General features: G+C 70.6%; 54 protein-coding genes. 29 read left to right on the forward strand and 25 right to left on the reverse strand.

Features of this window, described 5'->3' with window-relative positions:
• Positions 1-165: 165 nt before the first annotated feature.
• Positions 166-852, forward strand: a complete 687-nt coding sequence (locus tag JJQ90_RS17415; RefSeq protein WP_216877508.1) for an aspartate/glutamate racemase family protein — start codon at positions 166-168, stop codon at positions 850-852.
• 21 nt (positions 853-873) lie between these two features.
• Here the strand turns inward: JJQ90_RS17415 and JJQ90_RS17420 are convergent, their stop codons facing one another.
• Positions 874-1,632, reverse strand: a complete 759-nt coding sequence (locus tag JJQ90_RS17420) for a M15 family metallopeptidase (RefSeq protein ID WP_216877509.1) — start codon at positions 1,630-1,632, stop codon at positions 874-876.
• Between the two features lie 73 nt (positions 1,633-1,705).
• Positions 1,706-2,671, reverse strand: a complete 966-nt coding sequence (locus tag JJQ90_RS17425) for an N-carbamoyl-D-amino-acid hydrolase (RefSeq protein ID WP_216877510.1) — start codon at positions 2,669-2,671, stop codon at positions 1,706-1,708.
• Between the two features lie 169 nt (positions 2,672-2,840).
• Here JJQ90_RS17425 and JJQ90_RS27500 point away from each other — a divergent pair, with 169 nt between their 5' ends.
• Positions 2,841-4,415, forward strand: coding sequence for a GGDEF domain-containing protein (locus JJQ90_RS27500; protein WP_216877512.1), 1,575 nt, complete (start codon positions 2,841-2,843; stop codon positions 4,413-4,415).
• Positions 4,416-4,422: 7 nt separating this feature from the next.
• Here JJQ90_RS27500 and JJQ90_RS17435 read toward each other — a convergent pair whose 3' ends face one another.
• From JJQ90_RS17435 to JJQ90_RS17465, 7 genes are all read right to left on the reverse strand, one after another.
• A complete protein-coding gene (locus JJQ90_RS17435) occupies positions 4,423-4,887 on the reverse strand; it encodes a hypothetical protein (protein WP_216877513.1) in 465 nt (154 codons plus the stop codon).
• Positions 4,874-5,137 carry a hypothetical protein gene (locus JJQ90_RS17440; RefSeq protein ID WP_216877514.1) on the reverse strand — a complete coding sequence of 88 codons (264 nt, stop codon included), beginning with the start codon at positions 5,135-5,137 and terminating at the stop codon, positions 4,874-4,876. Before JJQ90_RS17440 ends, JJQ90_RS17435 begins: the two co-directional genes overlap by 14 nt.
• Complete coding sequence (locus JJQ90_RS17445; protein WP_216877515.1) at positions 5,134-6,081, reverse strand: N-carbamoyl-D-amino-acid hydrolase; 948 nt, start codon at positions 6,079-6,081, stop codon at positions 5,134-5,136. The genes JJQ90_RS17440 and JJQ90_RS17445 overlap by 4 nt, the downstream gene beginning before the upstream one ends.
• Complete coding sequence (locus JJQ90_RS17450; RefSeq protein WP_216877517.1) at positions 6,078-6,380, reverse strand: hypothetical protein; 303 nt, start codon at positions 6,378-6,380, stop codon at positions 6,078-6,080. Before JJQ90_RS17450 ends, JJQ90_RS17445 begins: the two co-directional genes overlap by 4 nt.
• A gap of 82 nt (positions 6,381-6,462) precedes the next feature.
• Positions 6,463-7,449 carry a Bug family tripartite tricarboxylate transporter substrate binding protein gene (locus JJQ90_RS17455; protein ID WP_216877518.1) on the reverse strand — a complete coding sequence of 329 codons (987 nt, stop codon included), beginning with the start codon at positions 7,447-7,449 and terminating at the stop codon, positions 6,463-6,465.
• Positions 7,436-7,933, reverse strand: coding sequence for a GlcG/HbpS family heme-binding protein (locus JJQ90_RS17460; RefSeq protein WP_216877519.1), 498 nt, complete (start codon positions 7,931-7,933; stop codon positions 7,436-7,438). Before JJQ90_RS17460 ends, JJQ90_RS17455 begins: the two co-directional genes overlap by 14 nt.
• On the reverse strand, positions 7,930-9,321 hold the full coding sequence (locus JJQ90_RS17465) for a dihydroorotase (RefSeq protein WP_216877521.1): 1,392 nt from the start codon (positions 9,319-9,321) through the stop codon (positions 7,930-7,932). Before JJQ90_RS17465 ends, JJQ90_RS17460 begins: the two co-directional genes overlap by 4 nt.
• A gap of 195 nt (positions 9,322-9,516) precedes the next feature.
• Here JJQ90_RS17465 and JJQ90_RS17470 point away from each other — a divergent pair, with 195 nt between their 5' ends.
• Genes JJQ90_RS17470 through JJQ90_RS17480 form a run of 3 tightly spaced genes read left to right on the forward strand, consistent with a single transcriptional unit; the run spans position 9,517 to position 12,426 of the window.
• Entirely contained in the window at positions 9,517-10,599 is a 1,083-nt protein-coding gene (locus tag JJQ90_RS17470) for a TRAP transporter substrate-binding protein (protein ID WP_216877522.1), read from the forward strand.
• Positions 10,596-11,093: a TRAP transporter small permease subunit gene (locus JJQ90_RS17475; protein WP_216877523.1), complete on the forward strand. Its 498-nt coding sequence runs from the start codon at positions 10,596-10,598 to the stop codon at positions 11,091-11,093. The genes JJQ90_RS17470 and JJQ90_RS17475 overlap by 4 nt, the downstream gene beginning before the upstream one ends.
• Positions 11,094-11,100: 7 nt before the next feature.
• Positions 11,101-12,426, forward strand: coding sequence for a TRAP transporter large permease (locus tag JJQ90_RS17480; protein WP_216877524.1), 1,326 nt, complete (start codon positions 11,101-11,103; stop codon positions 12,424-12,426).
• Positions 12,427-12,430: 4 nt separating this feature from the next.
• Here JJQ90_RS17480 and JJQ90_RS17485 read toward each other — a convergent pair whose 3' ends face one another.
• Both JJQ90_RS17485 and JJQ90_RS17490 read right to left on the reverse strand, forming a co-directional pair.
• Positions 12,431-13,492 (reverse strand): alkene reductase, encoded by a 1,062-nt coding sequence (locus tag JJQ90_RS17485; protein WP_216877526.1) that lies wholly within the window; start codon positions 13,490-13,492, stop codon positions 12,431-12,433.
• 136 nt (positions 13,493-13,628) lie between these two features.
• The gene (locus JJQ90_RS17490; protein WP_230410769.1) at positions 13,629-14,072 is read right to left on the reverse strand and encodes an Lrp/AsnC family transcriptional regulator; all 444 of its coding nucleotides are present in this window, start codon (positions 14,070-14,072) and stop codon (positions 13,629-13,631) included.
• A gap of 130 nt (positions 14,073-14,202) precedes the next feature.
• On the opposite strand from JJQ90_RS17490, the gene JJQ90_RS17495 reads away from it, so the two are divergent.
• The gene (locus JJQ90_RS17495) at positions 14,203-15,462 is read left to right on the forward strand and encodes a D-amino acid dehydrogenase (RefSeq protein ID WP_216877529.1); all 1,260 of its coding nucleotides are present in this window, start codon (positions 14,203-14,205) and stop codon (positions 15,460-15,462) included.
• On the opposite strand, the gene JJQ90_RS17500 is transcribed toward JJQ90_RS17495, so the two are convergent.
• The 8 genes from JJQ90_RS17500 to iolG form a co-directional block, all read right to left on the reverse strand.
• Positions 15,398-15,790 carry a hypothetical protein gene (locus tag JJQ90_RS17500; protein WP_216877530.1) on the reverse strand — a complete coding sequence of 131 codons (393 nt, stop codon included), beginning with the start codon at positions 15,788-15,790 and terminating at the stop codon, positions 15,398-15,400. The two genes, JJQ90_RS17495 and JJQ90_RS17500, sit on opposite strands and share 65 nt — an antisense overlap.
• Positions 15,791-15,845: 55 nt before the next feature.
• Positions 15,846-16,445, reverse strand: a complete 600-nt coding sequence (locus tag JJQ90_RS17505) for a 2-hydroxychromene-2-carboxylate isomerase (RefSeq protein WP_216877531.1) — start codon at positions 16,443-16,445, stop codon at positions 15,846-15,848.
• Positions 16,446-16,463: 18 nt separating this feature from the next.
• Complete coding sequence (locus JJQ90_RS17510) at positions 16,464-17,495, reverse strand: ABC transporter ATP-binding protein (RefSeq protein ID WP_216877532.1); 1,032 nt, start codon at positions 17,493-17,495, stop codon at positions 16,464-16,466.
• 4 nt (positions 17,496-17,499) lie between these two features.
• Complete coding sequence (locus JJQ90_RS17515) at positions 17,500-19,683, reverse strand: ABC transporter permease (protein WP_216877534.1); 2,184 nt, start codon at positions 19,681-19,683, stop codon at positions 17,500-17,502.
• Positions 19,684-19,754: 71 nt separating this feature from the next.
• Entirely contained in the window at positions 19,755-20,789 is a 1,035-nt protein-coding gene (locus JJQ90_RS17520) for an ABC transporter substrate-binding protein (protein WP_216877535.1), read from the reverse strand.
• Between the two features lie 94 nt (positions 20,790-20,883).
• Positions 20,884-21,666, reverse strand: coding sequence for an inositol monophosphatase family protein (locus JJQ90_RS17525; protein WP_216877537.1), 783 nt, complete (start codon positions 21,664-21,666; stop codon positions 20,884-20,886).
• Positions 21,663-22,442: an SDR family oxidoreductase gene (locus JJQ90_RS17530; RefSeq protein ID WP_216877538.1), complete on the reverse strand. Its 780-nt coding sequence runs from the start codon at positions 22,440-22,442 to the stop codon at positions 21,663-21,665. The genes JJQ90_RS17525 and JJQ90_RS17530 overlap by 4 nt, the downstream gene beginning before the upstream one ends.
• Complete coding sequence (gene iolG, locus JJQ90_RS17535; protein WP_216877539.1) at positions 22,439-23,425, reverse strand: inositol 2-dehydrogenase; 987 nt, start codon at positions 23,423-23,425, stop codon at positions 22,439-22,441. The genes JJQ90_RS17530 and iolG overlap by 4 nt, the downstream gene beginning before the upstream one ends.
• 89 nt (positions 23,426-23,514) lie before the next feature.
• Between iolG and iolD the strand changes: the two genes are divergently transcribed.
• The gene (iolD, locus tag JJQ90_RS17540) at positions 23,515-25,353 is read left to right on the forward strand and encodes a 3D-(3,5/4)-trihydroxycyclohexane-1,2-dione acylhydrolase (decyclizing) (RefSeq protein WP_216877540.1); all 1,839 of its coding nucleotides are present in this window, start codon (positions 23,515-23,517) and stop codon (positions 25,351-25,353) included.
• Between the two features lie 5 nt (positions 25,354-25,358).
• Positions 25,359-26,222: a myo-inosose-2 dehydratase gene (gene iolE, locus JJQ90_RS17545; protein ID WP_216877542.1), complete on the forward strand. Its 864-nt coding sequence runs from the start codon at positions 25,359-25,361 to the stop codon at positions 26,220-26,222.
• Here iolE and JJQ90_RS17550 read toward each other — a convergent pair.
• The 6 genes from JJQ90_RS17550 to JJQ90_RS17575 all read right to left on the reverse strand — a co-directional run bounded on the left by JJQ90_RS17550 (position 26,215) and on the right by JJQ90_RS17575 (position 32,643).
• The gene (locus tag JJQ90_RS17550) at positions 26,215-27,069 is read right to left on the reverse strand and encodes a carbohydrate ABC transporter permease (protein WP_216877543.1); all 855 of its coding nucleotides are present in this window, start codon (positions 27,067-27,069) and stop codon (positions 26,215-26,217) included. The genes iolE and JJQ90_RS17550 overlap by 8 nt on opposite strands.
• Positions 27,066-27,941, reverse strand: a complete 876-nt coding sequence (locus JJQ90_RS17555) for a carbohydrate ABC transporter permease (protein ID WP_216877544.1) — start codon at positions 27,939-27,941, stop codon at positions 27,066-27,068. Before JJQ90_RS17555 ends, JJQ90_RS17550 begins: the two co-directional genes overlap by 4 nt.
• Before the next feature lie 81 nt (positions 27,942-28,022).
• Complete coding sequence (locus JJQ90_RS17560; protein ID WP_216877545.1) at positions 28,023-29,303, reverse strand: ABC transporter substrate-binding protein; 1,281 nt, start codon at positions 29,301-29,303, stop codon at positions 28,023-28,025.
• A gap of 17 nt (positions 29,304-29,320) precedes the next feature.
• A complete protein-coding gene (locus JJQ90_RS17565) occupies positions 29,321-30,604 on the reverse strand; it encodes an ABC transporter substrate-binding protein (protein ID WP_216877546.1) in 1,284 nt (427 codons plus the stop codon).
• 16 nt (positions 30,605-30,620) lie between these two features.
• A complete protein-coding gene (locus JJQ90_RS17570; RefSeq protein ID WP_216877547.1) occupies positions 30,621-31,718 on the reverse strand; it encodes an ABC transporter ATP-binding protein in 1,098 nt (365 codons plus the stop codon).
• Between the two features lie 70 nt (positions 31,719-31,788).
• Positions 31,789-32,643, reverse strand: coding sequence for a LysR family transcriptional regulator (locus JJQ90_RS17575; protein ID WP_230410770.1), 855 nt, complete (start codon positions 32,641-32,643; stop codon positions 31,789-31,791).
• 139 nt (positions 32,644-32,782) lie between these two features.
• On the opposite strand from JJQ90_RS17575, the gene JJQ90_RS17580 reads away from it, so the two are divergent.
• From JJQ90_RS17580 to JJQ90_RS17680, 21 genes are all read left to right on the forward strand, one after another.
• Complete coding sequence (locus JJQ90_RS17580) at positions 32,783-33,769, forward strand: Bug family tripartite tricarboxylate transporter substrate binding protein (RefSeq protein WP_216877549.1); 987 nt, start codon at positions 32,783-32,785, stop codon at positions 33,767-33,769.
• A 14-nt stretch (positions 33,770-33,783) separates the two neighbouring features.
• On the forward strand, positions 33,784-34,566 hold the full coding sequence (locus tag JJQ90_RS17585) for an enoyl-CoA hydratase/isomerase family protein (RefSeq protein ID WP_216877550.1): 783 nt from the start codon (positions 33,784-33,786) through the stop codon (positions 34,564-34,566).
• Positions 34,563-36,599: an acetate--CoA ligase family protein gene (locus tag JJQ90_RS17590; RefSeq protein WP_216877551.1), complete on the forward strand. Its 2,037-nt coding sequence runs from the start codon at positions 34,563-34,565 to the stop codon at positions 36,597-36,599. Before JJQ90_RS17585 ends, JJQ90_RS17590 begins: the two co-directional genes overlap by 4 nt.
• A gap of 25 nt (positions 36,600-36,624) precedes the next feature.
• Positions 36,625-37,149: a crossover junction endodeoxyribonuclease RuvC gene (gene ruvC / locus JJQ90_RS17595; RefSeq protein WP_216877552.1), complete on the forward strand. Its 525-nt coding sequence runs from the start codon at positions 36,625-36,627 to the stop codon at positions 37,147-37,149.
• The gene (gene ruvA, locus JJQ90_RS17600; RefSeq protein ID WP_216877553.1) at positions 37,146-37,772 is read left to right on the forward strand and encodes a Holliday junction branch migration protein RuvA; all 627 of its coding nucleotides are present in this window, start codon (positions 37,146-37,148) and stop codon (positions 37,770-37,772) included. The genes ruvC and ruvA overlap by 4 nt, the downstream gene beginning before the upstream one ends.
• Positions 37,769-38,824: a Holliday junction branch migration DNA helicase RuvB gene (gene ruvB, locus JJQ90_RS17605; RefSeq protein ID WP_216877554.1), complete on the forward strand. Its 1,056-nt coding sequence runs from the start codon at positions 37,769-37,771 to the stop codon at positions 38,822-38,824. Before ruvA ends, ruvB begins: the two co-directional genes overlap by 4 nt.
• Positions 38,825-38,831: 7 nt before the next feature.
• Positions 38,832-39,266: a YbgC/FadM family acyl-CoA thioesterase gene (locus tag JJQ90_RS17610; RefSeq protein WP_216877555.1), complete on the forward strand. Its 435-nt coding sequence runs from the start codon at positions 38,832-38,834 to the stop codon at positions 39,264-39,266.
• 76 nt (positions 39,267-39,342) lie between these two features.
• A complete protein-coding gene (gene tolQ, locus JJQ90_RS17615) occupies positions 39,343-40,101 on the forward strand; it encodes a protein TolQ (RefSeq protein ID WP_216877556.1) in 759 nt (252 codons plus the stop codon).
• A gap of 3 nt (positions 40,102-40,104) precedes the next feature.
• On the forward strand, positions 40,105-40,587 hold the full coding sequence (tolR, locus tag JJQ90_RS17620) for a protein TolR (RefSeq protein ID WP_216877557.1): 483 nt from the start codon (positions 40,105-40,107) through the stop codon (positions 40,585-40,587).
• Between the two features lie 9 nt (positions 40,588-40,596).
• Positions 40,597-41,868 carry a hypothetical protein gene (locus JJQ90_RS17625; protein ID WP_216877558.1) on the forward strand — a complete coding sequence of 424 codons (1,272 nt, stop codon included), beginning with the start codon at positions 40,597-40,599 and terminating at the stop codon, positions 41,866-41,868.
• Positions 41,865-43,238, forward strand: a complete 1,374-nt coding sequence (gene tolB / locus JJQ90_RS17630; protein ID WP_230410771.1) for a Tol-Pal system beta propeller repeat protein TolB — start codon at positions 41,865-41,867, stop codon at positions 43,236-43,238. The genes JJQ90_RS17625 and tolB overlap by 4 nt, the downstream gene beginning before the upstream one ends.
• Positions 43,239-43,386: 148 nt before the next feature.
• Positions 43,387-43,866, forward strand: coding sequence for a peptidoglycan-associated lipoprotein Pal (gene pal, locus JJQ90_RS17635; protein ID WP_216877559.1), 480 nt, complete (start codon positions 43,387-43,389; stop codon positions 43,864-43,866).
• Between the two features lie 145 nt (positions 43,867-44,011).
• Positions 44,012-44,902, forward strand: a complete 891-nt coding sequence (locus tag JJQ90_RS17640; protein WP_230410772.1) for a hypothetical protein — start codon at positions 44,012-44,014, stop codon at positions 44,900-44,902.
• A gap of 43 nt (positions 44,903-44,945) precedes the next feature.
• Positions 44,946-46,187: a tRNA lysidine(34) synthetase TilS gene (gene tilS / locus JJQ90_RS17645; RefSeq protein ID WP_216877561.1), complete on the forward strand. Its 1,242-nt coding sequence runs from the start codon at positions 44,946-44,948 to the stop codon at positions 46,185-46,187.
• Between the two features lie 142 nt (positions 46,188-46,329).
• Positions 46,330-48,255, forward strand: coding sequence for an ATP-dependent zinc metalloprotease FtsH (gene ftsH, locus JJQ90_RS17650; protein WP_216877562.1), 1,926 nt, complete (start codon positions 46,330-46,332; stop codon positions 48,253-48,255).
• Positions 48,256-48,384: 129 nt separating this feature from the next.
• A complete protein-coding gene (gene folP, locus JJQ90_RS17655; RefSeq protein ID WP_216877563.1) occupies positions 48,385-49,440 on the forward strand; it encodes a dihydropteroate synthase in 1,056 nt (351 codons plus the stop codon).
• Positions 49,441-49,633: 193 nt separating this feature from the next.
• Positions 49,634-51,292, forward strand: a complete 1,659-nt coding sequence (locus JJQ90_RS17660) for a hypothetical protein (protein ID WP_216877564.1) — start codon at positions 49,634-49,636, stop codon at positions 51,290-51,292.
• 75 nt (positions 51,293-51,367) lie between these two features.
• Positions 51,368-52,759 carry a phosphoglucosamine mutase gene (glmM, locus tag JJQ90_RS17665; RefSeq protein WP_216877565.1) on the forward strand — a complete coding sequence of 464 codons (1,392 nt, stop codon included), beginning with the start codon at positions 51,368-51,370 and terminating at the stop codon, positions 52,757-52,759.
• Positions 52,756-53,583 carry a bifunctional hydroxymethylpyrimidine kinase/phosphomethylpyrimidine kinase gene (gene thiD, locus JJQ90_RS17670; RefSeq protein WP_216877566.1) on the forward strand — a complete coding sequence of 276 codons (828 nt, stop codon included), beginning with the start codon at positions 52,756-52,758 and terminating at the stop codon, positions 53,581-53,583. Before glmM ends, thiD begins: the two co-directional genes overlap by 4 nt.
• A complete protein-coding gene (locus JJQ90_RS17675; RefSeq protein WP_216877567.1) occupies positions 53,580-54,443 on the forward strand; it encodes a PhzF family phenazine biosynthesis protein in 864 nt (287 codons plus the stop codon). The genes thiD and JJQ90_RS17675 overlap by 4 nt, the downstream gene beginning before the upstream one ends.
• Positions 54,440-55,567, forward strand: coding sequence for an SLAC1 anion channel family protein (locus JJQ90_RS17680; RefSeq protein WP_216877568.1), 1,128 nt, complete (start codon positions 54,440-54,442; stop codon positions 55,565-55,567). Before JJQ90_RS17675 ends, JJQ90_RS17680 begins: the two co-directional genes overlap by 4 nt.
• Positions 55,568-55,648 lie beyond the last annotated feature (81 nt).

Here is a 55,648-nt window from a genome sequence, read left to right on the forward strand (position 1 = left end):
AAACCCCGCCGGCCGCAGCCATTGTGCGCTGCAATATGGGCCGATGGCGCCGGCCGATCAAGCATCGCTGCGCCTGGGCGCGGCCGTCGTCGCCGATGCTGACACGGGATGGGATTTCAGGCGAGGCGTGGCATAGTTGCGCCAGGACAGGGCAGGGGTGCGGGAATGGCAAGGCGGATCCTGGTGATCAACCCCAACAGCAGTGCGAGCTGCACGGCGGGCATCGATGCCGCGCTGGCCGGCTTCCGCGCGCCCGGACTGCCCGCGATCGAGGTGATGCAGCTGGAAGGCGGGCCGCCCGCCGTGGTCACCTGGCGCGACTGGTTCGGGGTGGCGGAGCCGCTGTGCCGGCTGGTGGAGCGGGAGGCGGCCGATGCCTATGTCATCGCCTGCGTCTCCGACCCCGGCGTGGATGCGGTGCGGACCGTGACCCGCGCGCCGGTCTTCGGCCCGCTGCGCAGCGCGGTCGCCGCCGCGCTGGCCCGGGCCGACCGCTTCGGCATCATCGCCTTCGGCGATCCTTCCTTGCCACGCCAGCGGCGTTCGCTCCAGGCGATGGGGGTGGAAAGCCGGCTGCTCGGCCATATCCCGCTGAACCTGCCGATGGAGGTGCTGACCGACCCCGCCGCGCCGCGCGCCGCGCTGATCGATGCCGGTCGCCGGATCGCCGGGATGGGGGCGGAAGCGGTGATCCTCGGCTGCGCCGGCATGGCCTTCCACCGCGATGCGGTGGAGCAGGCCTGCGGCGTCCCGGTGATCGAGCCCTGCCAGGCCGCGGTGGCGCTGGCCTTGCAGGCGGTCATCGCCGCCCGCTCCGCACAGCCCGGGTTCCAGGCCCAGGCGGCGGAGTAGGGTGGCGCGGCAGGCGGGCGCCTAGCTCAGCTTCGGCCCCGCCGGCTTCCCATCCCAACTCGCCACCATCCAGGTGAAGGCCGTGGTCCAGGCCGGGTCGGTGTTGGGCGGCAGGCGACCGGCGCGCAGCTCGGCGATGTCCACATCGGCGAGCTGCAGATGCGGCGTCTCGCCGGGCTTGGAGACCAGCCCCTCATCCGCGCCGATCGCATGCAGCCGTTCCCACATCCGCGCCTGGCCCTCATCCGCGTCCCAGGACCAGCGGCCCTCGAGTGCCAGCACGAAGTCGGCCGCCAGGCCGTACTGGTGCAGGCTCTCGAAGGCCTGCACCGGCGTCAGGATGCGGCCGGTGCGGCTGCGGCCGGAGGCGTAGAGGTTGTTCTGCCGCCAGGGGCCACGCATGCCCTCATAGATGCCGAAGGGAATGCCTTCCGCGTTCAGCCGCGCCACGGTGCGCAGGGCACGGTTGCGGAAGGCGGGATGCAGCATCTTCGGGTCGCGGTTCACCCGCTCCACATTCCGCCAGGGAAAGGTCTCGGTCACATAGGTCGGTGCCTTGGCGCCCGCCACCTGCCGGCGCAGCAGCCCGGCCGGCGCGAAGCCCTTCTGGCCGGAAGGCGCCTCCACCGGCAGCCAACCCTCCACCATCTCCCCCGCCAAGGCCAGAACCTGGTCGATCGGCAAGGTGCGGATCGGCTTCTGGTCCGGGCCCGGCCGCTCCCGCAGTTCCGTCGTCGCGACCACGCGGTAGAGGATGGGGTAGGGGGAGGCTTCGGTCATGAGAAGGCATACCTCTTGGGAGGGGAGTAAGGTTACCGTGGCCGGGGCAAAGTCGCCAGACGGGCCACTGGGGTCAGCCCTTTGGCGTCCAGGCCGTGGGGGCCTCGCTGCCGGTCTGGCTGGTGATGCGGCCATAATGCTCGGGCCGGCGGTGCCGGGCGAAGTTGAAGATGGTGTTGCGGCCCAGCTCGCACATGCCCAGGTCGCAATCGGCGACGATCACCTCATCCCCCCAGCTTGTCGCCATGGCCATGATCTCCCCCTGCGGATTGACGATGATGGAATGGCCGAACAGCTCATGCCCATCCTCGTCGCCGGCCTTGGCCACGCCGACGCCGAAGCAGGCATTCTGGTAGCAGCCGGCCTGGATCGACAGGTGGCTGTGGGCGACGCGCAGGTGATGCGCCTCGAAGCCGCGGTTCTCCATGTTCAGGCTGGGGGTGTTGTAGCCCAGCATGACCAGTTCCACCTGCTGTAGCCCCAGCACGCGCCAGGACTCCGGCCAGCGGCGATCATTGCAGATCATCATGCCGATATTCACCGGCCCGGCGCTGCCGACCGGGGCGCGGACCACGGGGAAGCCCAGGTCGCCCGGCTCGAAATACCGCTTCTCCAGGTGCTGCACCTTGCGGATGGGGTCGAACTCCGCATGGCCCGGCAGATGCACCTTGCGGTATTTCAGCACGATCTCGCCGGAGGGATGCACGAAGACCGCGGTGTTGTAGCGGTGGCCATCGGCGGTCTTTTCCGCATAGCCGAGATGGAAGGCCATGCCGAGCCGTCGCGCGGCGTCGAACAGCGGGGCGGTCTCGTTGGACGGCAGGGCATGCTCGTACCAATGGTCCGCCTCGGCCAGGTTCTCATGGTACCAGCGCGGGAAGAAGGTGGTCAGCGCCAGCTCGGGATAGACCACCACCTCCGCGCCGCGGCGATGCGCGGTTTCCATCAGCCGGATCATGCGATCCACGGCGACATCCCGCCCCTCGGCCTTCTGGATGGGTCCCATCTGGGCGGCGGCGACGACGAGGCGGCGGGACATGCGGCGGGTTCTCCGATGCGATCGACGCGCAGATGCCAGAGCAGGCGCGGGCTGGCCAGCCCCCTGCGGTTACGCGCTTCCCGTGATTGTAAGGTTTGAAAAAGTATCTTTCCTACAAATCCGTACGAGAGGACACGCGATGGTTGTTCTACATGGCTGGGATACAGCCGTGGTCGGGTCCATCTTGTCGCTTTTCCGTCGCCTACTCCACGTCCCGTCCCAGCTGCGCAACGCGCTGGCGGTCTTCCTGGCCTCGGTGCTGCTGGGCGGTGGCCTGGCGGCCATCGTGGTGCAGGGGGAGCGTGGCCGATTGCTGGCGGATCACGGCCAGCGCATGGAATCGGCGGCGGCCGCGATGGCTGGGCGGTTGGATGCGGGGTTGCAGGAATGGGGGCGGGATGTGGCCCTGCTGACCCGCTTCGCCGCCTTCCATGCGGAACCACCGGAACCGGCCGCGGCACGCCGGCTGCTGGATGACCTGAAGACCCGTTCGCCGGACTTCTCCTGGATCGGCTTCACCGGCCCGGATGGCCGTGTGATCGCCGCGACGGGCGGCCTGCTGGAAGGGATGAATGTCGCCGCCCGCCCCTGGTTCGCCGGAGGGTTGGAGGGGCTGTATCTCGGCGATGTGCATCCGGCCGTGCTCCTGGCGCGGCTGCTGCCAGCCTCGGAGGGTGGAGAGGCCGCCTATTTCGTGGACGCGGCCGCGCCGGTGGTCAGCGCGGATGGACGCATCCTCGGCGTCATCGCCGGCCATATGAACTGGCTCTGGGCGGAACGGGTGCGGGAGGAGATGGCCCGGCTGAGCCCGGACCGGCCGGCCCCCGAATTCCTGGTGCTCGGCGCCGATGACGGCGTGCTGCTGGGGCCCGAGGAGATGCGCGGCCGGCCGCTGGTGGATGCGGCCCTGGCCGCGGGGCGCGGGCAGCGGTCCGGCTGGGTGGATTCCGGAGATGGGCGCATTACGGGCTTCGCCCGAACCCAGGGCAGCAGCGACCATCCCGGGCTTGGCTGGGTGGTGCTGGCGCGGCGCGATGCCGCGGGTGTGCTCGCGCCGCTCTGGTCCCAGGCGGCCTGGATGACGTTGGGGGTATTGGCGCTGGCGGCGATGGCGGGCCTCGCGACCTGGGCGGTCGCGGCGGGCTTCGGCCGGGCGTTGCGCAAGTTGGGTGGGGAAGGGATCACGGGTGCCGATTTCAATGCTGATCTGGAACGCATGGCCGCGACGTTGCGCCGCTTGCGTGACACCGCCTGGCGGGACCCGCTGACCGGCCTGCTCAACCGCGCGGGCTTCGCCGAATGGCGCGCGGCGCATCCGGATGCGGAGCGGGACTGCGCCCTGCTGATGCTGGATCTGGACGGCTTCAAGCCGATCAACGACCGGCTGGGCCATGCCGCCGGCGATGCCGTGCTGGCCGCCATCGGCCGCTGGCTGGAGGTCAATCTGCGCCTCGGGGATTGTGCCGTGCGGATGGGCGGCGACGAGTTCCTGCTCTGCCTGTGCGGCCCCACGACCATGTCGGAGATCGCGGCGGATGAGGTTTCGGCCCGTTTGCAGGCGGCGCTGGCCGAAGGGCTGGAAACCCCGATGGGGCGGCTGAGCCTGGGTTGCAGCATCGGCGTGGCCATCCTGCCGCGCGACGCCCAGACCATCGATGCCGGCATCGAGCATGCCGACCGGGCGCTGTATGAAGTGAAGCGCCGGCGCCAGGCCGCGCGCGGTGCCGCGGCGCAGGCGCGGTAGCGGCGGCTCAGCCGGGCGGCGTTGCCGGCTGTGGGGCCGCAGGGCTGGCCGGCGGGGTGGGCCAGGGCGGCAGTTGCAGGATCATCGGGGCGACGGCCGCGGCGGGTGCGGGCTCGGGCCGCGTGGCGATGCGCTGGTCCTGGAGATAGGTCAGGATGGCGATAAAGACGCCCACGACCGCGAAGGCGATGGCTGCCCCGGTGCCAAGCGCTGCCCAGACCGTGTTCCGGGTCGCAACGGAGCCGAGCACTTCCGTTATGCGGACCAAGCGGTCATCCATGCGGTCGAGAGTGCCCTCCATGCGTGCCATGCGCTGGTCTGCCTGGTCGGCGCGCTGTTTCAGAAGGGCGAGCTCAGTGTCCATGCCGGGAGGGTGGCCGTCGCCGGAACCGACTGCAAGTCTCTGCCGCGTCTGGTCGTTCGCGGCCTGCGAGGTCAGCCAATGCGACTTTGCGCTGTCATCGACTGTCAAGGCTGACCTCTTCGATCGCGGCCCTCAGGATCGACAATCCGCGATCCACATGTTGTTCCGCTTGCCGCAAGCTTGGCTCAGGAAGTTGCCCTGTCCCGAGGAGGGATTCTGCGCGAATGCCCTGCAAAAGCGCTTGCAGACCTGACAGCGCGGATATCGCGGCCTTGAGGCTGACAGTCGCGAGTTCCCGCGTTTGCGCGAGTTCAGCGCGCAGCATCGTCAACTCGCGCCCATCCGCGTCGTCACTCATTCCGGCGCCACCGCCCCCACCTGCTCCACGATCCGACCATACCATTGCGGCCGGCGATGCGCCGCGAAATTGAACATCTTCTCCTTGCCCTGGCGGCAGGCGTCGAAATCGACCTCCGCCACGATCACCTCATCGCCCTTGGTCCTGGCCTGCGCCACCACGCGGCCATTCGGATCGACGATGCAGGAACCGCCGATCAGCCCGGCGCCGTCCTCCACCCCGGCCTTGGCCACCGCGATCGCCCAGGTCGCGTTCATATAGGCGTTGGACTGGGCGGCCAGGATGGAGTGGAAGGTGCGCAGTTCCTCGCTCTCGCCCTCGCCACCATTGGGGTCATAGGCGGCGGAGTTGTAGCCGACCATCACCAGCTCCACCCCCTGAAGCCCAAGGCAGCGCCAGCCTTCCGGCCAGCGGCGGTCGTTGCAGACCAGCATGCCGAGCACCGGGCGACCCCAGGCCTCCGGCCCCCGCGCCACGGGAAAGCCCATGTCGCCATACTCGAAATACATCTTTTCGAGTTGCTGGTACTTCTGGCCATCCTTGACGTGATCGCTGCCGGGCAGGTGGATCTTGCGGTATTTGAACAGGATCTGGCCATCCGGCCCGACGGTGATGGCGCTGTTGAAGCGCTGGCCTTCCGGCGTCAGCTCCGCATAGCCGACATAGAAACCCACACCCAGTTCGCGTGCCCGGTCGAACAACGGCTGCACCTGCGGGTTCGGCATGGCGGTCTCGAAGCTGCCCAGCAGTTCCGGCGCGTCACGCTCCATCGGCCAGCGTGGGAAAAAGGTGGTGAAGGCGAGTTCGGGGAAGACCACCAGCTTCGCACCCTGGGCCGCCGCGGCCTCCAGCAGCGCCACCATCCGGGCGAGGGTCGCGGCGCGGTCGTCGGCGCGCTGGATGGGGCCCATCTGGGCGCCGGCGATGGTGAGGAGACGGCTCATTTGAACAGGTTCCTGATGTCTTGCCTTGTGCCGCCGAAGCCGCGCCACAGCACGATGAAGCCAAGGATGAAGCCAAGCCCGGCCGCGAAGCCCGGCACGCCCTGTCGCGCCCCCGCGACCTGCGCCAGCACCACGCCGACGATGCCGGTCGCAACGCCCGTGGCAATGGCCATCAGCAGATGCACCCTGCCCGGCCCGACCCGCGGCGGCGGCCCGGGCAGGGTGGTGCGGGAGGGTCTCGGTGGGCGCTTGATCCAGCGCTGGCCATTGGGGCGACGGGGATGGGAGGGGTTGGTCATGCCGGGATCACTCTGGCCAAGTTCCGCCGCCTGTAGCCCGATCCCGCCGCCTGGGCCATGCCGGGCGGCGGGCGCTCGCGTGTCACCCCTCCAGCTCCGGCCGGATCGCCTCGACGATCGGGCGGTAGCGGTCCTGCTCGGCGGCGATATAGGCCGCCGCGCTTTCCGGCGTGCCGGGGGCGGCGGGCTCGATGCCGGCGGCGGCCAGGCTGGTGCGGAAGGCCGCATCCGCCAGCGCCGCATTGGTCGCCTGGGACAGCCGCGCCAGCACCGGGGCCGGCAGGCCGGGTGGGGCGAAGACAGCGTGCCACAGCACGGCGGTGAAGCCCGGCCGGCCCAGCGCCTCCGCCGCCGTGGGCACGTCGGGGGCCTGCGGCGCGCGGGCATTCGACGCCACGGCCAGCATCCGCGCCCGGCCCGACTGGTGCAGCGGCAGGCCGGCGCCCAGCGTGTTCACCGCCAGCGCCAATGTGCCCGCCAGCAGGTCGTTCATCGCCGGCGCCGCGCCGCGATAGGGGATGTGGCTGAGGCTGGTGGCGCCCGATTCCCGCTTCAGGATCTCGGTCGCCAGGTGCATCAGCGTGCCGGTGCCGGGGGAGCCATAGGCCAGCGGCGGATTGGCGCCGCGCGCGGCCGTCAGGAAGGCCGCCAGCGTCGCCGGCTGGCCGGGATGCGCCAGCCAGCAGAGCGGCCCGCCGCCCAGCGTGGCGACGGCGACGAAATCCTTCGCCGCGTCATATTGCGGCTGCCGCGTCACCAGGTTGTACAGCGCATGGGTGGAGGCGGTGCCGAACAGCAACGTGTGCCCATCCGGCCGCGCCCGGGCCACTTCCATCGCGCCGATGGCGCCCCCGGCGCCGCCCCGGTTCTCCGTGACCACCGGCTGGCCGAGTTCCCGCGTCATCCGCTCCGAATAGAAGCGGGCATAGACATCGGTGGGGCCGCCGGCGGGGAAGGGGATGACGAGGCGGATCGGCCGATCCGGAAATGTCTGTGCGAGCGCCGGCGCCGCGAGCAGCGCCGCGCCGCCGGCCAGCAGGCCACGTCGTGTGAAGCTAAAGTCCTGCATCGCGCCAACCCTCCACGGGCGTTTCGGGGTGGGGGACCAGGCCGGCTGCCCGAATGCCGGCGATGGCCGCGTATTCATCCTTGTCGGAGGCGTCGCCACTGACGCCCACGGCGCCGATCACGGCACCGTCCTCCCGGCAGATCAGCACGCCGCCGGGGACGGGGATGAAGCGCCCGTCGCTGGCCGCCGCGATCGCCGCCTGGAAGGCGGGCCTTTCCTTCAGCCGGTCGCGGATCACACGGCTGCCGATGCCCATGCCGAGCGCGCCATGTGCCTTGCCGCGCGCGATCTCCGCGCGGAGGATGCCGGAGCCATCCTCCCGCTTCTGCACCACCACATGGCCACCCGCATCCAGCACCACCACGGTCAGCGGCAGCAGCGCCGCCTGGCGGCCGGCGGCGAGCGTCGCATCGGCGATGTGCTCGGCCACCGCGAGGCGCAGATCCACCGCGAGGTGTTTGATGTAGTAGCCATGCGTGCTCATGCGTCGAGCGCGCTGTTCTTGTGCTGGCGCGGCACGAAGCGGCCGGCACCGGGCCGGGCCTTCACTTCCGTGCCGTTCCAGATCTCGGCGCCGCGCAGCAGCGTCGCCGCCACGCGGGCCTTCATCGCGCGGCCGTGATAGGGCGACCAGCGGAAATCGTCGCGGTCCTGGATGATGCGCTCGTCGAAGACGAAGTCGCCGGTTTCCAGGATGCAGAAATCGGCATCGGCGCCGATGCGGATGCCGCCCTTCTTCGGATCGAGGCCGTGGTAGCGCGCCGGCTCCTCCGAACACATGCGCGCCATCACGGTGGGCGCCAGGCCGCGCTCGGCCAGCAGCGTATACATCAGCGGCGCGAAGCTCTGCAGGCCCGTCAGCCCGGCGCCGACGGGGAAGATGTCGCCGTTGTATTCCTTCTTCGCCTTCGGCCAGGGCGCGTGGTCGGTCGAGACATAGGCCATGATGCCGGCATCCATCGCGCCCCACATGCGCTCCACCTCCTCCGCCGTGCGGAAGGGAGGGTTGCATTTGCCGAAGCCCTGGAGGCGGACGATGTCCTCCTCCGTCATGCAGAGATACTGGATGCAGGCCTCGCCGGAGGTCTTGGCCCCCATGCCGCGATAGATCTTCGCCAGATCGAAGCCGCGGGCGATGGAGGAATGCGCGATATGCACATGCGCGCCGGTTTCCAGCGCCATCTCGAAGATCTCGAGATCGGCCATGCTTTCCGTCAGCGGCGGGCGGGTGCGGCAATGCCAGATGGGGGAGGTGTTGCCGGCGGCCTTGGCGGCCTCCGTCAGCTTCACCACCAGCTCCTGGTCCTCATTGTGCACGGCCACCATCAGCCCGGTCTTCGCCATCTTGGTCAGCGCGGCGAGCATGGTGGGATGGTCGATGCGCGGGAAGCGGTGGGCATCGTATTCATAGGTGGAAAGCTTGAAGGCGCTGGCGCCCGCTTCCGCCAGGGCCTCGATATCCTCGCCACCGCCATCCTTCCGGATGGTGCCGTAGAGCGCCATGTCCACATGCGCCAGCCGGTTCACCCAGCCGACCTTGTCCTGGAACACCGCCGCGCTCATCACCGGGTTCGGCACGTCATAGGGCATGTCGCAGACGGTGGTGACGCCGCCGGCGGCCGCCGTCCTCGTCGCATTCTCGATCCCCGGCCAGCCGGTGGAGGAGGATGTGTGCATATGGCCATCGACCAGGCCGGGCATCACCAGCCGGCCGCGATGGTCGGCCACGGCCTTGGCCGGCGGCGTCACACCCTCGCCGATCGCGGCGATGGTCTCGCCCCGGATCGCGACATAGCCATCGGCCAGCACGCGGTCGGACAGCACCACGGCGCCGCGCAGGACGAGATCGAAGGGTTCGGCGGCGTCGGACATGCGAGGGACTCTCCGTGTTGGCGGCGCCGAAGCTAGGACGTGTCGGCGCCGCCGCCAATCCGGGTACGGCTGCCTTATATCCATGCAGGGCGGTCGGGAAATGGGCGCGGTCAGGTCGGGCGTGGCACGGCAAGGCTCATTCCGGGACTGGCACGCGGTTTGCTGATCTCCTGGCGATTATCCGGGAGAGGCCTGATGCAGCGTCGCAACCTGATCGCCAGCGCCGCGGGGGCCGGTGTGCTCGCCGCGCCCGCCGTCGCCACCGCCCAGACCACCTTCAACTGGCGCATGACCAGTTTCTACGGCCCGCAGGCGGCCTTCTATTCGACCGGTCCGGGCTCCGCCAAGGACCTGATCGACCGCATCCAGAAGATGTCGAACAACCGCATCCGCATCCAGTTCTTCGGGGCGGGGGAGTTGATTCCGGCGGGCGAGGGTTTTGATGCCGTCTCCTCCGGCATCGTCGAGATGAACTACGCGAACGCCTATTTCTGGACCGGCAAGACCTTCGCGGCCCAGTACTTCACCGCGGTGCCCTTCGGTCTGAACTACCAGGGGCTGAACGGTTGGATGTATGACGGTGGCGGCCTCGACCTGTGGCGCGAGGTCTATGACCGCTTCAACCTGGTGCCCTTCCTCTGCGGCAATACCGGGGTGCAGATGACCGGCTGGTTCCGCAAGCCGATCGACACCGTCGAGGATTTCCGCGGGCTGAAGATGCGCATCCCGGGCCTCGCCGGGCGCGTCTATCAGCGGCTGGGCGTCGATGTGCGGCTGCTGCCGGGCGGCGAGATCTTCCCGGCGCTGGAGCGCGGCGTGATCGATGCGGCGGAATTCGTGGGGCCGTATCTGGATCGACAGCTCGGCCTGCAGCGCGTCGCCAAGCACTACTACACCACCGGCTGGCATGAGACGGCGACGGCCTCGGAGCTCATCATCAACAAGGCCGCCTGGGCGCGGCTGCCGGCCGACCTCAAGGCGATCGTCGAGAATGCGGTGGCCGCCTGCAACGTGATCTCCGAGGCCTGGTGCCAGAAGAACAACGCCGAGGCGATGGAGGACCTCGTGCGCAACCAGGGCGTCGATGCCCGCCAATTGCCGGATGCGGTGGTGGCGCGCCTTCGTACCGAGACGAATGCCGTGCTGGAGGAAGCGGTCGCGCGCGATGCCGTGACCAAGCGCGTGCATGACAGCTACATGGCCTATAAACAAAAATTCGACGCCTGGTCGAATTACAGTGAGGTCCCCTACCACACGAAGATCCGCCCGGCCGGATGACGCGCCTCACCCGGACGGCCGATGTGATCGACAACTTCGTCGATCGCGTCGGCCAGGTCTCCGCGCTCGCCGTCGCCGCGCTGGTGCTGGTGATGGCGAGCAACGTGCTGCTGCGCTACGGATTCTCGCTCGGCAGTGTCTGGGCGCAGGAGCTGGAGTGGCACCTGATGTCGCCCATCGCGCTGATCGGTGCGGCCTATGCGCTGCGCCATGGCGAGCATGTGCGCGTCGATGTGCTCTATGCCGGCTATTCGGAGCGCAACAAGGCGCGCGTCGATGTGCTGGCGGGTGTCGCCGGCATGGTGGTGTGCGTGCTGGTGATCCAGCTGTCCTGGCGCTACGTGCTGCAGAGCTGGGGCCAGGATGAGGGATCGGCCAATCCGGGCGGCATCCCCGCGCGCTATATCCTGAAGGCCTTCATCCCCGCGGGCTTCGCGCTGCTGCTGCTGCAATTCGTGGCGGAGACGCTGCGTTCCCTCTCGCGCCTCCGCTGAGAATTCCATGCCCCTGACAGAGATCTACGCCATCCTCATGCTGGTGGCGTTCTTCGGCCTGCTGATGCTCGGCATGCCGGTGGCGCTGACGCTGGCCGTCTCCGGCTTCGCCTTCGGCTGGCTCGGCTTCGGGCCGATGCTGTTCAACCTGCTGCCCGCGCGCATCTATGGCGTGGTCACCAGCTACTCGCTGCTGGCGATTCCGCTGTTCGTCTTCATGGGCGTGGCGCTGGAGAAATCCCGCCTCGCCGAAGACCTGATGGAGGTGGTGGGCCGCCTCTCGGGGGCTCTGCGCGGCGGCCTCGGCCTCGGCATCGTCTTCGTCGGCGTGCTGATGGGCGCCACCACGGGCATCGTCGGCGCCACCGTGGTGACCCTTGGCCTTCTGACGCTGCCCGCGCTGCTGAAGCGCGGCTATGACCCCGGGCTGGCCTGCGGCGTCATCTGCGCCTCCGGCACACTCGGACAGATCATTCCGCCGAGCCTGATCCTGATCCTGCTGGCGGATATCATGAACCTGTCGGTCGGCACGCTGTTCGCCGCCGCGGTCTTCCCCGGCATGATGCTGGCCGGCATCTACTGCACCTACATCCTGCTGCTCGGAATCCTGCGGCCGGAGATGGTGCCCGCGGTCCCGGCGGAGGAACGCGCGCTGATCTCGGCGCGGCAGTTGCTGGCAAAGCTGGTGCGCGTCATCGCGCCGCCGCTGGGTCTCGTCGCCGCCGTGCTGGGCTCCATCATCGCCGGCATCGCGGCGCCGACGGAAGCGGCGGCGATGGGCGCGCTCGGCGCGCTGATCGTCTGTGCGATCGGGCGACGGCTGAGCTGGGGCCTGGTGGTGGAGACTTTACGATCCACCGCCCGGATCACGGCGATGATGATGTTCATCCTGATCTGCGCCCAGGTTTTTGCGCTCGCCTTCCGCGGGCTGCGCGGGGAGCAGCTGGTGGAGGACCTGTTCGCCTTCCTGCCCGGCGGCGTCGGCATGGACATCTGGTTCATGCTGCTGCTGGTCTTCGTGCTGGGCTTCTTCCTGGAATGGATCGAGATCAGCTACATCGCCGTGCCGCTGTTCCTGCCGATCTTCGCCAATGCCGGCGTGGACCCGGTGTGGCTGGCCACGCTGATCTGCGTGATGCTGCAGACCAGCTTCCTGACACCGCCCTTCGGCTGGGCGCTGTTCTTCCTGCGCAGCGTGGCGCCGCCGGAGATCACGACCGGGCATATCTACCGCGGCGTGTTCCCCTTCGTCGCCATGCAGTTCCTGGCCGTCGCCACCGTGTACTTCGCCCCCGGCCTGGCCACCTGGCTGCCGAGGGCGATCGGGTGGTAGCTCTTTACGCCGCGAGCGCCGGGTAGTCCGTGTAGCCCTTCGCATCGCCGCCGTAGAAGGTGGTCTGGTCCGGCGCGTTCAGCGGCGCGTCCTGCTGCAGGCGCTCCACCAGGTCCGGGTTGCTGATGTAGCTGGACCCGAAGGCGATCAGGTCGCCGCGGCCGCTGGCGATATCGGCCTGGGCGCGGGCCTTGTCGTAGCCGGCGTTGAGGATGATCGGCCCGCCGAAATGCTTGCGGGCGAGGCCAATCACGTCGAAGGCGGGCTTCGCATCCAGGAAGTGGACATAGGCCAGGCCCTTGCCCGAGAGGCCCTGGATCACCGGCGTGTAGGTGCCCTCCACATCCGGATCGTCGATGTCGTTGAAGGGGTTGCCCGGGCTGAGGCGGATGCCGACGCGATCGGCGCCAATGGCCTGGGCAGCGGCATCGGTGATCGCCACCAGGAAGCGCGCGCGGTTCTCACCCGAACCACCCCACTTGTCGGTCCGTTTATTGGCGTTCGGCGCCAGGAACTGGCCCGGCAGGTAGCCGTTCGCGGCATGAATCTCAACGCCGTCCAGGCCCGCCGCCACCGCGTTGCGCGCGGCCTGGGCATAGGCCTCGATCAGCTGCTCGATCTCCGCCTCGGTCAGCGCCCGCGGGGTGACCAGCGGCTTCATGCCGGAGGGGGTGTACATCTGTCCGGCGGCCGCAATGGCGGAAGGTGCCACCGGCTCCGCGCCATCCTGGAACTCGGGCAGCGAGATGCGGCCGACATGCATGAGCTGGACGAAGATGCGCCCGCCCTTGGCATGCACCGAATCGGCCACGGCGCGCCAGCCTTCGACCTGCGCGTCGTTGTAGATGCCGGGAATGTCGATATAGCCACGGCCATTGGCGGCCGGGGTGGTGCCTTCGGTGACGATCAGGCCGGCGGAGGCGCGCTGGCCGTAATACTCGGCCATCAGCGCGTTCGGCAGGTTGCCCGGGGCACGGCTGCGCGTCATCGGCGCCATGACGATGCGGTTGGGCAGGGTCAGGGCGCCCAGCTTCACGGGGCCGAACAGGTCGGGGGTCTCGGTCATGGCGGTGTCCTTGAATGCAAAGGCGGCGCGGGTGGCGCCGCTGTTGCCGAGGATTTGGGCCTGCCTGCGCCATTGCGCCACCGCCCGGCGGCCATGGCGACCATTCACGTCGCTGATGGCGCCGCGATGGAACCTGTCATCCGCCGCCGCGAATCACCGTGCGGATGGCGAAGCTGGACTGGATGCGCGCGACGCCGGGCATGCGGGACAGGGCCTCCTTGTGGATGCGCTCATAATCCGCGGCATCCCGTGCCTCGACTCGCAGCAGGTAGTCGGCGATGCCGGTCATCAGGTGGCATTCCCGCACCTCCGGGCAGCGGCGCACCGCATCCTCGAAGCGGCGCAGATGGTCGTCGGTCTGGCGGTCCAGCGTGATCTGCACGATCACCGTGACAAGCCCGGCGGGGGAGGGATCGTCGACCAGCACGGTATAGCCCCGGATGATGCCCCGCGATTCCAGCAGCCGCAGCCGGCGGAGGCAGGCGGAGGCGGAAAGCCCCACTGTCGCGGCCAGCGCGGCATTCGGCATGCGGCCGTCCTGGCGCAAGGCGCGGATGATCCCGCGGTCGATCTCATCCATGCGCAATATCCTGCGAATTCTCCGCAGAATATTGCGCATCTCGGCTTCTGGCGAGGGATACTGCGACGGTCCGGCATGAAATTCGCTGGAGTCCGCGCCTATCCTGGCGTCGATCCGAAGGGGTGATGAGATGCGCGTGGTCGTGCTCGGCAGTGGCGTGGTGGGCGTCGCCAGCGCCTGGTACCTGGCCCAGGCCGGGCACGAGGTGACGGTGCTGGACCGCCAGCCGGCCCCGGGCATGGAGACCAGCTTCGCCAATGCCGGCCAGGTCTCCCCCGGCTATTCCGCCCCCTGGGCCGGCCCCGGCATTCCGGTGAAGGCGCTGAAGTGGCTGATGATGCATCACCGGCCGCTGGTGGTCTGGCCGCTGATGGATACGCGGCTTTATGGCTGGATGGCCCGGCTGCTCGCGAATTGCACCGAGGATGCCTACAACCGCAACAAGTCGCGCATGGTGCGGCTGGCGGAGTATTCGCGCGACGTGCTGCGCGACCTGCGCGCCAGCACCGGCATCGAGTACGACCAGCGCATGCAGGGCACCCTGCAGCTTTTCCGCACGCAGAAGCAGTTGGACGGCGTCGGCCAGGACACCACGGTGCTCGACCAGTTCCGGGTGCCCTATGAGGTGCTGGACGCCGCCGGCTGCGCGGCGGCCGAGCCCGCGCTGCGCTTCGTGGAAGGCAAGTATGTGGGCGGGCTGCGCCTGCCGGGGGACGAGACCGGCGACGCCTTCCTGTTCACCCAGCGCCTGGCCGTGCTGGCCCAGCAAGCGGGCGTGGTGTTCCGCCAGGGCGTCACCATTCAGGGCATCGAGACCGAGGCCGGCCGCGTCACCGGCATCGCCACCGACCAGGGCCGCGTGACCGCCGACCATTATGTCGTGGCGCTGGGCAGTTTCGCGCCAAAACTGCTGCGGCCGCTCGGCGTGCATGTGCCGGTCTATCCCGTGAAGGGCTATTCGCTGACCCTGCCGGTTTCGGACCCGGAGGGCGCGCCGGTCTCCACCGTGATGGACGAGACCTTCAAGATCGCGGTGACGCGCCTCGGCGACCGTATCCGCGTCGGCGGCACGGCGGAGATCGCGGGCTTCTCCGCCACGCTGCGCGGGCCACGCCGCCGCACATTGGAACATACGGTCACGGACCTGTTCCCGCGCGGCGGCGACGTGGCCCAGGCCAGCTTCTGGACCGGGCTGCGGCCGATGACGCCGGATGGCACGCCGGTGGTCGGGCCGACGCGCTACCCCAACCTGTCCCTGAACACCGGCCATGGCACGCTGGGCTGGACCATGGCCTGCGGATCGGGCCGGCTGCTGGCCGACCTCATCAGCGGGCGAGCACCGGAGATCGATTCGGGTGACCTGGCACTGTCGCGCTACCAGACGGCGTAAGGTCGCCGCCGGCGGTTGTGCCATGGTGGTGGCGTAGCCGCAGGATCTGCACCTCGCGCGGCAGTTCCACCAGGAATTCCTTGTCGCGCGGCAGATGGTGGATATCGGCGGGGTCGCCGCCGGTGAAGCGGGCCATGGCTTCGAAGCTGTCCCAGTAGGAGATCGTGACGAACTCCGTCTCTGCCCCGCGATCCTCGCGCAGGGTCTGCACGCCGAGCGCCACGCCGATCAGCGGGCGCACGCCGACTTCATAATTATAGGCCTCGTATTCGTCGGCGCGGGCACGGCGCGTGCGTCCGCGCCTGATGCGGGCGATGGTCGGCGTCATGGGCGGTGTTCCTCCGCCCTGATAACGCGGAAGGCCGCCCTGCGATCCCGCCGCTTCAGGCGATGCGCGACAGATGGCGCTCGACGAAATCCAGCCGGTCCTGGCCCCAGAAAAGTTCGTCGCCGATGGCATAGCTGGGGGCGCCAAACACGCCGCGGGCCAGCGCCGCCTCGCTGTCGGCCTGGCGCATGGCGGCCCAGCGCGGCTCCTCGGCCAGGGTCATGAGCGGTTCGGCCTCCACCCCCGTCTCGCCGATCAGTCGGGCGAGGGTTTCGCGGTCCCCGGGGTTCAGCCCATCGGCCCAGAGCGCGCGCAGCAGCCGGTGCGCCAGGGCCACGGCGGGGGCATCGCCCTGCGTCTCCCGCAGCGCGATAACGCAGGCGGCCGCGAAGGTTTCGTCATAGGGCGTGGGGGTCAGCAGCAGCGGCAGGCCCAGATGGTCGCGCCAGCGCCGCAGCTCCTGCATCCGATAGGCCTGGCGCTGCGGGCTGCGCTTCGGCAAAGGCAGGCCGCCGGAGGCCGGGAAGATCGTCTCCCGGTAGTCACAGGCATAGGGGCGGAGCGTCGCCCCACGCGTGGCGGCCAGCGCCTCGATCCGCGCTGCGCCCAGATAGGCCCAGGGGCTGCCGAGGGACAGGTAGTAGTCGATCCGCATATCGTGGTCTTCCTTCGCTCAGCGCAGTGGAATCGCCCGCGCGATGTGGCAGGACACCGCATCGCCCGTCGCGAAGGCGGGGCTGGCGGCGGGTGTCACCACGAACAGCATGCCCGCCGACGTCTCCACCTCATACTCCCTTGTCTGGCCGAGGAAGGCGGCGCGATGGATGCGGCCGGGCAGGCCGGGCGCGCCCTCGGGCTGCGGCAGGATGGATTCGGGCCGCACGGCGATCTGCGCCGGGCCGGGCGGATGCGCTCGGATCGCCACATCCAGCGCGACGCCGCCGAGCGCGATGCGGTCGGGGCCCAGCACCTCCCCGGCCACCACATTCGCCTCCCCCATGAAGTCGGCGATGAAGGCATCCGCGGGGTCTTCATACAGCGCGGTCGGCGTGCCCATCTGCGCGATCTTGCCGGCGCGCATGACGCAGACCAGGTCGGAGACGGCCAGCGCCTCCTGCTGGTCATGCGTCACATAGACCACCGAAAGGCCCAGCTTGCGCTGCAGGTCGCGGATATCCTCCCGCACCCTTCGACGCAGACGGGCATCGAGGTTGGACAGCGGCTCGTCGAACAGCAGCACCTGCGGCCGCAGCACCAAGGCACGGGCCACCGCCACGCGTTGCTGCTGGCCACCCGAGAGCTCCGAGGGCAGGCGCTGGCCCAGGCCGTCCAGGCCGAGGGTCTTCAGCATGGCATTCGCCTCCGCCTCGGCGGAGGGCTTGCGGGCGCCGTTCACCAGCAGGCCGTAGGAGACGTTCTCCAGCACGTTCATATGCGGGAACAGCGCATAGGACTGGAACACCATGGCGATCCGGCGCTCGGCGGCGGACAGGCCGGTGACGTCGCGGCCCTCGATCTCGATCCGCCCGCCGGTCGGCAGTTCCAGCCCCGCGACCAGCCGCAGCGTGGTGGTCTTGCCGCAGCCGGAGGGGCCCAGCAGCGTCACCAGGGCGCCGCGTGGCAGGTCGAGCGACACCTCGTCCACGGCGCGCACCGGGCCGAAGGCCTTGGTCACCCGGTCGAAGCGGATGGCGATATCGGTCATGCGGTCAGGCTCCGGCGCGGATGGGTGGGGCGCTGCCGCGGCCGAGGCGGGCGCGGCCGACCAGCTTTTCGATGCCCAGCACCACCGCGAGCATGATGACGATCAGCACGGTGGAATAGGCGATGGCCAGCGCCATTTCGCCTGCCTCCACCCGGCCGACGATATAGACGGTGGCGAGGTTGTGCCGTGCCGAGACCAGGAAGATCACGGCGGAGACGGCGGTCATCGCCGTGACGAAGGAATAGGCCAGCGCGGTGACGATGGCCGGCCGCAGCAGCGGCAGCACCACCCGGCGCAGGGTGGTGAAGGCGCCGGCGCCCATGGTGGCGCTGGCCTCGTCCAGCGAGCGATCGATCTGGGCGAGGGCCGCGATGCCGCCGCGCACACCCACCGGCAGGTTCCGGAAGACGAAGCAGATCACCAGGATCAGCGCCGTGCCGGTCAGTTCCACCGGCGGCACGTTGAAGGCCATGATGTAGGACACGCCGACCACCGTGCCGGGGATGGCGAAGGACAGCATGGTCATGAATTCCAGCCCGCGCCGCCCCGGAAAATTCTGGCGCGCGATCAGCCAGGCGAGAAGGATGCCGAGGCCGGCGGTCAGCGGCGCGGAGACGGCGGCGACCTGGATGGTGGTGAACAGGCTGTCCCAGGCGCTGCCGAGGAAGGCCGGCGCGCCATCGAACCAGTCGATCTCGAATCCGGTGCCGAGATGCCGCCAGGTGAAGGACATGTCGCCACGGCCGATGTCATGCACGAAGCCGCCGACCAGGATGATGCCATAGACCAGCGCGGTGAAGATCATCCACGGCCAGACCACGGCGGCGCAGGTGAATTTCAGCCCCCTGGGCAGCGCCGCGGGCAGGCCGGAATCGCCCTTGCCGGTGACGGTGGTGTAGCGCCGCTTGCCCAGCCACCAGGCCTGCAAGGCGAAGGCGCCGAAGGTGAGCGCCAGCAGCAGCAAGGCCAGCGCCGCCGCCCGGCCCGGATCGTGCCGCGCGCCGGCGATGGCGAAGAAGATGCGGGTGGAAAGCACGTCGAAATCGCCGCCGAGCACCAGCGGATTGCCGAAATCCGCCAGGCTCTCGACGAAGCCCAGCAGGAAGGCGGCGGCCAAAGCCGGCTTCAGCAGCGGCCAGGTGACGTTGCGGAAGACGCGCATGCGCCGCGCGCCCATGGTCGCGGCCGCTTCCTCCAGGCTCGGCGAGATGGCGCGCAAGGCGCCATCCAGCAGCAGGAAGGCGATCGGGGCCTGGGCCAGGATCTGCGCCAGCAGCACGCCCGGCAGGCCGTAGATCCAGCGGCTGCGGGGGATGTCGAACCAGTCCCACATGAAGCCCGTGACGATGCCGGTGCGCCCGAACAGCACGATCAGGGCGAGCGAGACGACGAAGGGCGGCGTGATCAGCGGCAGGATGGTCATGGCGCGGAAGGCGCCGGCGCCGAAGCGGCTCTGCTGCACCCCGCCGCGCACCGCCAGCAGCGCGAAGCCGAGGCCCAGCAGGGTGGAAATCACGCCGGTCAGCGTCGCCAGCAGCAGGGTGTTCCAGACCACGCCGCAGCCGGCATGGGTGGAGAGGCAGGCGAGGCTCCAGGCCTCCGGCGCCACCAGCCTTGCGCCGAAGGCGGCCGGCGCCAGCCGCCCATCCTCATACAGCGCGGCCGAGAGCATGTTCACCAGCGGCAGGAAGACGAACAGTACCAGCAGGAAGCCGCAGCCGCAGACCAGGAAGGCGACGAAGGCATCCGCGCCGAAGCGGCCGCGCGCCGCCTGGCCGGCCGCGAACAGCCCGATTCCGCCGGCCAGCACCAGCAGCGCGCCCCAGCCGAGGGAGGGCTGCGGCGGCGGGGCGCCCAGCAGTGGCGCCAGCCAGGACCAGTTGAGCCCGTTCAGCCCGATGGCATAGCCGGCCCCGAATACCGCCAGCACCAGCCCGGCGCCGATCCAGGCCAGCCCGCCGCCGGCACGCCCACGCAGCAAAGCAGGCGCGGCCAGCGCCAGAAGCAGCGCCACCGGCCAGAGCCACCAGCGCGAGCCATCCAGCAGCAGCGCGACGAGCGGCGCGGCGCTGTCCCGTGGCCAGGAGGCAAGCTCGGAAAAACCGTCCTGCAGGCCATGCCAGGGGGCGAGGAACAGCCCGAGCGTCGCGCAGATCAGCGCGGCGCGGGCCAGGGTCAGGGCGCCCATGTCAGAGCCTGTCCGGGGTGGTCATGTACGGATCGGGCCGGGACAGCGTCCCGGCCCCGTCCCGAAAGGAATCAGCGGGCGCCGGCGCGGACTTCGCGTTCCCAGGGGCTGATGACGCGCGTGCGCTCGGCCGCCGAACCCCACCTCGCAAAGTCGTAGTCGATCAGGCGGATGTTCTCGAAGCGCGGCGCCTGGGGCGGGATGGGCGCGTTGCGATTGGAGGGAAGCTGGTAGGAATTGGCCTGGCCGGCGATGGCCTGGGCCTCCGGCGTCAGCGCCCAGTCGTAGAAGCGGCGGGCGTTTTCCATGTTCCGCGCCCCGCGGATGATGGACATGGACCCGATCTCATACCCCGTGCCCTCGCAGGGGGCGACGATCTCCACCGGCGCGCCGGCGATCTTCTGGGTCACCGCGTCATGCAGGAAGGTGATGCCGACCAGCGTCTCCCCGGTCGCGGCGGCGCGGGCGGGGGCGGCGCCGGAACGGGTGTACTGGTTCACGTTGCGATGCATGGCGCTGAGGAAGGTGAAGGCCGGCTCCTCGCCCATCACCTGAAGCAGCGTCGCCAGCATGGTATAGGCGGTGCCGCTGGTGTTGGGGTCGGCCACCTGGATCTCGCCGCGGAATTCCGGCTTCGCCAGATCCGCCCAGCAGGTCGGTGCGGCGATGCGGCGGCGGGCGAGTTCCGTGGTGTTGTAGGAATAGCCCAGCGCGCCGGCATAGATGCCGATGGTGCGGAAGCGCGCCTGTTCCGCCTGGCGCGTCGCCCAGGGGTGCAGGTCGGCCATGCGCGGGGAACGGTATTCCTCGGTCAGGTTCTCCTCCGCCGCCTGCATATGCGGGTCGCCGGTGCCGCCCCACCAGATATCGCCGCGGGGGTTCGCCGCCTCGGCGCGGATCTGCGTCATGGTCTCGCCGGAGGATTTGCGGGTCATGGCGACGCGCACGCCGGTGGCACGTTCGAAGGCCTGCATCATCGGCCGGCACCACTCCTCCTGCACCGAGCAATAGACGGTCAGGTTGCCCTGGGCGGCGGCGGCGCCGGGCAGCAGGGCGGTCAGGCCGAGCGCGAATCCGGTGGCGAGAAGGCGACGATGGGTGGTCATGGGACGCGAAACCTCCGAGGGGGTGGCCGGCCTTATGCAGCCGGTCCGGATTCTTGAATGTGACGCTTCAGTTAAGGCTGTCACATCGCCGGGCTCAAGCCTTCTCCTGCATCAAGGCGGCAAGCTGCCCGCCAAGCGCCGGCGCGCCGATGCCGATGGGATTGCCGGAGGCGATCCAGTCGCCGCTGTCGAAGCTGTTGATCCAGCAGCCGGCCTCCCGCGCGATGGCGACCGCGGCGCAGGCATCCCAGGAATTGATGTGCTGCTCGATATAGGCGTCGAGCCGGCCCACCGCCGTCTCCACCAGCCCCAGCGTGCCGGAGCCGCCGACGCGCAGCCCGGCGCCCTGGGCCATGGCGCCCTGCGACAGTTCGTGGAATTTCGCCAGCGGCTTCCGCATGGACCAGCCTACCTCGATGATGGCGCGGCGCATGTCGGTGGTGGTGGCGGGGCGGATCGGCTGGCCGTTCAGCGTGGCGCCGCAGCCCTCCGCGCCGACGAAGACCTCGGCCGGGGCGTAGCGGGCGATGGCGCCGAGCACGGCGCGGCCGCCTTGGGCCATGCCGATGGAGACGCACCAGCGGTCGCTGCCGCGGGAGAAGTTGGAGGTGCCGTCGATCGGGTCGAGAATCCAGACCGGCCCATCCCCCGTCACCGCGCCGCCCTGTTCCTCCCCGATGATCGCATCATCCGGGAAGTGCTTGGCCAGTTTGGCGCGGATGAAGGTCTCGGTCGCGCCATCGGCCTCCGTCAGGAAATCCTGCGCGCCCTTGAAGGTGGTCTCGGCCATGCCGTTGGCGCGCATCTGGAAGGCGAGCGCGGCGGCTTCCTCCGCGATGGCGGCGGCGACGGCCATGCGGTGCTTGAGATCGGTCACTCGTAGGCTCCCATGACATTCTGGTCGAAGTCGATCAGCGCCCCGGTCATCATCTCCGCCGCGTCGGACAGCAGGTAGGTGGCGAGGCCCGCGACATCCGCCGGGCGGATCAGCCGGCCGAAGGGCTGTGTGGGCTCGACTGCCTCCCGCCAGTCGGGCGGGTTGCCGTCCCTGGCCTGGATGGCGTGTTCGCCCGGCGTATCGGCCCAGCCGAGATTGATGCCGTTCACCCGGATGCGGTGCGGCCGCAGCCCATGCGCGGTGTTTTTTGTCAGCGTCGCCAGGGCGCCTTTCGACGAGGCGTAGCCGGTGAGGAAGGGCTGGCCGCCATGGCTCGACATGGTGATGACGTTGACGATGGCGCCGGGCCGCTTTTCCGCCACCAGGCGCCGGGCAAAAGCCTGGGTCAGCAGGAAGGGGGCGCGGGCATTCACGGCGAAGAGCCGGTCCCACAGCGCCGCATCGGTGTCCAGAATGGTGCCGCGATCGGTCAGTCCGGCGGCGTTCACCAGCCCGTCGATCAGCCCCAGCGCCGATTCGGCCTGCGCCAGAATTCCCGCAGTGGCCGCCGCGTCCGCCAGATCGGCGGCGACGAAATGCGCGGCAACCCCCAGCCCGCGCAGCCGCGCCACCACCTGCGCACCGCGGTCGGCGTTGCGGCCGGTGATGCAGATGGCGGCGGTGCCTGCCTCGGCGGCTGCCAGCGCCACGCCCTCGCCGATGCCCTGGGTGCCGCCCGTCACCAGGATGCGGCGGCCGGACAGCCGAATATTCACAGCCGAACCACGCGGCCCTCGGCCATGGAGCGCAAGGCGGCATCGGCCAGAACCAGCGCCTGGCGCCCATCCGCGGCGCCGACGGGCATCGACGTGCCCTTGGTCACCGCCTCGATGAAGGCGAGCATCTCCGCCCGATAGGCCAGCGCATAGCGTTCCAGGAAGAAGTGCAGCGGCTTTTCGGTGGAGACCGCCTGGGCATCGGCCTGTTCCACCGTGCTGCCGACGCGATTGCCCGCGATCAGCCGGCCGAGGCTGCCGTGCACTTCCACCCGCTGGTCATAGCCATAGGCCGCGCGGCGGCTGTTGTTGATGGTGGCCATGCGGCCGGAGGCGGTCTTCAGCACCACCATGGCCGAGTCGATATCGCCGGCCGCGCCGATCTCCGGATCCACCAGGTTGGAGCCGGTGGCGAAGACTTCGGTGGGCTCCTCCCCCAGCATCCAGCGCGCCATGTCGAAGTCGTGGATCGTCATGTCCCGGAACAGCCCGCCCGAGACCTTGATATAGGACACCGGCGGCGGGCCGGGGTCGCGGCTGGTGATGACCACCTGTTCCACCGCGCCGATCGCGCCGGCCTGGATGCGGCGATGCAACTCGGAAAAATCCGGGTCGAAGCGGCGGTTGAAGCCGACCAGCATGGGCACGCCGGCCGCTGCCACCGCTTCCAGGCAGGCATCCACCCGGGCGAGGGACAGGTCGATGGGCTTCTCGCAGAAGATCGCCTTACCGGCGCGGGCGGCGGCGATGATGAGGTCCGCATGGGTGTCGGTGGAGCTGGCGATGATGACCGCGCCCACCTCCGGATCAATCAGCGCCGCCTCGGTGCTGCTGGCCCTGGCGCCGTGGCGCGCGGCCAGGGCCTCGGCGGCGGTGGTGTTCACATCCACCACATGGCGCAGCCGGACGAGGCCGCTGGTGGCGAGGCTATGGGCATGGATGGCGCCGATGCGCCCGGCGCCGAATTGTGCGAAATGCAGCATGGTGTTTCCCGCCGGCCCGCTTGTGGGGCCTGTCATCAAAACGTAACTCTGCCCCGGCTCGCCGCCAATGACGCCCAGGACCTGAATCCATGGCCACCATACGCCTGACCGCCGCCGAGGCCACCTGGCGCTTCCTGGCCGCCCAGATGACCGAGCTGGAAGGCCGCACGGTGCCGATCTTCGGCGGGGTCTGGGCCATCTTCGGGCACGGCAACGTGGCGGGACTCGGCCCGGCGCTGCAGGACATGGGCAAGTCGCTGCCCGCTTTTCGGGCGCATAACGAGCAGGCCATGGCGCATGCCGCCATCGCCTACGCGAAAACCCATGCGCGGCGGCGGATGATGGCCTGCACCACCTCCATCGGGCCGGGCGCGACCAATATGGTCACCGCCGCGGCGCTGGCGCATGTGAACCGCCTGCCGGTCCTGCTGCTGCCGGGCGACATCTTTGCCAGTCGTCAGCCGGACCCGGTGCTGCAGCAGGTGGAGTGTTTCGGGGATGGCACCGTCTCGGCCAATGACTGCTTCCGGCCGGTCTCGCGCTATTTCGACCGGATCATGCGGCCGGATCAGCTTCTGGCGGCCCTGCCAGCGGCGCTGAGGGTGCTGACCGACCCGGCGGAATGCGGCCCGGCCACCATCGCCTTCCCGCAGGATGTGCAGACCGAGGCCTTCGACTGGCCCACGGCGTTCTTCCGCAAGCGCCTGCACCGCCCCCGCGCGCCGGAACCGGACCGCCAGGAACTGGCCGAGGCGGTGGCGCTGCTGCGCGAGGCGAAGCGCCCGCTGATCCTGGCCGGTGGCGGCGTGAAATATGCCGGTGCCAGCCAGGCCCTGGCCGATTTCGCCCAGCGCCATGGCGTGCCGGTGGCGGAAACCCAGGCGGGCAAGGGCAGCCTTTCCTGGGACCACCCGCGCAATGCCGGCGGCATCGGCGTCACCGGCAGCACCGCCGCGAACGGCCTGGCGGAGAAGGCGGATGTCATTCTGGCCATCGGAACCCGGTTGCAGGATTTTTCCACCGGCTCCCGCGCGCTGTTCGGACAGGCCAGGCTGATCGGGCTGAACGTCGCGGGTTTCGATGCCACGAAGCACGGCGCGCAGCCGCTGATCGCCGATGCCGGCAGGGGCCTCGCCGCCATCGCCGCCGCGCTGGGGAAGTGGGAGGCGCCGCGCCCCTGGCAGGAACGCGCGGTGACGGCGACCGGTCGCTGGCACCGCGCGGTGGAGAAAGCCACCGCCCCGCCGAAGCCGCGCGAGGCCGGCCTGCCCTCAGACGCGCAGGTGCTCGGCGCGGTGCAACGGGCCATGCCGGCGGATGGCATCGTGGTCTGCGCCGCCGGCGGCCTGCCGGGGGAGTTGCACAAGCTGTGGCGCGCCACCGATGCGGCCTCCTACCACCTGGAATACGGCTTCTCCTGCATGGGCTATGAGATCGCCGGCGGGCTGGGCGCGAAACTGGCGGCGCCGAAGCGGGAGGTGGTGGTGCTGGTCGGTGACGGCAGCTACCTGATGATGAACAGCGAGATCGCGACCAGCGTCGCCATGGGCGCCAAGCTGACCATCGTGGTGCTCGACAATCGCGGTTTTGGCTGCATCAGCCGGCTGCAAAAGGGCACGGGCGGCGCGCCCTTCCTCAACCTGCTGCCGGATACCGCGCCGCGCGTCGATTTCGCGGCACATGCGCGGGCGCTGGGCGCGCAGGCGATGAAGGTCGCGAATGTCGCGGAACTGGAGGCCGCCCTGTCCAAGGCGCTGGCCGGCAAGCGCACCAACGTGGTGGTGATCGATACGGACCCGGCCACCAGCACGGCCGAGGGCGGCGCCTGGTGGGAGGTGCCGGTTTCGGCGGCCCCGCGCGGCGCGGCGCAGGAAGCGGCCCGGAAAGACTACGAAACCGCCCTGCGCAAGCGGGGCAGCGGAGCGTGACACGGATGAAAGTGCGGCTCGGGATCAACCCGCTGACCTGGACGAATGACGACATGCCGGAGCTCGGCGCGGAAACCCCGCTCGAGACCTGCCTTGCGGAGGCCAAGCTGGCCGGCTTTGCGGGTGTGGAACTCGGCAACAAGTTTCCGCGCGTCGCGGGGCAGCTGAAGCCGATCCTGGAGGCGCATGGGCTGGCGCTGGTCTCGGGCTGGTATGGCTCCAACCTGCTGGAACGCGACGTGGAGGCCGAGATGGCGGCCGCGGAGCCGCATATCGCGCTGTTGGCGGCGCTGGGCTGCACCGCCATGGTGCATTGCGAGGTGACGGGCAGCGTGCATGGCGAAAAGCAGACCCCGCTGCATCACCGCCCGGTGCTGACGGATGCGCAATGGGATGTGCTGCTGCCGCGGCTGGATGAGATGGCGCGGCGGCTACAGGCGCGCGGTATCGCCATGGCCTATCACCACCACATGGGCACGGTGATCGAGGCGGAGTCCGAGGTGGACCGGCTGATGGCAGGCACGCGGGATGTCGGCCTGCTGCTGGACACCGGCCATCTGACTTTCGCCGGCGGCGACCCGGTCCGCGCTGCGGCGCGCCACGCGGCGCGGGTGGTGCATGTGCATTGCAAGGATATTCGTGCGGGTGTGATGCAGGACGTGCTGCGGCGGAACCTGTCCTTCCTCGATTCCGTGCTGGAAGGCGTCTTCACCGTGCCCGGCGATGGCTGCGTCGACTACCCCGCCGTCTTCGCGAACCTGCCCGACTACGAAGGCTGGCTGGTGGTGGAGGCGGAGCAGGATCCGGCGAAGGCCCACCCGCTGACCTATGCGCGGATGGGCCACGATTACCTGGCCGGGATCACTTGATTCCCGCGCGCATGAAGGACTGCACGAACTGACGCTGGAACAGCAGGAAGCCCAGCAGTAGCGGCGCGGAGGTCATCAGCGTCGCCGCGCTGATGATCCCCCAGTCGATGCCCTGGTCGGTGGAGGCAAAGACCGAAAGCCCCACCGTCAGCGGCCGCGTCTCGACGCTATTGGTGATGACCAGCGGCCAAAGAAAATTGTTCCAGTGGTAGGACACGCTGGTCAGCCCGTAGGCGAGGTAGGTCGGCTTCGCCAGCGGCACATAGACGCGCAGCAGGATGCCCAGCGTGCCGCACCCTTCCACGCGCGCCGCCTCCTCCAATTCGCGCGGCACCTGCTTGAAGGTCTGCCGCAACAGGAAAATGCCGAAGGCGCTGGCCATGTAGGGCAGGCCGATGGACAAAATCGTGTCCACCAGGCCGAGCGCCCGCATCGTGCGGTAGTTCTCCACCAGCAGGATGTCCGGCATGATCATCAGCTGCACGAGCACCAGCCCGAACAACACGCCGCTGCCCCAGAAGGCCGCGCGGGCAAAGGCGAAGGCGGCCAGCGTGCAGAGCACGAACTGCGCGACCAGCACCATCGTCACGAGGACGAAGGTGTTCAGGAAATACCGGCCGAAGGGCGCCGCATCCCAGGCCGCGGCGAAGTTCGCGAAGGTCAGCGGCGCGAAGAGCTCGAAGCGCGTTGCGTAGCCCGTCGGGTGGATCGCCGCCCAGAGGGCGTAGAGCAGCGGCGCCACCCAGACCAATGCCAGCAGCCAGGCCGCCGCCGTTTCCAGCAGCGTGCCGAGGCGGGGCAGGCCAAGGGGAGGGGTAGCGGCCTGGGGCAGGGTGGTCGCGCTCATCGGTAGTGCACTCGCTTCGCCGCGAAGATGAATTGCAGCGCCGCGGTCAGCGCCAGGATCAGCAGCAGCACCACGGTCAGCGCCGCGGCCGTCGCCGTGTCCCAGAAGCGGAAGCCGAGGTCGTAGATCATGGTCAGCAGCAGCGCCGTCGCATTGTCCGGCCCGCCGCGCGTCATGACGATGATGTGGTCCACCAGCCGGAAGCCGTTGATGACGGCATTCACCGCGATGAAGAGCGTGGTGGGCCCCAGCAGCGGCAGCGTCACGCGGAAGAAGACGCGGGCGCGGGAGGCGCCCTCGATGGAAGCCGCCTCATACAGGTTGGGCGGAATCGCCTGAAGGGCCGCGAGGTAGAAGATCATGAAGAAGCCGGCTTCCTTCCAGACGGCGATCACGATCATCGCGCCCAGCGCGGTCTCCCGCTGCCCGATCCAGTTGGTGGGGCCCCAGCCGAACAGCGCGCGAGTGACCTGGTCCAGCAGCCCGTAGTCGGGCGTGTAGAAGAACAGCCAGAGGTTCGCCACCGCGATCATCGGCAGCACGGTCGGCGTGAAATAGGCGATGCGCAGCGCGGTGCGGCCGCGCAGCTTGCCGTTCACCCACATCGCCATCGCCAGCGACAGCCCGATCGAGAGCGGGATGGTGGCGCCGGCATAGATCAGGTTGTTCCACAGCGCCTGCCAGAAGACCGGGTCCTCGGCCAGCGCCAGATAATTCTCGGCACCGATGAAGCGGGCCGGGCGGTTGGCGCGCGGCGTGGAGAAGAAGGAATGCCACAGCGTGGCGACGGCCGGGTAGTGCGTGAAGCCGATCAGCAGCACCAGCGCGGGCGTCAGCATCAGCCAGGCGTGGAGCGTGGTGCGGGATGGCATCAGGCGGCGGTTTCCTGCGAGGCCCCCCACCCAACCCTCCCCCCCAAGTGGGGGAGAGGGCCTAGCGGGTGGGCTGGGTGGTCAGGTGCGGCGGAAGGGGCGCAGGGCGCGGTCGGCTTCGGCCTGGGTGTCGGCCATGGCGCGCTCCGCGGTCTTGCTGCCGGAGAGCAGTGCCTGGAGGTTGTCGTTCAGCGCCTTGTAGATGCGCTGGCTCTCATAGGTGGAGAGCTCGCCGGTCGCGACCGGGATCTGTTCCTTGGCCACCAGCGCCGCCGGGAATTCCGCGGTGTAGCGGCGCAGGCTCTCGGTCTCCCAGGCATCCGGGCGGGTCGCCAGGTAGCCGGTCTTCATGCACCAGTCGGCCGCCAGTTCCGGCTGCGCCATGTAGCGGGCGAAGCGCAGCGCCGCCGCCTGCTCAGCCGGCGTCGCGTTCTTGAACACATAAAAATTGCCGCCGCCCACCACGGTGCGCGGGCCTTCCTTGCCCGGCAGGCCGGCCACGCCGAAGTTGAAGCGGGCGTTGGTCCGCATGTTGGTCAGGTTGCCGGTGGTGGACCAGATCATCGCCGTCGTCTGGTTCAGGAAGTCCGGCGCCAGCACGCCCCAATCCGTCGTGCCCTGCGGCGTGATGCGGCTGTCGAAGGCCAGGCCGCGCCAGAAATTCGCGGCCTCGATCGCGCGCGGGTCGTTGAAGTAGGTCTCGGTGCCCGCATCGTTCATCAGCTTGTGGCCGACCTGGTTGGCCATGGCGCCGAAGGTCCACTGCCCGTTGCCGGCGCTGTTGGACATCTTCACGCCCCACTTGCCGTCCTGCGTCAGCTTGCGGCCGGCCTCGATCAGCTGCGCCCAGCTGCGCGGCGGCGCCTCGGGGTCCAGTCCGGCGGCGCGGAACATGTCCTTGTTGTAGTAGTAGACGGCGGTGGAGCGCTGGAACGGCACGGACCAGGTTTTGCCGCCCGCCTTGCTGTTCGCCATGAAGGCCGGGAAGAAGCCGTCGGTCCAGGCGTTGAGGTTGCCGGCGCCCTCGATGTCCTCGAAGGGGGCCAGGATGTCCATGTCGCGCAGGTTGTGCAGCTCGGCCGCCAGCAGCACGGAGAAATGCGGGCCCGCGCCGCCGCGGATGGCGGTGACGGCCTTGGTCAGCGTCTCGCCATAGGAGCCGGCATAGACCGGCGTCACCTTGATGCCGGTCTCGCGCTGGAACGCCTCGCAATAGCCGTCGATGATGCGCGGAATCGGGCCGCCGACGGCGATCGGGTAGTAGAAGGTCAGCTCGCGCACGGCCTGGGCGCGCACCAGCGCCGGCGTCGCCAGCAGGCTGGCGCCCGCCAGGAAGGCGGCGCGACGTGTGATCTGCGTCATGGGGAGGAGATCCTTTCTCAGCGGTAGCTGCGAAGAATGCGTTCGGCTTCCGCCTGGGCATCGGCCATGGCGGGGGCGGCCTGCTTGCGGCCGGTGAGCGCGGCCTGGAGGTTGTCGTTCAGCGCCTTGGTCACGCGCTGGTTCTCCTGCGTCGAAAGCTCGGCCACGGCGAATTCCAGCTGGTCGCGGGCGACGGCGGCGGGCGGGAAGCCGGCGACATGGGCGCGCATCACCGGCGTCTCGAAGGCGGCGGGCGTCACCGCCACGTAGCCGGTGTCGATGCCCCATTGCGCGGCGCGTTCCGGCGTCGTCAGAAACTTCGCGAACTTCACCGCGCCCTCGCGCTGCGCGGGGCTCGCCGACTTGAACAGATACAGGTTGCCGCCGCCGGTCGGGCTGCCACGACGCTTGCCGGCGGGCAGCATGCCGACGCCGAAGGGGAAGGGGGCGTTGGTACGGACATTCGTCAGGTTGCCTGTCGTCGTCCACATCATCGCCACCTTGCGCTCGAAGAAGTCGCGCGGCGTCGTGCCCCATTCGACGATGCCCGCGGGATGCACGCGGTGCTTCATCGACAGGTCCATCCAGTATTGCAGCGCCTCCGCCACCTTCGGGTCGTTGTAGAAAGTGCGGTTGCCCTCGGGGTTCATCAGGCGGACGTCGTTCTGCGTCGTCAGGCACTGGAACAGCCAATAGGGGAAGCCGGAGGAGGGAATCTGCATGCCCCACTGCGTGGTGGCATCACCCTGGCGCCTGGTCAGCTTCTGGGCGAATTCGATCTGCTGCGCCCAGTCGCTGGGCGGCACTTCGGGGTTCAGCCCGGCATCCCGGAAAGCGTCCTTGTTCCAGTACATCACGACGGTGGAGCGCTGGAAGGGAATGCCCCAGGTCTTGCCGGCGGTCTGGCTGTTTTCCATGAAGCCCGGATAGAAGCCGTCGAGCCAGGCCTTCTCCACGCCCGGAAGCCCTTCCCAGGGCAGCACCGCGTCTTCGCCGATGAGGGTAAAGATGTCGGCGGCGAGCAGGCAGGCCATGTGCGGCGCATCACCGCCGCGCATCGCCGTCAGCGTTTTTGTCAATGTGTCCTGGTAGCTGCCCGCATAGATCGGCTTCACCCGAAAGCCGGCGTTCTCGCGGGCGAAATCCTCGCAATAGCCGTCGATGATGCGGGTGATCGGGCCACCCACGGCGATCGGGTAGTTGAACACGATCTCGACGGGCGACTGCGCGCGCAAAGCGGGCGCGGCGAGCAGCGGGGCGGCGGCCAGGCTGCCAAGGGCCAGGCGGCGGGTGATGGTCATGCAGGAGACTCCTGTTTCAGGCAAAGGCGGTTTCGCGCACCGGTTCCGGCAGGCGCCGGCCGCTGGTGGCGTCGAACAGATGCAGCGCCGGTGGCAGGCGCAGGCGCAGGGTGGTGCCGGCGGGCAAGGCGTGGTGGCCGGGGATGCGCGCCTGCATCACCTCCGCACCGTCGCCCACCGCGCAGGCCAGCACCGTCTCCGCGCCCAGGAATTCCGCGGCCATCACGCGCACCGGCAGGCCGGCGCCGTCGGTCGGCGTCACCTCCTCCGGCCGGATGCCGAGCGTGGCGCCGGCGGCATTGGCGGGCGCCACCGCGAAGCCGGGCGCGCCCGCCACCTCCGCGCCCTGGGCGCCCTGCGTCAGGCGCAGAAGCGACATGGGCGGGGTGCCAATGAAGCTGGCGGCGAAGGTGGTGGCGGGGCGGGCATAGAACTCGGCCGGCGTCGCATCCTGCTCGATGCGGCCATCGCGCATCAGCACGACCTGGTCGGCCATGCTCATCGCCTCGGCCTGGTCGTGGGTCACATAGACCATGGTGATGCCGAGCCGCTGCTGCAGCGCGCGGATCTCCCGCCGCATCTCGGTCCGCAGCTTGGCGTCGAGGTTGGAGAGAGGCTCGTCCATCAGGCAGATCGGCGCTTCCGCCACCACGGCGCGCGCCAGCGCCACGCGCTGCTGCTGCCCGCCCGAAAGCTGCGAGGGCCGGCGGTCCAGCAGCCCGGCGAGCCCCATCATCCCCGCCGTTCGCGTCAGACGCGCTGCCCGTTCCGCCTTCGCGACACCGCGCGCGCGCAGGCCAAAAACGATGTTCTCCGCGACCGACAGATGCGGGAACAGCGCGTAGGACTGGAACACCATGGCGATGCCGCGCGCGGCCGGCGGCAGGGCGGTGGCGTCGCGGCCATTGATCCAGACTTCGCCCTGCGTCGGCGCCTCCAGCCCCGCCAGCACGCGCAGCAGGGTCGACTTGCCGCAGCCCGAAGGCCCGAGCAGCACGACGAAACGGCCAGGCGCCGCCACCAGGCTCACCTCATCCAGGGCCCGCATCGTGTCGAAGGTCTTGGCGAGGCTGCGCAGGCGGATTTCGCCGCGGGAGGCGGTGGCTGTGGACATGGGCGGCGTTTAGCCGCGCCCCGCGACGTGCCGATGACGGTGGCGTTGCGTTTGCGTGACACGGGACGGCTCAGCGCCCCGCGCGCGCCTCCTCCAGCAGCCAGTCGCGGAAGGCCTCGCCGCCACCGCGTGGCGGGCCGGGGGGCAGCAGCAGCCAGTAATGGTCGCCGGTCGCGGCGGAGACCGGGGAAAGGCGCCGCAGCCGGCGGCGGCGCACCTCCTCCTCCACGAAGTCCGGCGTGCAGATCACCACGCCCAGCCCCTCCAGCGCCGCCTGGATCGCCAGCGAGGTGCTCTCGAACAGCAAGGGCGGCGCGGCGGGCGGGGCGAGGCCGGCGGCGGCGCACCAGCTTCCCCAGTCGCGCGGCCGCACCCGGCTGCCGAGCCAGGTCAGGCGGTCCAGCCCCTGGCGCGCGGCGGCGGGGGCGGCGAAGGGGGCCACATGCACCGCCTGCAACCGCACCGCGCCGCGCACGGGCGGCGTGCCGGCGGGTGCGGTGCGGATCGCGGCGTCCAGCCCCTCCCGCGCGAAGTCCACGGCGGGGCTGGTGGAGGTCACCACCTCCACCTCCAGCCCCTCATGCCGGGCGCGGAAGCGGGGCAGGCGGGGGATCAGCCAGCGCATCGCCCAGGTGGTATAGGCGCGGATGCGCAGCGGCGCGGCGGCGGTGCCGCGCAATTCCAGCGTGGCGGCGGCGATGCCGGCGAAGGCCTGCTGCAGCGCGGCGGCATAGCGCAGGCCGTCCTCCGTCAGGCGCAGCGCATTGGCGCCGCGATGCACCAGCGTCACGCCCAGCGCCGCCTCCAATTCCCGGATGCGCCGGCTGATGGCGGGCTGGGTCAGGTTCAGCCGGGCGCCGGCGGCGGTCAGGCTGCCGGTCTCCGCCACCAGGGCGAAGGTGCGCAGCGCGGCGAGGGGGGGCATGGGGTCCGGCATTGACCTAGCATAAACTCAGCTTGGGGTAGGGCAAGGATTCCAGGCTGGCATCACCGGCGTGCCCGGGCCAGATACAATTCCAGCGCGGACCCGTCTGAAGGCCCGCCAACCCTTGGAGGACATATCCATGCTCAACCGGAGAGACGCCCTGCTCGGGCTCGCCGCTTTGGCCGCCCCCGCCATCCTGCCGCGCGGCGCCGCCGCCCAGGCCTTCCCGAACCGCCCGGTCCGCATGGTGATCCCCTTCACCGCCGGTGGCAGCAACGACGTGGTCGGGCGCCTGCTGGCCGATGTGATGGCGCAGCGCCTGGGCCAGCCGGTTGTCGTGGAGAATCGCGGCGGTGCCGGCGGCCTTCTGGGCAATGACGCGGTGGCGAAGGCGGAGCCCGATGGCCACACCATCCTGCTGGCCGGCTCCGGCAGCTTCGTCATCTCGTCGCTCGTGCAGGCGCGGCTGCCCTATGATCCGGTGAAGGATTTCGCCGCGGTCGCCTATCTCGGCGCCTCGCCCAACGTCATCACCGTGCATCCCAGCGTGCGGGCCACGAATCTCCGCGAGCTGCAGGCGCTGGCGAAGGCGCGGGGGGAGCCGCTGCGCTTCGGCACGCCGGGCGTCGGCACCAATGGCCATGCGCTGGGCGCGATGATCGGCGTGGTGCTGGGGATCGAGATGGAGCCGATCCACTATCGCGGCACCGGCCCGGCCCTGAACGACCTGATCGCCGGGCGGCTCGACCTGCTGACCAATGCCTCCGCACCGCTTCAGCCGCATATCGAGGCGGATAAGATCCGCGCCATCGCCATTGCCGGCCAGTCGCGCAGCGTCGCCTTGCCCAATCTCTCCACCAGCGTGGAGCAGGGCTTTCCCGAGCTGGACAGCTCCACCTGGTATGGCTTCCTGGCCCCGGGCGCGACGCCGCCGGACCGCATCGCCGTGCTGCATGCCGCCGCCGTCGCCGCCATCAACCAGGAGGATGTGAAGCGCCGCCTGATCGCCTCCGGCGTCGATGAGATCGCGCCGAGCCCCGAGCCCGCGCATTTCACCCGCCTTCTCGCCTCGGATCGTGAGCGCTGGTCGCGCGTGGTCGAGCGCGCCAACCTCCGCGTCCAGTAAGGGTTTTCGTCAATATGTCCGACGCCATCCTCCTCAGCACCGACAGCGGCATCGCCACGCTGACGCTGAATCGGCCGAAGGTGCGCAACGCCATTGATGACGCCATGCGCGGCGAGATGATCGAGGCGCTGGAAGCGGTGGCGGCGGACCCCGCGATCAAGGCGCTGGTCGTCACGGGCGCCGGCACGGCCTTCTGTGCCGGCGGCGATGTGCGCGGCATGAAGAACCGGCTGGAAGCGCCGCCCGAGGATGTCGCCATCAATGGCTGGCGACGCCAGGCGCGCACCCACCGCGCGGTGACGCTGCTGCACCACATGCCGAAGCCGGTCATCGCCGCGGTGAACGGCCCGGCCGCCGGCCTCGGCGCCGATGTGGCGCTGGCCTGCGATTTTCTGCTCTGCGGGGAGTCCGCCAGCTTCACCATGAGCTTTCTGGCCCGTGGGCTGATCCCGGATGGCGGCGGCATGTACTTCCTGCCCCGCCGCGTCGGGCTGGCCCGGGCCAAGGAGCTCGTCTTCACCGCGCGCCGCGTCGATGCGGCGGAGGCGCTGAGCATCGGCCTGGCCGATCGCGTGGTGCCGGATGCCGACCTTGCCACGGCGGCGCAGGAATGGGCGGCGCAGATGGGCACCCATTCCATCGCGGCCCTGGCGCTGGCCAAGGCGACCCTGGACCGCAGCCTGGAGAGCACGTTCGAAAACGTGCTGGCCATCGGCAGCCAGTCCCAGGCCATCTGCTACACCACGGCCGAACACCGCGCCTCCGTCGCCGCCTTCCTTGAGAAGTCGAAGAAGTGAGCGCGCTTCAGGCGCTGCTGCGGCCACGCAGCGTGGCGGTGGTCGGCGCTTCCGCCGACGCCACCAAGACCGGCGGTCGGCCCGTGGGCTACCTGCTGCGGCACGGCTTTGCGGGCGATGTCTGGCCGGTCAATCCGCGCGCCACCGAGATCGCCGGGCTGCCCTGCTACAAGGATGTCGCCAGCCTGCCTGGCGCGCCGGATGTGGGCATCGTGCTGGTAGGGCCGGAACGGGCCGAACAGGCGGTGCGGGACCTGGCCGCGAAGGGCTGCCAGGCCGCCATCGTGCTGGCCGGCGGCTATGGCGAGACGGGCGAGCAAGGCGCGGAGAAGCAATCCGCCCTGAAGCGCGCCGCCGGGTCCATGCGCCTGCTGGGGCCGAACACCATCGGCGTGGTGAACCTTTCCGACCACATCGTGCTCAGTGCCTCCGGCGCGTTGGAATTCGAGAACCTGCCGCCCGGTGGGCTTTCGGTGGTCTCGCAATCCGGCGGCATCCTAGGGGCGCTGCTGTCGCGCGGCGCCGCGGCGGGCATCGGCTTCGCCAAGCTGATCGCCACCGGCAACGAGGGCGATATCGAGGTCGCCGAGGCGCTGGACGCGCTGGTCGACGACCCCGCGACCACCGCCATCGCGCTGTATCTCGAAGGGCTGCGCAACCCCGCGCGCTTCCGCGCCGCAGCCCTGCGTGCCGCGGCGGCCGGCAAGCCCGTCGTCGCCTTCAAGGTCGGCCGCTCCGAGGCCGGGGCGCTGGCCGCCATCTCCCACACCGGCGCCATGGCCGGGGCGGACCGGATGTATGATGCCTTCTTCGCCGGCCTCGGCGTGATCCGGGCGGAGCGGTTTTCCGACCTGCTCGAAGTCCCGGCCGCGCTGGCCCAGGGCCGCCGCGCCGCTGGGTTCCGGGTCGCCGTCCTGACCTCGACCGGCGGTGCCGGCGCGCTGGTGGCCGATGCCGTGGGCCTCGCCGGTGGCAGCCTGCCGGCGCCGGATGCCGGCGTGCGCGAAAAGCTCGCCGCGCTGCTGGGCGAGGCGCCGGTCGGCAATCCGGTGGACGTCACCCTCGCCGGCGTGCGGCCCGACCTGTTCCGCGGTGCCATCCGCACGCTGCTGGACAGCGACGGTTATGACTCGCTGGTGGTCGTCGTCGGCAGTTCCGCCCTGGCGCAGCCGGAACTCGTGGCCGATGCCATGCTGGAAGCACGGGGTGACTCGCCAAAGCCGGTCATCGCCTATGTCAGCCCGCATGCGCCCGCGATCGCCGCCGGGCTGAATGCGCGCGGCGTGCCCGCCAGCACGACGCCGGAGGGTATCGCCGCCATTCTGGCCGCGCTCGCCCGCCCGCTTCCCGCGCTGTTCACGCCCTCTGCGGCCGAGACACCGCCCAGCATGCCCCGCGGCAAGCTGAACGAGGCGGAGAGCAAGGCCCTGTTCGCCTATTTCGGCATCGCCGCGACGCGGGAGGTTTCGGCGGCGACGCCGGAAGCCGCCCAGGCCGCAGCCGCCGGCCTGGGCGAGCGGCTGGTGGTGAAGCTGCTGGCGCGCGACCTGGCCCACAAGTCCGACATCGGCGGCGTGGTGCTGAACGTCACGCCCGACCGCGTGGCAGAGGTCGGCGCGGCCCTTCTGCAAAAGCTGCCCGAGGCCGAGGGCCTGCTGGTGCAGGAACAGATCCGCGGCGGCATCGAGATGATTCTGGGGCTCGTCCGCGATCCGCATCTGGGCAGCGCCGTGCTGCTCGGCGCCGGCGGCACGGCGGCGGAAGTGTTCGGCGATACCCAACTCCGGATGCTGCCGCTGTCCCGATCCGACGCGGAGGCGATGGTGCGCGGCTTGAAGATCGCCCGCGTGCTCGCCGGCTTCCGGGGCGCGCCGGCGGCCGACGTGCCGGCGCTGGTGGACGCCGTACTCGCCTTTTCCCGCATGGGGGAATCGCTGGGCGAGCGGCTGCTGGAGGCGGAGATCAACCCGCTTTTCGTCCTGCCGGAAGGGCAGGGGGTGCGGGCGGCGGATGGGCTGGCGGTGCTGGGGTAGGGCCGGCCTTCTGCTATGAAGGGGCATGGCACCCCGCCCGATTCGCATCCTCGGCCTCGACCCCGGCCTCCAGCACACCGGCTGGGGGCTGGTGGAGCATGACGGCTACCGGCTGCGGTTCTGCGCGGAGGGTGTCATCTCCACCCATGCCAAGGATGACCTGCATCATCGCCTGCTGACGCTGCACAACGGCCTGGCGGAGGTCATCGCCGCGCAATCGCCGGATGAGGCGGCCGTCGAGCACACCTATGTCGCCCGCAACCCCGAATCGGCGCTGAAACTCGGCCAGGCGCGCGGCGTGGTGCTGCTGGCGCCGGCCCTGGCCGGGCTGGTGGTGCGGGAATATGGCGCGATGGAGGTGAAGCGCGCCGTGGTCGGCAATGGCCATGCGGCGAAGGAACAGGTCCAGGCCATGGTCCGGCACCTGCTGCCCGGGGTCACCTTCAAGCGCGCGGATGCCGCGGATGCGCTGGCGATCGCCATCTGCCACGCGCATCACCGTTCCACCCGGAACGCCTTTTCGGCGGCGGTGGCGAGGGCGGCGTCGTGATCGGCTCCCTGCGCGGCCTGGTCGACTCCGTCGAGGACGGCGCCTGCGTGTTCGACGTCAACGGCGTCGGCTACCTGGTGCATTGCTCCCGTAAGACGCTGGACCGCCTCACGGCGAAGGAAGGCGTCCAGAAGCTGCTGGTGGAAACCCGCGTCAGCCAGGACGCCATCACCCTGTTCGGCTTCTTCGACGCGACGGAGCGTGATGCCTTCCTCGCCTTGATCGAGGTGAAGACGGTCGGGCCGCAGAAGGCGCTGCTGGTGCTGTCGGGCCTCACCCCCGGGGACCTCGCCCGGGCCATCGCCGCCAAGGAACGCAAGCGGCTGGCCGATGTGAAGGGGCTCGGCGCCGCCACCGCCACCCGCATCGTGGACGAGCCGGCGATGCAGAAATGGGCGGTCGGCCGCGCCATGCCCGATGCGGATGGCGTCGGCGCAGGGGAGGCGGTGTTGGCCCCCGAACCCGCTGGCCCGCAGGCGGATGCCGTCTCGGCCCTGGTCAACCTCGGCTGGAAGCGCCCGGAAGCCGCGGCCGCCGTCGCCCGTGGCGCCCGCCGCCTGGGCGATGACGCCCAGCTCGCCGCGCTGATCACCGAGGCGCTGAAGGAGATGGCGCCCCGATGAGTGACGAGGACCGCCTGACGGCCGGCGCGCGGCAGGAGGAGGACGGCGCCGAGGGCAGCCTTCGTCCCCAGACCCTGTCGGACTTCATCGGCCAGAAGCCGCTGCGCGAGAACCTGCACGTCTTCATCGGCGCGGCGCGGCAGCGCGCGGAGGCGATGGACCATGTGCTGCTGTTCGGCCCGCCGGGCCTCGGCAAGACCACGCTCGCACAAATCGTGTCCCGCGAACTGGGCGTCGGCTTCCGGGCGACCTCCGGCCCGATCCTGCAAAGGGCGGGGGACCTGGCGGCGATCCTGACCAACCTCCAGCCGCGCGACGTGCTGTTCGTGGACGAGATCCACCGCCTTCAGCCGGCCATCGAGGAAACGCTCTATCCGGCGATGGAGGATTACTGCCTCGACCTCATCATCGGGGAGGGGCCGGCGGCGCGCACCGTGCGTATCGACCTGCCGCCCTTCACCCTGGTGGGGGCCACCACCCGCGCCGGGTTGTTGACCCAGCCGCTGCGCGACCGCTTCGGGATTCCGCTGCGGCTGCAATTCTATGAGGTGGAGGAACTGTTGCTGATCGTCCGGCGGGGCGCCGAGAAGCTGGGTTTCGCCCTGACCGAGGATGGCGCGCTGGAAATCGCCAAACGCTCCCGCGGCACGCCGCGCGTCGCCGGCCGGCTGCTGCGCCGCATCCGGGATTTCGCCCTGGTCTCCGGCCGCGCCGCCGACCGCCCCATGGTGGATGGCGCGCTGCTGCGGCTGGAGGTGGATGCGCTGGGCCTCGACGCCCAGGACCGCCGCTACCTCCGCCGCATCGCGGAACACCATAATGGCGGGCCGGTGGGGGTGGAGACGCTGGCCGCGGCGCTCGCCGAAAGCCGGGATACGCTGGAGGAGGTGGTGGAGCCCTTCCTCATCCAGGAAGGCCTGGTGCTGCGCACCCCGCGCGGCCGGATGCTGGGGGAACCCGGCTGGCGGCATCTGGGGCTGATGCCGCCATCCTCGGTCGCGGCGCAGCTCGACCTGCTGGGCGGGTCCCTGGCCTCCGACCCGCCGGATTGATCGCGCCATGGTCAAGAATGCGACAGAACATCGCCACGAGATGCGCGTCTATTTCGACGACACCGATGCGGGGGGCATCGCCTATCACGCCAACTACCTGAAATGGGCCGAACGGGCGCGGACCGAATCCTTGCGTGACATGCACTTGCCCCATGCAGTTATGATGGAGCGTTACAATGCGATGCTCGTGGTGCGGCGCATTGAAGTGGAGTATGTGGCGCCCGCCCGGCTTGATGAGGCGTTGCGCGTCACGACTCGGGTGAGGGATTTCGGGGCCGCCACGCTCGACCTGGACCAGGCGGTGCTGCGGGCGGTGGATGAGGCGGTGCTGGCCAGGCTCCAGGTGGGTCTGGTCTGTGTCCGCGCGGATGGAATGCGGCCAACCCGCCTGCCCGCCCCTTGGCGGGAGGCGTTTGCGGGATTGATGGCCGCCTCGGACTGAGGCAGCCGGGCAGCGCCCGGCGGATGGATGAGGCCGAGCCGGGCTTGGCCCGGCGTATGGATGAGGAGTGACGGCTTTGGGCAATGTGACCGCGCAGGCCCTGGCACCGGTGGCCCACGACCTGTCGCTTTGGGCGCTGTTCCTCCAGGCGGACTGGGTGGTGAAGGCCGTCATGCTTTCGCTGCTGCTGGCCTCCGTCTGGGTCTGGGCGATCGTCTTCGAGAAGATGACCTCGCTGCGCCGGGTGAACCGCGCCGCGAACGCCTTCGAGGATCGTTTCTGGTCGGGCGGCAGCCTGGAGGAGCTGTTCAACCAGGAAGGCGAGCAGCCCACCAACCCCATGGCCGCCGTCTTCGGCGCGGCGATGCGCGAATGGCGCCGGTCCACCGGCCGCGGCATGACCAGCGACCTCGCGGTCACCGGCATGAAGGAACGGGTGGAGCGCGCCATGTCGGTCGCCATCCAGCGGGAGATGGACCGGCTGGAACGCTGGATGGTCTTCCTGGCCACCGTCGGCTCCGCCGCGCCCTTCATCGGCCTGTTCGGCACCGTCTGGGGCATCATGAACAGCTTCTCGGCCATCGCCGGCATGCAGTCGACCAGCCTGGCCGTGGTGGCGCCGGGCATCGCGGAGGCGCTGTTCGCCACGGCGATCGGCCTGGTCGCAGCGATTCCCGCCACCATCGCCTACAACAAGCTGGCCACCGACCTCGGCCGCTTCGGCGGGCGGCTGGAGGCCTTCTCCGCCGAATTCGGCGCCATCCTGTCCCGCCAGTCGGAGGCTGCGGCGGAACCCGCCCGCCCCGCCCCGGCGCGCCAGCCCGTGGAGGGCTGAACCATGGCCGGTGGGGTCTTCGGCGGCAGGAAGGGCGGCGGTGGGCGCCGTGGCGCCTATCGGCCGATGAGCGAGATCAACGTCACGCCGCTGGTCGATGTGATGCTGGTGCTGCTCATCATCTTCATGGTGGCGGCGCCGATGCTGACGGTCGGCGTGCCGGTGGACCTGCCCCGCACCCAGGCCAGCAACCTCAACCAGGAACAGGAACCGCTGACCATTTCCGTCACCGCCGAAGGCCGCGTCTTCCTGCAGGAGACGGAGGTGACGATGGAGGCGCTGGTGCCGCAACTCCGCGCCATCATGGACAGCAACCAGCGCCAGCCGGGCCAGCCGGAACGCCGCATCTACGTGCGCGGCGACCGCGCCATCAGCTATGGCCGGGTGATGGAGGTGATGGGCACGGTCAGCTCCGCCGGCTTCTCCCGCGTCGCGCTGCTCGCCGAAGCGCCCCAGGGCGCCGCCGCCCGTCCGGCGGGGCGCTGAGGCCCGGCCTTGAGTGCCACCACCTTCCTGCCCGGGGATGATGACCGCGCGCTGCGGCGCTGGGCGGCGATTTCGCTCGGCCTGCATGTGGCGCTGGGCGTCGCCGGGCTTCTCTATGGCTATGTGAGGCCGCTGCCGCCGCCGGTGGAAATGGCGGTCTCGGTGGAATTCGCCTCGCCCGAGGCCCCGTCCCAGGCGCAGGGCGAGCAGCCCGGCCCGGCCGCGCCCACTCCGGCCGTGCCGGCGCCGCCCGATCCCGCGCCGATGCCGCCGACCCCGGATGCGCCGACCAACGCGCCGCCGCAGCCGACCCCGCCGCCGCCCCCGCCGCCGCCGGCCCCCGCCGCGCGGCCGGTGCCCGGCCCGACCGCGCCTGCCCTTGCGCCGCCGCCGCCCGCCGCGCCGGCCAGCCCGCCGGTGACGGCACCGCGCCCGGCCGCGCCGCCCCAGGCCGCCGCCCCGGCGCCATCGCCGCCGGCGCCCGCGACGCCACGCCCCGCAGCCTCCGCGCCGCCGCCCGCGCCGGCTGAGCCGCTGCCGATTCCGCCGCCGCCGCCGCCATCGCCGGCCCCGATGGCCCCCAACCCGGCGCCGCCCGCACCGGCCCGGCCGCCGCCGGCCGCGCCCGCCACCCCGGCCCAGGCGCGCCCGACTCCGCCGGCCCCGACCCCGCCCGCGCCGCCGGCCCCGGCCGCCGCTGCGCCGGCCGCGCCGGCCAATGCGCCTCCGGCGCAGACCGCCGTGCCGCTGCCGCCCCCCCCGGCGCCGCGGCCGCCCACCCCGGTGACGACGCCCGGCACCAGCACCACCCCGCCGGTGGCACGGCCGGAGGAACGTTCGACCAGCGTGCTCAACACGATTGAACGCCTGCGCCAGCAGCAGGCGGCCAACCGCCCACCCACCGCACGGCCGACGCCGCAGCAGGCCCGCCCCTCCGCGCCCGGCGGCGCGCCGAATGCGACGGACCTGCTGAATGCGGGGGAACGCGCGGCGGTGGGTGAGCGGGTGGGCGAATGCTGGCGCGTCGACCAGGGCATGCTCGGCCTGTCGGAGATGCGGGTCAGCCTGGTCGCGATCGTCGATCGCGGCGGAATCATCCGAAATGTGTTGCCCGGACCCGATGGCGTGCCGAGCGAAGCGCGCGCCCGTGCGTTATATGAGCAGGCGCGGCGCGCGCTGCTCGACCCGGCCTGCAGCCCGCTGCCGGTTCCGGCCGGGCGCTTGCAGGCGGGTGAGAACCGCTTCCAGTTCAATTTCTCGCCGAGGGGATTTCTGCGATGACCATGCCGGCTTTCGGCTTCACGCGGCGCAGGGTGTTCGCGGGCGCGGGTGGATTGGTGGTGGCCAGCCTGCTGCCGGATTTCGCCCTGGGCCAGCAGGCGGCCTCCACCCAGACCACGGTCATCGACGTGACGCGGGCGCGCACCGATCCGGTGCCGATCGCCGTGCCCGACATGGCCGGCGCCAGCCCCGATGCGCAGCGCGTCGGCCGCGACATCGCACGTGTCATCCAGGCCAATCTGCGCAATTCCGGCCTGTTCCGGCCGGTGGACCGGCAGGCCTTCATCCAGACGCCGGAGACGGCCGCGGCCAATCCGCGCTTCCAGGACTGGCGCGTGATCGGCGCCCATGCGCTGACCACCGGCCGGGTGGAGGAATCGGGCGGTCGCCTGCGGGTGGAATTCCGGCTGTGGGACGTGCTGGCCGACAGCCAGCTTCAGGGCACCGCCTTCACCGCCCCGGCCGCGCAGTGGCGCCGCATCGCGCATCTCATCAGCGACGTGATCTATGAGCGTCTGCTGGGCGAGAAGGGCTATTTCGACACGCAGCTCGTCTATGTGGCCGAAAGCGGTCCGCGCGACCGCCGCACGCGGCGCATGGCGCTGATGGACCAGGACGGCGAGAACCACCGCTTCCTGACCGATGGCAGCTTCCAGGCCCTGACGCCGCGCTTCCACCCGACGGCGCGCCAGGTCGCCTTCATGTCCTATTTCCGCAACCAGCCGCGGGTCTATCTGTTCAACCTGGACAGTGGCCAGCAGCAGGTGCTGGGCAGCTTCGGCGGCATGACCTTCAGCCCGCGCTTTGCGCCCGATGGGCGCAGCGTGATCCTTTCGGCCAGCCGTGGCGGCGATGCCAATATCTTCGTCGTCGACATCGCCTCCCGCCGCGAAAGGCAGCTCACCTCCGGCGGGTCGCTGGATGTCTCGCCCTGCTATTCGCCGGACGGCACGCAGATCGTGTTCAATTCGGACCGGGGCGGCGACCAGCAGCTTTATGTCATGTCCGCCGATGGCGGGGGCGCGCGACGCATCTCCTTCGGCAATGGGCGCTATGCCACGCCGGTCTGGTCGCCACGCGGCGACCTGATCGCTTTCACCCGCATGGCCGGCGGCCAGTTCGCCATTGGCGTGATGCGGCCGGATGGGTCCGGGGAGCGGATCCTGAGCGAGGGCTGGTCGATGGAAGGCCCGACCTTTGCGCCGAATGGCCGCGTGCTGGCTTTCTACCGTGAGACGGCGGCGCGCGATTCGCGGGGTGGCGGCTATTCGTCCCGCCTCGCGCAGATCGACATCGCCGGCTTCAATGAACGCCAGATCGTGACACCGACCGATGCATCCGATCCGGCCTGGAGCCCGTTGCTGTCCTGAGCATGTGTTATTTACTGTTTCGACGGCACCAATGCGGTGGCAATGCGGCGTCTGCCATGTTGCTGCCGCACAAATAGTTGATCATATCGCGCCCGAAGCCGGCCGCCCCGACCTGCTTCGCCGCCCAACCCTGAAGGATCCCGATCCGATGACCACCAAGCTCCTCGGCGCGCTTGCCGCCGTGGCCCTGCTCGCTGCCTGCGGCAGCGGCACCGAGCAATCCTCCGCCGCGACCGGCGGTGGCGCCGAGACCACCGCCACCGGCCCGCGCCCGGGTAGCCAGGAAGACCTGGTGGCCAATATCGGCGACCGCGTTTTCTTCGACACGGACCGCGTGACGATCCGCGCCGACCAGCGCACCGTGCTGGACCGTCAGGCCGGCTGGCTGCAGCGCTTCCCGCAGGTGCAGATCGCCGTGGAAGGCCATGCCGACGAACGCGGCACGCGCGAATACAACCTGGCGCTCGGCCAGCGCCGTGCCAATTCGGCGCGCGACGTGCTGGTGGCCGGCGGCGTCGCCCCGGCGCGCATCGACACCATCTCCTACGGCAAGGACCGCCCGGCCGCGCTCGGCTCGAACGAGCAGGCCTGGTCGCAGAACCGCCGCGCCGTCACGGTGGTGCGCTGAGCCAATCGGGGGCGGCGCCGGTGACGGCGCCGCGCCCGATCATGGCCGCCTCGATCACGGCAACTTCCCTGGCGTGACCCTGGCCCCGGATGCGGTGCTGCCGTATCCGGGTCTGGCGTCCCCGGCATGAATGAAGGAGCCCGCCATGCGCCTGATCCGATCCGCCCTGTTCGGCGCCACGATGGCGATCGCGGCCATGGCGACGCCGCTGCCCGCATCGGCCCAGATGGAAAGCCGCGAAGGCATCGCCCTGCAGAACCAGATCCTGCAGTTGCGGCAGGAGATGGAGGTACTGCGCCGCGCCGGCCCCGCCGCCGGCCTGCCGGCACCGCAACCCGCACCTTCCGCCCTCGGCGGCCGGCCCACCGCGCCGGGTGGCGCGCCACAGGGCGACCTCGTGGGGTCACTGCTGGAGCGTGTGCAGCGGATGGAGGAAGACCTGCGCAACCTGCGGGGTCGTGCCGACGAAGCCGATTTCCGTGCCCGCGCTTTGCAGGAAAGGCTGGAGAAGCTGGAAGGCGATATGGATTTCCGCCTGCAGCAGCTTGAAGGGCAGCGCCAGGGCAATGCCGCGCCGCCGGCCCGCCCCGGCGCGCCGGCTGCCCCGGTGGCCGCCGCCACGCCGCCCCCCGCGCCGCCCGCCGCCGCCCCGCGTACGCCACAGCGCGCCCTGGCCGAGGGCCAGACCGCGCTCGGCCGGCGCGACTGGGCCGCCGCCGAGGCCGCGGCGCGGGAGGTGATCGCGGCACGCGACACGGCCCGCGCGCTGGATGCGCAGATCCTGCTCGGCAATGCCCTGGCGGGAAAGCGCGACTTCGCCGGTGCCGCGGTGGCCTTTGACGATGCCTTCCGCCGCAACCCGCGTGGCAGCCGGGCGCCGGAGGCCATGGTCGGCGTCGCCAATGCGCTGATCGGCCTGAACAACAACCGCGATGCCTGCGCCCAGCTCAACGACCTGCGCGGCCGTTTCCCCAATCTGAGCGGGCCGACCGCGACACGCGCGACCGAGGCGCGGCGCCGTGCCCAATGCCGGTGATCCGGACGCCGCCGGGGCTGGGTCTAGAGATTATCACGATAATTTGAATTTAGTAAACGCGCCGCTCTCGGCGCGCGACTTCGACGCCGCCATGGCGCCGCTCGGGCCTTTCGGTCCCTCTCCCTTCCTCATCGCGGGTGTCTCCGGCGGGCCGCACAGCCTGGCCCTAGCGCTGCTTCTGGCGCGCTGGCTGCGGATGCGTGGCGGGGCGCTGCTGGCGGGCATCGTCGATCACGGGCTGCGGCCGGAAAGCGCGGCGGAGGCAGCGCGGGTCGCGGCCTGGCTGGCCGGGCAGGGCATCGCCGCCCGCATCCTGTCGCTCGGCCTCGCGCCCGGGGCGGCGGCGCAGGCGCGGGCGCGGGATGGCCGGCTGGCGGCGCTGCTGGGGCTGGCGGCGGAGGTCGGTGCCGGCTGGGTGGCGCTCGGCCAGCACCGGGCGGACCAGGCGGAAACCCTGCTGTTGCGGGCGCTGGCTGGCAGCGGGCCGGTGGGGCTGGCCGGCATGGCGGCGGCGCGCACGGCCGGCGCCGCCCTGCTGATCCGCCCCCTGCTCGGCGTGGCGCCGGCGCGGCTGGAGGCGGTGGTGGCGGCGGCCGGCCTCGTGCCGCTGCGAGACCCTTCCAATGCCGATCCGCGCTTCACCCGCGCCCGGCTGCGGGCGGCGCTGGCCGATCCGGCGGGGCAGGGGGCAGGGGTCGCGGCGCTGGAGGCCGCCGCCGATGCCTTCGCCCGCCGCCGCCAAGCCCAGGATTCGGTCGTGGCGGCGCGGCTGGCGGCGGCGGCGACCATTTCCGAGCACGGCTTCGTCCGCATCGATATGAAGGCGCTCGGCCAGGATGCCCTGGGCGCGGCGGCCCTTGCCGGGCTGGTCCGGATGGTCGCGGGCGCCGCCTATGCGCCCTCCATCACCGCCGTCAGGGGCCTGCTGGCGCGGGGCGCGGGCACGCTCGGGGGGGCACGGCTGGTGCGCGGCGGGCTGCTGCTGCGGGAGGCTGCGGCGATGGCGCCGGCGATTCCCGCGCGGGACGGGGCGCTGTGGGATGGGCGCTTCCGGCTGAGTGGCAGCGCGCCGCCCGGGCTGATGCTGGGCGCGCTGGGCGCGCTGGGCGCGGCGGCGGCCGGCATGGCGCGCCCGGCCGGGCTGCCGGCGGCGGTGGCACGGACCCTGCCGGCGCTCTGGCGTGACACTGTGCTGGTCGCCGTGCCCGCACTGGCCTATCCTTCTTCCGACATCCGCCTCGGCATCCGGCTGCGCTTCGCGCCGCTGGCCGGCGCGGCGGGGTGAGGCCGGTTGGCCGGGGTCCATTCGCGTGGTTGCATTTAACGGGATGGAAGCCGGCCTGGTCGCACCTATCTGTGAGTGTGTGGCGGCCCATTCTTCGCGGGCTGGCGAAGTTCATCCGGGTTAGCCCCAAAGGGATGCAAACGTGAATAATTTTGGCCGGAATCTGGCGCTGTGGGTCATCGTGGCGCTGCTGCTGGTGGCGCTGTTCAACCTGTTCCAGCCATCGAATGGCGGCACCCGGGCGGCGCAACAGGTCGCCTATTCGGATTTCCTGAATGAGGTGAATGCCGGCCATGTCCGGGATGTCACCATCCAGGGCCGCACCGTCACCGGCCAGCTCAGCGACGGGCGCAGCTTCTCAACCTTCACGCCGGAAGACCCGCAGCTGGTCAGCCGCCTGACGGATAAGGGCGTGCGCGTGGTGGCGCGGCCGGAGGAGTCGGACGTCAATCCGCTGTTCCAGATCCTGATCTCCTGGTTCCCGATGCTGCTGCTGATCGGCGTCTGGATCTTCTTCATGCGCCAGATGCAGGGCGGCGGCGGCCGGGCCATGGGTTTTGGGAAATCCAAGGCCAAGCTGCTGACCGAGAAGCAGGGCCGCGTCACCTTCGACGACGTCGCGGGCATCGAGGAAGCGAAGTCCGAACTCGAGGAGATCGTGGAATTCCTCCGCGACCCCCAGAAGTTCCAGCGGCTGGGCGGCAAGATTCCGAAGGGCGTGCTGCTGGTCGGCCCCCCCGGCACCGGCAAGACGCTGCTGGCGCGCTCCATCGCCGGCGAGGCCAACGTGCCCTTCTTCACCATCTCGGGCTCCGACTTCGTCGAGATGTTCGTGGGCGTTGGCGCCAGCCGCGTGCGCGACATGTTCGAGCAGGGCAAGAAGAACGCCCCCTGCATCATCTTCATCGACGAAATCGATGCCGTGGGCCGTCACCGCGGCGCCGGCCTCGGCGGCGGCAATGATGAGCGTGAGCAGACGCTGAACCAGATGCTGGTGGAGATGGACGGCTTCGAGTCGAACGAGGGCGTCATCATCATCGCCGCGACCAACCGGCCGGACGTGCTGGACCCCGCCCTGCTGCGCCCGGGCCGCTTCGACCGCCAGGTCGTGGTGCCGAACCCCGACGTGAACGGCCGCGAGAAGATCCTCCGGGTCCATATGCGCAAGGTGCCGCTGGCGTCTGACGTGGAGCCGAAGACCATCGCGCGCGGCACGCCGGGCTTCTCGGGCGCCGACCTCGCCAACCTGGTAAACGAGGCGGCGCTGCTGGCGGCCCGCACCGGGCGCCGGACCGTCGGCATGGCGGAGTTCGAGGCGGCCAAGGACAAGGTCATGATGGGTGCGGAGCGCCGCAGCCTGGTCATGTCCGAGGATGAGAAGCGGATGACCGCCTATCACGAGGCCGGCCACGCCCTGGTCGCGATGCATGAGCCGGAATGCGACCCCGTCCACAAGGCCACCATCATCCCGCGCGGTCGCGCGCTGGGCCTGGTGATGTCCCTGCCGGCCGGTGACCGCTATTCCAAGCACAAGTCCAAGATGAAGGCCGAGCTCGCCATGGCGATGGGCGGCCGGGTCGCCGAAGAGCTTATCTTCGGCCCGGACAAGGTCTCCAACGGCGCCTCAGGCGACATCAAGATGGCGACCGACATGGCCCGCCGGATGGTGACCGAATGGGGCATGTCCGAGAATCTCGGCATGATCGCCTATGGCTCGAACGACCAGGAAGTGTTCCTCGGCCATAGCGTGACGCAGTCGAAGAACCTGTCGGAGGAAACCGCCCGGAAGATCGACGGCGAAATCCGCAGCATCATCGACGGCGCCTATGCCCGCGCCACCAAGGTGCTGTCGGAGAATGTCGACGAGCTGCACCTGCTGGCCAAGGGCCTGCTGGAGCACGAGACCATCTCCGGCGACGAGATCAAGCTCATCATCAAGGGCGAGCCGATCGTCCGGGTCCGCCCGGATGAGCCGGTGAACCAGGGCCGTGGCAGCGTGCCGACCAGCGGCCGGCCAACGCCGCGTCCCAGCGCCGGTCCGGGGCTTTCGCCGCAGCCGGGCGTCTGAACCGCCTTTTCACCAGTCGCTGGAACGGCCCGCCTCGGCGGGCCGTTTCGATTCCAGCCATAGAGTGCTTGGACCACCTGCCCGGCCGGGGCATCGTTCCCGGCCGGTGCCATTGGGGAACCCCGAGTCGTGAATGAAACATGGGTCGAGCCGCTCGGGCTGGTCGATGGCCAGGCGGCCGCCGCGGCGCTGGCGGTGGACCTTGCCCTGCCACTGGCGGGTGGGCCGCTGGCCTTCACCCTGGTGCGGCTGATCGGCGCGGATGTGCCGCCCACCCCGCTGCCGCTCTCCGATGTGCCGGAGGCCTGGCAGGCGAAGGTGCTGGCCCTGACCCGGCCGCTTCCGCGCTTCGCCGGGCTGGAAATGCCCTGCGAGGCCGGTCGGCCGCTGGTGATGGGCATCATCAACGTCACGCCCGACAGTTTCTCGGATGGCGGGCGCGGCGTGGCGGAATCGATCGCCGCCGGCCATGCCATGCTGGAGGCCGGGGCCGACCTGCTGGATATCGGCGGGGAGAGCACGCGCCCCGGCTCCAACCCCGTGCCGCCGGAGGAGGAATGCCGGCGCGTGCTGCCGGTGATCCGTGAATTGGCCAAGGCCGCGACCATCAGCGTCGATACCCGCAATGCGGCGACCATGCTGGCGGCGCTGGAAGCAGGCGCGGAGATCGTCAACGACATCACGGCGCTGCGCCACGACCCGGCGGCGGCCCGCGTTTTGGCGCGGTCGGAGGCCAGCGTGATCCTGATGCACATGCTGGGGGAGGACCCCCGCACCATGCAGCAGGACCCGCGCTATGGCGATGTGGCGCTGGAGGTGGCGCAGTTCCTGGCCGATCGGGTGGCAGCGGCCGAACGGCTGGGCCTGCCGCGCGACAGGCTGGCGATCGACCCCGGCATCGGCTTCGGCAAGCGCGTGCCGCACAACCTGGCGCTGATCGAGCGCCTGCCGCTGCTGGCCGGCATCGGCTGCCCCATCGTCTTCGGCGCCAGCCGCAAGCGCTTCCTCGGCACGCTGGCCGGCGTCGAGACGCCGTCGCGGCGCGTCGCCGCCTCGGTCGCCGCGGCGCTGGCGGGGGGGGCGCGGGGGGCGGCGATGTTGCGGGTGCATGATGTGGCGGAAACGGCGCAGGCGCTGGCCGTCTGGCAGGGCCTGTCCGGCGGTGCGGAGGAGGACGAGGACTGACCGCGCGGGTCCCTGGGCGCCGGGACCAGGCGGCGGATTTTCGGGTTGTCTTCGAAAGGCGGTTCGGTTACGCGAAAAACGGTATGTTCCGTAACCGGGCCAGCCCACGGCGCGCAGGAGTGCCACCGGCCCAGGCCCGACCCAATGCGCCGCCACGACGCGGCATGGGCCGCCACAGCGCAGGGAGCCCGGCATGACGCCGCTCAGCCTTCGCCTTTTCATCCTCCCTTGCCTGCTGTTGGCCAGCCCCGCGCGCGCCGAATGGCGTGTGCCGGATTGCACCGCTCTCGTGCGATGGGCGGAACAGGTGAACCAGCATGCCGGCCTCACCCTGCGGCTCGGCGGGCGCGGCATTGGTGAACAGGTCCTGCCTGGCCTGATGCGCGCGCCGGTCACGACCGAGACCTTCGGAAAGCCGGTGGAGGATTGGACGGAGGCGGAGGCCCAGGAGGCCGGGCGCATCATTGGCCGGTGTTCGATGCAGCCGGAGGGCCGGAGCCAGCGCAACCTTCTCGGCCAGGCGGGCCAGATCGCGCAGCAGACCCAGTGGCTGCTGACCCAGCGCGGCCGCAGCCGGCGGGCGCTGACCCAGGCGCTGGCCGAGCTGGAAGCCCAGCCCTTCGCGCCGCAGATCATGCCCTTCCTCGCGGCGCTGCCCGCCGCGGGCAACCCGGCCGGCTACCGGATGGCGATGGCCACCCTGCGCGGCATGCCGCCAGCCCTCATCCGGCCGGCGCGGGCCGCAGTGGGAAGCGTGCCCTTTCTTCTGCCCCCCGACATCGATTCGCTGCTGCGCCCGGCGGTGGAGGCGCAGCTTGCCAGCCGTCGGGTCGCGCTGCGCCAGTCGCTGATCGACGCCCTGGCCGAGCTGCCCGGTCGCCCTGACGGGCTGGTTCAACTCGATCGGGGTCCGCCGCCGGCGCTGCGCGACGCGCTGGATGAGGCGGGCCGCGCGGCCCTGGCCGAGGCGACGGCGGCACGGCGCCTGGCGATCCTGGTGGAAATCGAAAAGACGCTGGAAGAACGGATCGCGGCGGCGCCCGCCGATGCCGATGGCTTCCTATGGCTTGCCGCCCTGTCCGATGACTCTGCTTATGCCGCCCTGCCGGAGGTCCGGCGGGCGGCGCTGGATGCGACCATCGCCGCCCGCGCCGCACCGCTCGCCCCCGTCGCGGCGGAGGCGGCCCTGGCGGAGATCGCGGCCCTGCCGCGGGATATGAACCGGCTGCCGCGAGCCCTGCACCTGATGCAGGAGGTCACGGCGGGGCTGGAACGGCATGGTGGCGCGGAGTTGGCGCGGCGCTTCGCCGCGGAATCGCGGCAGGCGGTGACGGCCCTGGCCGATGCCGCCCTGCCGGCCTTCGTGGCCTTCCTGGAAAGCCGCCCGGCCGATGAGACCACGCTCCGGAACCTGGGGCGACCGCCCCGCTTCCTGCGTGACCTGGTGGAGGCCCTGCCGGAGGCCGGCGGCCGCTACCAGGCGGTGATCGCCGCCCGCCAGCAGACGATCGCGAATGAACTCGCCGCCGCCGCCGCCGCCGAACATGCCAGGCAGGAGGCGGCGCGGGCCGCGCGGGCGGCGGAGGTCGCGGCGGAAGCGGCGCGGGAGGCCGGGCCGCTCATCGGGCGCCGCTACCGGGCGCTGGATGGCACGCTGGAACTGGAATTCCTCGATGCGACCCGGGTGCTGGCGACCCATGCCGGCCGCGACCTGACCGTGGCCGGCAGCTATGAGGAGATTGCCGGCAACCGCGTCATCATCACCCTGCCGGAGCAGAATTTCGTGGTCACCCGGGCCGGAAAGCGGCTGGATGGCGGCCGGCTGGTGCTGGAGCGCATGGCGACGCCCTGACCGGCGCTTCCCTCACGGGTGCCACCCCAACGGGCGGCGATGTCAAAGCGCGATGCGGTCGTTATAACCGACCGCATGAGCGCACCGCCCCGCAAACTCTTCGGCACCGATGGCATCCGTGGTACGGCGAACCGCCCCCCCATGGATGCCGGCACCGCCCTGCGCCTGGGCCAGGCCGCGGGCCGCTTCTTCAACCGCGGCAGCCACAAGCACCGCGTCGTCATCGGCAAGGATACGCGCCTGTCCGGCTATATGCTGGAACCGGCGATGACGGCGGGCTTCGTCGGCGCGGGGATGGATGTTATGCTCGTCGGCCCGCTGCCGACCCCGGCCATCGCCATGCTGACCCGCAGCCTGCGCTGCGACCTCGGCGTGATGATCTCGGCCAGCCACAACCTCTATGAGGACAATGGCATCAAGCTGTTCGGGCCGGATGGGCTGAAGCTGTCGGATGCCCAGGAAGCCGAGATCGAGGCGCTGATGGATGCGCCGCATTTCCTCGACTCGCTGGCCGCCCCCTCCAAGCTCGGCCGCGCCAGCCGGCTGGAGGATGCGCCGGGCCGCTATATCGAGGCCGCCAAATCCGCCTTCCCGCGCGGCCGCAGCCTGGAAGGGCTGCGCATCGCCGTCGATTGCGCGAACGGCGCCGCCTACAAGGTCGCGCCCACCGTGCTGTGGGAATTGGGGGCGGAGGTCGTCACAACGGGCGTCTCACCGGATGGCTTCAACATCAACCGCGATTGCGGCGCGACCGCGCCGGGGCGGTTGGGGGAGCTGGTGCGGGAACGCCGGGCCGATCTCGGCATCGCGCTGGATGGCGATGCGGACCGGCTGGCGCTGTGCGACGAGCAGGGGCGGATCATCGATGGCGACCAGATCCTGGCCACCATCGCCGGCGCCTGGCATCGGGATGGCCGGCTTGCGGGCGGCGGGGTGGTGGCCACGGTGATGTCGAATCTGGGGCTGGAGCGGCATCTGGAGGGCCTCGGCTTGGCGCTGCACCGGACCAAGGTGGGCGACCGCTATGTGGGCGAGCGGATGCGGGAGGCCGGCTGCAACCTGGGCGGCGAGCAATCCGGCCATGTGATCCTTTCCGATTTCGCCACCACGGGTGACGGTCTGCTGGCCGCGCTCCAGGTGCTGGCCCTGCTGGTGGAGGAGAAGCGTCCGGCCAGCGAGGTGTGCCGCCGCTTCACCCCGCTGCCGCAGCTTCTGGAGAATATCCGCTACACCGGCCCCTCGCCGCTGAGCGATGCGGAGGTGATGGCGGCCATCGCGGCGGCCGGCACGCGGCTCGGCGCGCGGGGGCGCGTGCTGGTGCGGCCCTCGGGCACCGAACCGCTGATCCGGGTGATGGCGGAGGCGGAGGATGCGGCGGAGATGCGGGCGGTGGTCGCGGAACTGGCCGGGCTGATCCGCGCACGGGCGGCGGCCTCTGCCGTGAAGAAGACGGTTGCCGCCGAATGAGTGGGGCGCGCAAGGGTCGCGTGCTCGTCTGCGCCGGGTCGGATTCCGGCGGCGGGGCGGGCATCCAGGCGGATATCAAGGCGGTCACGGCGCTGGGCGGCTATGCCGCGACCGCCATCACCGCACTGACGGCGCAGAACACGCTGGGCGTGCAGGGGGTGATGGGCGTGCCCCCCGACTTCATCCGGCAGCAGATCCAGCTGGTGCTGGAGGATATCGGCGCCGATGCGATCAAGACCGGCATGCTGGCCGATGTCGCCACCATCGGTGCGGTCTGTGACGCGCTGGCGGCCTATGGCTCTGGCATCCCGCTGGTCGCGGATCCGGTGATGGTGGCCAAGGGGGGGCACCGGCTGCTGGCAGCGGATGCGGTGGCGACGCTGACGGAGCGGCTGCTGCCCATGGCCGCCCTGATTACCCCCAACCTGCCGGAGGCCGAGGCGCTGGTCGGCTTCGCGGTCACGGACGTGCCCGCCATGCACCGGGCGGCGGAGGCGCTGCTGCGGCTCGGCGTGCGGGCCGTGCTGGTGAAGGGCGGGCATCTGGATGGCGCGGTGCTGACCGACATCCTGGCGACGCCGGAAGGCACCGAGATCTTCGAAAGCCGCCGCATCGACAGCACCAGCACGCATGGCACCGGCTGCACCCTGGCCTCCGCCATCGCCTGTGGCCTGGCGCAGGGCATGTCGCTGCCGGCGACGGTGGCGCGCGCCCGCGCCTATGTCCGGGCCGCCATGCTGGCGGCGCCCGGGCTGGGGCAGGGGCATGGACCGCTGGGCCATGGTGTCACCATGGACCCGGCCCGATTGGAGAGACTTGTGTGAGAAGCTTCCCCTTTGTCACGGTGGACGTGTTCACCGACCGCCGCTTCGGCGGCAACCAGCTCGCGGTGTTTCCGGATGCGCGCGGGCTGAGCGACGCCGAAATGCAGGCGCTGGCGGCTGAGTTCAACCTCTCCGAGACCACCTTCGTGCTGCCGCCGGAGGACCCGGCCAATACCGCCCGGGTGCGCATCTTCACCCGGCAATACGAGATGCCCTTCGCTGGCCATCCCAATGTCGGCACCGGCTTCGTGCTGGCTGATCGCGCCGTGGACGGCCTGCTGCGCTTCGAGGAGATCGCCGGGCTGGTCGAGGTGCGGGTGACGGATGGCAATACCGACATTTCGGCGCCGCAGCCGTTGAAGCTCGGCGTGGAATTCGCCGCCGCCGATATCGCCCGCGCCGTGGGCCTGGTGGAGTCGGATGTGGTGGTCGCGAACCACGCCCCGGTCCAGGCCGGCTGCGGCAATCCCTTCGTGCTGGCCGAGGTGACGGCGGAGGCATTGGGCCGCGCCCAGCCCGATTTTGCCGCCTTCCGCGCGGTGCTCGGGGCGACTCCGGCGCTGGCCGGGCGCTTCGCCCTGTACCTGTATGTGCCGGAAGGGAAGACCGTGCGCGCGCGCATGTTCGCGCCGCTCGGCGGCACGCTGGAGGATGCGGCGACCGGCAGCGCGGCGGCGCCGCTGGCCGCGCTGCTGCTGAAACTGTCGGGGGCCGAGAGCGGCGCCTGGGACATCACCCAGGGCGTCGAGATGGGCCGGCCGAGCCTGCTGCGCACCACCGCGCGACGCGCCCCGGATGGCATTCGCGCCACCGTCGGCGGCGGCTGCGTGCCGGTGCTGCGCGGCGAGGCAACGTTGTGAGCGGGACGCGCAAACGCGGCGCCACGGTGAAGGCCCCCGGGAAAGCTCCCGCGAAAGCCCCCGCAAAGCCCCGCCCCGCCGCCGTGCCGGCCGAGGCCGCGCCGATCGAGGCCGGCGGGCTGCCGCCGGTGCCGAGCCAGCCGCCGGCCCCCCCGGTGGCGCCGCCCGCCGCCGTGCCGGTGCCGCCGGCGCCGCCCGGCCTGGCGCATCTGCCACTGCCCTTGCTGGTGATGCCCATGGGCCTCGGCGGTGTCGGCCTCGCCTGGCGGGAGGCCTCCGTCTCGCTCGGCATGCCGGGCTTTGTGGGGGAGGTGCTGCTGGCGCTGACCGCGCTGGTCTGGCTGCTGGTGGTGGGCGCGCAGGCGCTGAGGGCGCTGCGGCATCCGGAGGCGATGTGGGCCGAATTCCGCCATCCCGTGCGCGTGGCCTTCGCCGCGGCGCCGACCATCGGATTGCTGATCCTGTCCGGCGCCGTGCACCCCTATGCGCCCGGCTTTGGTGCCGCGCTGTGGTGCATCGCGGTGCCGCTGCACCTGGTGGTGGCCATGGGCATCCTGCGCCGGCTGCTGGCCGGGCGGGGGGAGGTGGCGATGCTGGCGCCGCCGCTGCTGATTCCCTTCGTCGGCAATATCCTGGCGCCGGTCTTTGGCGCGCGGATGGGCTTCCATGACGCCTCCTGGATGATCTTCGGCGTCGGGCTGCTGATGTGGGTCGCGATCACGCCGCTGCTGCTGTACCGGCTGATCGCCGGTCCGCCGCTGCCGCTCGCCATGCGTCCCAGCGTGGCGATCTTCCTCGCGCCGCCGGCCGTCGGCGCGCTGGCGGTGATCGCCCTGACCGGGGAGGCGCATAGCCTCTCCCTGACCTTCACCGGCGTCGCGCTGCTGATGGCGGCGGCGCTGCTGTCGCTGGCGCGGGAGTTTGCCTGGGTGCCCTTCAGCCTGTCCTGGTGGGGCTTCACCTTCCCGACCGCCGCCTTCGCCGTGCTGCTGATGGCGGAAGGCTTCCACCCGCTGCTGGCCGGGCTGGCGCTCGCCGTGACCACCGGCCTGACCGGCTGGATCGCCTGGCGCACCTTCGCCGCCGCCCGCGCCGGCGTGTTCCTGCGGCCGGAAGCGCATTGATCCACTCCCTCTCCCCCCGACGGGGGAGAGGGCCGGGGTGAGGGGGGCGTCGCCCTCTCATGCGCGCCCATATGCTGGGCG

Origin of the sequence: Falsiroseomonas oleicola (genome assembly GCF_019029495.1) — a bacterium.
Taxonomy (GTDB): Bacteria; Pseudomonadota; Alphaproteobacteria; order Acetobacterales; family Acetobacteraceae; genus Falsiroseomonas; species Falsiroseomonas oleicola.

Excerpts from the sequence above, each read along its gene's own strand:
- JJQ90_RS17415 (WP_216877508.1), top strand. The coding sequence starts at position 166 with ATGGCAAGGCGGATCCTGGTGATCAACCCCAACAGCAGTGCGAGCTGC.
- JJQ90_RS17420 (WP_216877509.1), bottom strand. The coding sequence starts at position 1,632 with ATGACCGAAGCCTCCCCCTACCCCATCCTCTACCGCGTGGTCGCGACG.
- JJQ90_RS17425 (WP_216877510.1), bottom strand. The coding sequence starts at position 2,671 with ATGTCCCGCCGCCTCGTCGTCGCCGCCGCCCAGATGGGACCCATCCAG.
- JJQ90_RS17440 (WP_216877514.1), bottom strand. The coding sequence starts at position 5,137 with ATGAGTGACGACGCGGATGGGCGCGAGTTGACGATGCTGCGCGCTGAA.
- JJQ90_RS17445 (WP_216877515.1), bottom strand. The coding sequence starts at position 6,081 with ATGAGCCGTCTCCTCACCATCGCCGGCGCCCAGATGGGCCCCATCCAG.
- JJQ90_RS17450 (WP_216877517.1), bottom strand. The coding sequence starts at position 6,380 with ATGACCAACCCCTCCCATCCCCGTCGCCCCAATGGCCAGCGCTGGATC.
- JJQ90_RS17455 (WP_216877518.1), bottom strand. The coding sequence starts at position 7,449 with ATGCAGGACTTTAGCTTCACACGACGTGGCCTGCTGGCCGGCGGCGCG.
- JJQ90_RS17460 (WP_216877519.1), bottom strand. The coding sequence starts at position 7,933 with ATGAGCACGCATGGCTACTACATCAAACACCTCGCGGTGGATCTGCGC.
- JJQ90_RS17465 (WP_216877521.1), bottom strand. The coding sequence starts at position 9,321 with ATGTCCGACGCCGCCGAACCCTTCGATCTCGTCCTGCGCGGCGCCGTG.
- JJQ90_RS17470 (WP_216877522.1), top strand. The coding sequence starts at position 9,517 with ATGCAGCGTCGCAACCTGATCGCCAGCGCCGCGGGGGCCGGTGTGCTC.
- JJQ90_RS17475 (WP_216877523.1), top strand. The coding sequence starts at position 10,596 with ATGACGCGCCTCACCCGGACGGCCGATGTGATCGACAACTTCGTCGAT.
- JJQ90_RS17480 (WP_216877524.1), top strand. The coding sequence starts at position 11,101 with ATGCCCCTGACAGAGATCTACGCCATCCTCATGCTGGTGGCGTTCTTC.
- JJQ90_RS17485 (WP_216877526.1), bottom strand. The coding sequence starts at position 13,492 with ATGACCGAGACCCCCGACCTGTTCGGCCCCGTGAAGCTGGGCGCCCTG.
- JJQ90_RS17490 (WP_230410769.1), bottom strand. The coding sequence starts at position 14,072 with ATGGATGAGATCGACCGCGGGATCATCCGCGCCTTGCGCCAGGACGGC.
- JJQ90_RS17495 (WP_216877529.1), top strand. The coding sequence starts at position 14,203 with ATGCGCGTGGTCGTGCTCGGCAGTGGCGTGGTGGGCGTCGCCAGCGCC.
- JJQ90_RS17500 (WP_216877530.1), bottom strand. The coding sequence starts at position 15,790 with ATGACGCCGACCATCGCCCGCATCAGGCGCGGACGCACGCGCCGTGCC.
- JJQ90_RS17505 (WP_216877531.1), bottom strand. The coding sequence starts at position 16,445 with ATGCGGATCGACTACTACCTGTCCCTCGGCAGCCCCTGGGCCTATCTG.
- JJQ90_RS17510 (WP_216877532.1), bottom strand. The coding sequence starts at position 17,495 with ATGACCGATATCGCCATCCGCTTCGACCGGGTGACCAAGGCCTTCGGC.
- JJQ90_RS17515 (WP_216877534.1), bottom strand. The coding sequence starts at position 19,683 with ATGGGCGCCCTGACCCTGGCCCGCGCCGCGCTGATCTGCGCGACGCTC.
- JJQ90_RS17520 (WP_216877535.1), bottom strand. The coding sequence starts at position 20,789 with ATGACCACCCATCGTCGCCTTCTCGCCACCGGATTCGCGCTCGGCCTG.
- iolG (WP_216877539.1), bottom strand. The coding sequence starts at position 23,425 with ATGCTGCATTTCGCACAATTCGGCGCCGGGCGCATCGGCGCCATCCAT.
- iolD (WP_216877540.1), top strand. The coding sequence starts at position 23,515 with ATGGCCACCATACGCCTGACCGCCGCCGAGGCCACCTGGCGCTTCCTG.
- iolE (WP_216877542.1), top strand. The coding sequence starts at position 25,359 with ATGAAAGTGCGGCTCGGGATCAACCCGCTGACCTGGACGAATGACGAC.
- JJQ90_RS17550 (WP_216877543.1), bottom strand. The coding sequence starts at position 27,069 with ATGAGCGCGACCACCCTGCCCCAGGCCGCTACCCCTCCCCTTGGCCTG.
- JJQ90_RS17555 (WP_216877544.1), bottom strand. The coding sequence starts at position 27,941 with ATGCCATCCCGCACCACGCTCCACGCCTGGCTGATGCTGACGCCCGCG.
- JJQ90_RS17560 (WP_216877545.1), bottom strand. The coding sequence starts at position 29,303 with ATGACGCAGATCACACGTCGCGCCGCCTTCCTGGCGGGCGCCAGCCTG.
- JJQ90_RS17565 (WP_216877546.1), bottom strand. The coding sequence starts at position 30,604 with ATGACCATCACCCGCCGCCTGGCCCTTGGCAGCCTGGCCGCCGCCCCG.
- JJQ90_RS17570 (WP_216877547.1), bottom strand. The coding sequence starts at position 31,718 with ATGTCCACAGCCACCGCCTCCCGCGGCGAAATCCGCCTGCGCAGCCTC.
- JJQ90_RS17575 (WP_230410770.1), bottom strand. The coding sequence starts at position 32,643 with ATGCCCCCCCTCGCCGCGCTGCGCACCTTCGCCCTGGTGGCGGAGACC.
- JJQ90_RS17580 (WP_216877549.1), top strand. The coding sequence starts at position 32,783 with ATGCTCAACCGGAGAGACGCCCTGCTCGGGCTCGCCGCTTTGGCCGCC.
- JJQ90_RS17585 (WP_216877550.1), top strand. The coding sequence starts at position 33,784 with ATGTCCGACGCCATCCTCCTCAGCACCGACAGCGGCATCGCCACGCTG.
- ruvC (WP_216877552.1), top strand. The coding sequence starts at position 36,625 with ATGGCACCCCGCCCGATTCGCATCCTCGGCCTCGACCCCGGCCTCCAG.
- ruvB (WP_216877554.1), top strand. The coding sequence starts at position 37,769 with ATGAGTGACGAGGACCGCCTGACGGCCGGCGCGCGGCAGGAGGAGGAC.
- JJQ90_RS17610 (WP_216877555.1), top strand. The coding sequence starts at position 38,832 with ATGGTCAAGAATGCGACAGAACATCGCCACGAGATGCGCGTCTATTTC.
- tolR (WP_216877557.1), top strand. The coding sequence starts at position 40,105 with ATGGCCGGTGGGGTCTTCGGCGGCAGGAAGGGCGGCGGTGGGCGCCGT.
- tolB (WP_230410771.1), top strand. The coding sequence starts at position 41,865 with ATGACCATGCCGGCTTTCGGCTTCACGCGGCGCAGGGTGTTCGCGGGC.
- pal (WP_216877559.1), top strand. The coding sequence starts at position 43,387 with ATGACCACCAAGCTCCTCGGCGCGCTTGCCGCCGTGGCCCTGCTCGCT.
- JJQ90_RS17640 (WP_230410772.1), top strand. The coding sequence starts at position 44,012 with ATGCGCCTGATCCGATCCGCCCTGTTCGGCGCCACGATGGCGATCGCG.
- JJQ90_RS17660 (WP_216877564.1), top strand. The coding sequence starts at position 49,634 with ATGACGCCGCTCAGCCTTCGCCTTTTCATCCTCCCTTGCCTGCTGTTG.
- glmM (WP_216877565.1), top strand. The coding sequence starts at position 51,368 with ATGAGCGCACCGCCCCGCAAACTCTTCGGCACCGATGGCATCCGTGGT.
- thiD (WP_216877566.1), top strand. The coding sequence starts at position 52,756 with ATGAGTGGGGCGCGCAAGGGTCGCGTGCTCGTCTGCGCCGGGTCGGAT.